At 72.3% G+C, this 55666-nt stretch carries 50 protein-coding genes, 1 tRNA gene and 1 pseudogene (1 of these 52 only partly in view); 26 read left to right on the plus strand and 26 right to left on the minus strand.

Going from position 1 to position 55666, the window contains the following annotated elements; all coding sequences use genetic code 11:
- Positions 1 to 283: 283 nt before the first annotated feature.
- Positions 284 to 1555, minus strand: a complete 1272-nt coding sequence (locus HCK00_RS15095) for a PTS transporter subunit EIIC (RefSeq protein ID WP_168102455.1) — start codon at positions 1553 to 1555, stop codon at positions 284 to 286.
- A 258-nt stretch (positions 1556 to 1813) separates the two neighbouring features.
- Here HCK00_RS15095 and HCK00_RS15100 point away from each other — a divergent pair, with 258 nt between their 5' ends.
- The 4 genes from HCK00_RS15100 (at position 1814) to rdgB (ending at position 5218) form a co-directional block, all read left to right on the plus strand.
- On the plus strand, positions 1814 to 2047 hold the full coding sequence (locus HCK00_RS15100) for a PTS sugar transporter subunit IIB (protein WP_168102456.1): 234 nt from the start codon (positions 1814 to 1816) through the stop codon (positions 2045 to 2047).
- A gap of 692 nt (positions 2048 to 2739) precedes the next feature.
- Positions 2740 to 3486: a ribonuclease PH gene (gene rph / locus HCK00_RS15105; protein ID WP_168102457.1), complete on the plus strand. Its 747-nt coding sequence runs from the start codon at positions 2740 to 2742 to the stop codon at positions 3484 to 3486.
- Between the two features lie 541 nt (positions 3487 to 4027).
- Complete coding sequence (locus tag HCK00_RS15110; protein ID WP_168102458.1) at positions 4028 to 4417, plus strand: hypothetical protein; 390 nt, start codon at positions 4028 to 4030, stop codon at positions 4415 to 4417.
- Between the two features lie 198 nt (positions 4418 to 4615).
- On the plus strand, positions 4616 to 5218 hold the full coding sequence (rdgB, locus tag HCK00_RS15115) for an RdgB/HAM1 family non-canonical purine NTP pyrophosphatase (protein ID WP_168102459.1): 603 nt from the start codon (positions 4616 to 4618) through the stop codon (positions 5216 to 5218).
- A 59-nt stretch (positions 5219 to 5277) separates the two neighbouring features.
- Here rdgB and HCK00_RS15120 read toward each other — a convergent pair.
- From HCK00_RS15120 to HCK00_RS15135, 5 genes are all read right to left on the minus strand, one after another.
- Positions 5278 to 5352, minus strand: a tRNA-Leu gene (locus HCK00_RS15120).
- 9 nt (positions 5353 to 5361) lie between these two features.
- Entirely contained in the window at positions 5362 to 6231 is an 870-nt protein-coding gene (locus HCK00_RS26950; protein WP_311765334.1) for an HNH endonuclease, read from the minus strand.
- The gene (locus HCK00_RS26955; protein WP_206320388.1) at positions 6228 to 6875 is read right to left on the minus strand and encodes an HNH endonuclease signature motif containing protein; all 648 of its coding nucleotides are present in this window, start codon (positions 6873 to 6875) and stop codon (positions 6228 to 6230) included. The genes HCK00_RS26950 and HCK00_RS26955 overlap by 4 nt, the downstream gene beginning before the upstream one ends.
- 147 nt (positions 6876 to 7022) lie before the next feature.
- The gene (gene bcp, locus HCK00_RS15130; RefSeq protein WP_168102461.1) at positions 7023 to 7502 is read right to left on the minus strand and encodes a thioredoxin-dependent thiol peroxidase; all 480 of its coding nucleotides are present in this window, start codon (positions 7500 to 7502) and stop codon (positions 7023 to 7025) included.
- A gap of 169 nt (positions 7503 to 7671) precedes the next feature.
- Positions 7672 to 8484, minus strand: a complete 813-nt coding sequence (locus HCK00_RS15135; protein ID WP_168102462.1) for a helix-turn-helix transcriptional regulator — start codon at positions 8482 to 8484, stop codon at positions 7672 to 7674.
- 50 nt (positions 8485 to 8534) lie between these two features.
- On the opposite strand from HCK00_RS15135, the gene HCK00_RS15140 reads away from it, so the two are divergent.
- The 3 genes from HCK00_RS15140 to HCK00_RS15150 all read left to right on the plus strand — a co-directional run bounded on the left by HCK00_RS15140 (position 8535) and on the right by HCK00_RS15150 (position 10204).
- Entirely contained in the window at positions 8535 to 9002 is a 468-nt protein-coding gene (locus HCK00_RS15140) for a DUF2000 domain-containing protein (protein ID WP_168102463.1), read from the plus strand.
- Between the two features lie 359 nt (positions 9003 to 9361).
- Positions 9362 to 9718, plus strand: a complete 357-nt coding sequence (locus tag HCK00_RS27660) for a DUF3618 domain-containing protein (protein WP_168102464.1) — start codon at positions 9362 to 9364, stop codon at positions 9716 to 9718.
- Between the two features lie 141 nt (positions 9719 to 9859).
- Complete coding sequence (locus HCK00_RS15150) at positions 9860 to 10204, plus strand: GroES family chaperonin (RefSeq protein WP_512700807.1); 345 nt, start codon at positions 9860 to 9862, stop codon at positions 10202 to 10204.
- A gap of 706 nt (positions 10205 to 10910) precedes the next feature.
- Here HCK00_RS15150 and HCK00_RS15155 read toward each other — a convergent pair.
- The gene (locus tag HCK00_RS15155) at positions 10911 to 13187 is read right to left on the minus strand and encodes a transglycosylase domain-containing protein (protein WP_311765335.1); all 2277 of its coding nucleotides are present in this window, start codon (positions 13185 to 13187) and stop codon (positions 10911 to 10913) included.
- Between the two features lie 1485 nt (positions 13188 to 14672).
- Positions 14673 to 16046, minus strand: coding sequence for an SGNH/GDSL hydrolase family protein (locus tag HCK00_RS15160; protein WP_311765336.1), 1374 nt, complete (start codon positions 16044 to 16046; stop codon positions 14673 to 14675).
- Between the two features lie 241 nt (positions 16047 to 16287).
- On the opposite strand from HCK00_RS15160, the gene HCK00_RS15165 reads away from it, so the two are divergent.
- Positions 16288 to 17715 (plus strand): DUF445 domain-containing protein, encoded by a 1428-nt coding sequence (locus tag HCK00_RS15165; protein ID WP_168102467.1) that lies wholly within the window; start codon positions 16288 to 16290, stop codon positions 17713 to 17715.
- A gap of 41 nt (positions 17716 to 17756) precedes the next feature.
- On the opposite strand, the gene HCK00_RS15170 is transcribed toward HCK00_RS15165, so the two are convergent.
- Positions 17757 to 18032 carry a hypothetical protein gene (locus HCK00_RS15170; protein WP_168102468.1) on the minus strand — a complete coding sequence of 92 codons (276 nt, stop codon included), beginning with the start codon at positions 18030 to 18032 and terminating at the stop codon, positions 17757 to 17759.
- Positions 18033 to 18552: 520 nt separating this feature from the next.
- Here HCK00_RS15170 and HCK00_RS15175 point away from each other — a divergent pair.
- The 4 genes and pseudogenes from HCK00_RS15175 to HCK00_RS15190 all read left to right on the plus strand — a co-directional run bounded on the left by HCK00_RS15175 (position 18553) and on the right by HCK00_RS15190 (position 22172).
- The gene (locus tag HCK00_RS15175; RefSeq protein WP_168102469.1) at positions 18553 to 19023 is read left to right on the plus strand and encodes a MerR family transcriptional regulator; all 471 of its coding nucleotides are present in this window, start codon (positions 18553 to 18555) and stop codon (positions 19021 to 19023) included.
- A pseudogene (locus HCK00_RS15180) lies at positions 19020 to 19763 on the plus strand (NAD-dependent epimerase/dehydratase family protein); the annotation flags it as partial. The gene HCK00_RS15175 and the pseudogene HCK00_RS15180, both read left to right, overlap by 4 nt.
- A gap of 549 nt (positions 19764 to 20312) precedes the next feature.
- Positions 20313 to 21236 carry an SDR family NAD(P)-dependent oxidoreductase gene (locus HCK00_RS15185; RefSeq protein ID WP_168102541.1) on the plus strand — a complete coding sequence of 308 codons (924 nt, stop codon included), beginning with the start codon at positions 20313 to 20315 and terminating at the stop codon, positions 21234 to 21236.
- Between the two features lie 69 nt (positions 21237 to 21305).
- Entirely contained in the window at positions 21306 to 22172 is an 867-nt protein-coding gene (locus tag HCK00_RS15190) for an NAD(P)-dependent oxidoreductase (protein WP_168102470.1), read from the plus strand.
- 127 nt (positions 22173 to 22299) lie between these two features.
- Here the strand turns inward: HCK00_RS15190 and HCK00_RS15195 are convergent, their stop codons facing one another.
- On the minus strand, positions 22300 to 22989 hold the full coding sequence (locus HCK00_RS15195) for a TetR/AcrR family transcriptional regulator (RefSeq protein WP_168102471.1): 690 nt from the start codon (positions 22987 to 22989) through the stop codon (positions 22300 to 22302).
- A gap of 122 nt (positions 22990 to 23111) precedes the next feature.
- On the opposite strand from HCK00_RS15195, the gene HCK00_RS15200 reads away from it, so the two are divergent.
- Both HCK00_RS15200 and HCK00_RS15205 read left to right on the plus strand, forming a co-directional pair.
- A complete protein-coding gene (locus tag HCK00_RS15200; RefSeq protein WP_168102472.1) occupies positions 23112 to 24104 on the plus strand; it encodes a quinone oxidoreductase family protein in 993 nt (330 codons plus the stop codon).
- Between the two features lie 2 nt (positions 24105 to 24106).
- Entirely contained in the window at positions 24107 to 25768 is a 1662-nt protein-coding gene (locus HCK00_RS15205; protein ID WP_168102473.1) for a CocE/NonD family hydrolase, read from the plus strand.
- Positions 25769 to 25875: 107 nt separating this feature from the next.
- On the opposite strand, the gene HCK00_RS15210 is transcribed toward HCK00_RS15205, so the two are convergent.
- The 3 genes from HCK00_RS15210 to HCK00_RS15220 all read right to left on the minus strand — a co-directional run bounded on the left by HCK00_RS15210 (position 25876) and on the right by HCK00_RS15220 (position 28620).
- A complete protein-coding gene (locus HCK00_RS15210) occupies positions 25876 to 26784 on the minus strand; it encodes an AraC family transcriptional regulator (protein ID WP_168102474.1) in 909 nt (302 codons plus the stop codon).
- 130 nt (positions 26785 to 26914) lie between these two features.
- Entirely contained in the window at positions 26915 to 27673 is a 759-nt protein-coding gene (locus tag HCK00_RS15215) for an SDR family NAD(P)-dependent oxidoreductase (RefSeq protein ID WP_168102475.1), read from the minus strand.
- Positions 27674 to 28233: 560 nt separating this feature from the next.
- Positions 28234 to 28620, minus strand: a complete 387-nt coding sequence (locus HCK00_RS15220) for a nuclear transport factor 2 family protein (RefSeq protein ID WP_168102476.1) — start codon at positions 28618 to 28620, stop codon at positions 28234 to 28236.
- Between the two features lie 92 nt (positions 28621 to 28712).
- On the opposite strand from HCK00_RS15220, the gene HCK00_RS28195 reads away from it, so the two are divergent.
- Positions 28713 to 29546, plus strand: coding sequence for a LysR family transcriptional regulator (locus HCK00_RS28195; RefSeq protein WP_168102477.1), 834 nt, complete (start codon positions 28713 to 28715; stop codon positions 29544 to 29546).
- Between the two features lie 82 nt (positions 29547 to 29628).
- Here the strand turns inward: HCK00_RS28195 and HCK00_RS15230 are convergent, their stop codons facing one another.
- From HCK00_RS15230 to HCK00_RS15240, 3 genes are all read right to left on the minus strand, one after another.
- Positions 29629 to 30405 carry an NADPH-dependent F420 reductase gene (locus HCK00_RS15230; protein WP_168102478.1) on the minus strand — a complete coding sequence of 259 codons (777 nt, stop codon included), beginning with the start codon at positions 30403 to 30405 and terminating at the stop codon, positions 29629 to 29631.
- 112 nt (positions 30406 to 30517) lie between these two features.
- The gene (locus tag HCK00_RS15235; RefSeq protein ID WP_168102479.1) at positions 30518 to 30961 is read right to left on the minus strand and encodes an SRPBCC domain-containing protein; all 444 of its coding nucleotides are present in this window, start codon (positions 30959 to 30961) and stop codon (positions 30518 to 30520) included.
- A 5-nt stretch (positions 30962 to 30966) separates the two neighbouring features.
- Positions 30967 to 31902, minus strand: coding sequence for an NADP-dependent oxidoreductase (locus HCK00_RS15240; RefSeq protein WP_168102480.1), 936 nt, complete (start codon positions 31900 to 31902; stop codon positions 30967 to 30969).
- A 136-nt stretch (positions 31903 to 32038) separates the two neighbouring features.
- Here HCK00_RS15240 and HCK00_RS15245 point away from each other — a divergent pair, with 136 nt between their 5' ends.
- Positions 32039 to 32995, plus strand: coding sequence for a LysR family transcriptional regulator (locus tag HCK00_RS15245; RefSeq protein WP_206320391.1), 957 nt, complete (start codon positions 32039 to 32041; stop codon positions 32993 to 32995).
- A gap of 189 nt (positions 32996 to 33184) precedes the next feature.
- On the opposite strand, the gene HCK00_RS15250 is transcribed toward HCK00_RS15245, so the two are convergent.
- The gene (locus tag HCK00_RS15250) at positions 33185 to 34111 is read right to left on the minus strand and encodes an SDR family NAD(P)-dependent oxidoreductase (RefSeq protein ID WP_168102481.1); all 927 of its coding nucleotides are present in this window, start codon (positions 34109 to 34111) and stop codon (positions 33185 to 33187) included.
- Between the two features lie 55 nt (positions 34112 to 34166).
- Positions 34167 to 34517 (minus strand): nuclear transport factor 2 family protein, encoded by a 351-nt coding sequence (locus HCK00_RS15255; protein WP_168102482.1) that lies wholly within the window; start codon positions 34515 to 34517, stop codon positions 34167 to 34169.
- Between the two features lie 165 nt (positions 34518 to 34682).
- On the opposite strand from HCK00_RS15255, the gene HCK00_RS15260 reads away from it, so the two are divergent.
- Positions 34683 to 35186, plus strand: a complete 504-nt coding sequence (locus HCK00_RS15260) for a winged helix-turn-helix transcriptional regulator (protein ID WP_168102483.1) — start codon at positions 34683 to 34685, stop codon at positions 35184 to 35186.
- 101 nt (positions 35187 to 35287) lie between these two features.
- Here HCK00_RS15260 and HCK00_RS15265 read toward each other — a convergent pair whose 3' ends face one another.
- Positions 35288 to 35959 carry a TetR/AcrR family transcriptional regulator gene (locus HCK00_RS15265; protein WP_168102484.1) on the minus strand — a complete coding sequence of 224 codons (672 nt, stop codon included), beginning with the start codon at positions 35957 to 35959 and terminating at the stop codon, positions 35288 to 35290.
- Between the two features lie 131 nt (positions 35960 to 36090).
- Between HCK00_RS15265 and HCK00_RS15270 the strand changes: the two genes are divergently transcribed.
- The 4 genes from HCK00_RS15270 (at position 36091) to HCK00_RS15285 (ending at position 43213) form a co-directional block, all read left to right on the plus strand.
- Positions 36091 to 37515 carry an aldehyde dehydrogenase gene (locus tag HCK00_RS15270; protein WP_168102485.1) on the plus strand — a complete coding sequence of 475 codons (1425 nt, stop codon included), beginning with the start codon at positions 36091 to 36093 and terminating at the stop codon, positions 37513 to 37515.
- Positions 37516 to 37867: 352 nt separating this feature from the next.
- Positions 37868 to 38455 carry a hypothetical protein gene (locus HCK00_RS15275; RefSeq protein WP_168102486.1) on the plus strand — a complete coding sequence of 196 codons (588 nt, stop codon included), beginning with the start codon at positions 37868 to 37870 and terminating at the stop codon, positions 38453 to 38455.
- Positions 38456 to 39143: 688 nt separating this feature from the next.
- A complete protein-coding gene (locus HCK00_RS15280; RefSeq protein WP_311765338.1) occupies positions 39144 to 41423 on the plus strand; it encodes a beta-L-arabinofuranosidase domain-containing protein in 2280 nt (759 codons plus the stop codon).
- A gap of 281 nt (positions 41424 to 41704) precedes the next feature.
- Positions 41705 to 43213, plus strand: coding sequence for an alpha/beta hydrolase (locus HCK00_RS15285; protein ID WP_168102488.1), 1509 nt, complete (start codon positions 41705 to 41707; stop codon positions 43211 to 43213).
- A gap of 81 nt (positions 43214 to 43294) precedes the next feature.
- Here HCK00_RS15285 and HCK00_RS15290 read toward each other — a convergent pair whose 3' ends face one another.
- The gene (locus HCK00_RS15290) at positions 43295 to 43795 is read right to left on the minus strand and encodes a hypothetical protein (protein WP_168102489.1); all 501 of its coding nucleotides are present in this window, start codon (positions 43793 to 43795) and stop codon (positions 43295 to 43297) included.
- A 909-nt stretch (positions 43796 to 44704) separates the two neighbouring features.
- Between HCK00_RS15290 and HCK00_RS15295 the strand changes: the two genes are divergently transcribed.
- Complete coding sequence (locus tag HCK00_RS15295) at positions 44705 to 45064, plus strand: helix-turn-helix domain-containing protein (protein ID WP_206320393.1); 360 nt, start codon at positions 44705 to 44707, stop codon at positions 45062 to 45064.
- 197 nt (positions 45065 to 45261) lie between these two features.
- Here the strand turns inward: HCK00_RS15295 and HCK00_RS15300 are convergent, their stop codons facing one another.
- The 3 genes from HCK00_RS15300 to HCK00_RS15310 form a co-directional block, all read right to left on the minus strand.
- Positions 45262 to 47244, minus strand: a complete 1983-nt coding sequence (locus HCK00_RS15300; protein WP_168102490.1) for a condensation domain-containing protein — start codon at positions 47242 to 47244, stop codon at positions 45262 to 45264.
- A 250-nt stretch (positions 47245 to 47494) separates the two neighbouring features.
- Entirely contained in the window at positions 47495 to 48640 is a 1146-nt protein-coding gene (locus HCK00_RS15305; RefSeq protein ID WP_168102491.1) for a glycosyltransferase family 4 protein, read from the minus strand.
- 709 nt (positions 48641 to 49349) lie between these two features.
- Complete coding sequence (locus HCK00_RS15310; protein WP_168102492.1) at positions 49350 to 49601, minus strand: hypothetical protein; 252 nt, start codon at positions 49599 to 49601, stop codon at positions 49350 to 49352.
- A gap of 392 nt (positions 49602 to 49993) precedes the next feature.
- Here HCK00_RS15310 and HCK00_RS15315 point away from each other — a divergent pair, with 392 nt between their 5' ends.
- The gene (locus tag HCK00_RS15315) at positions 49994 to 51001 is read left to right on the plus strand and encodes a helix-turn-helix domain-containing protein (protein ID WP_168102493.1); all 1008 of its coding nucleotides are present in this window, start codon (positions 49994 to 49996) and stop codon (positions 50999 to 51001) included.
- 134 nt (positions 51002 to 51135) lie between these two features.
- Here the strand turns inward: HCK00_RS15315 and HCK00_RS15320 are convergent, their stop codons facing one another.
- Positions 51136 to 51579, minus strand: a complete 444-nt coding sequence (locus tag HCK00_RS15320; protein WP_168102494.1) for a spore-associated protein A — start codon at positions 51577 to 51579, stop codon at positions 51136 to 51138.
- A 572-nt stretch (positions 51580 to 52151) separates the two neighbouring features.
- Here HCK00_RS15320 and HCK00_RS15325 point away from each other — a divergent pair.
- From HCK00_RS15325 to HCK00_RS15335, 3 genes are read left to right on the plus strand one after another with little or no spacing between them, the layout of a single operon-like run.
- On the plus strand, positions 52152 to 53870 hold the full coding sequence (locus HCK00_RS15325; RefSeq protein ID WP_168102495.1) for a hypothetical protein: 1719 nt from the start codon (positions 52152 to 52154) through the stop codon (positions 53868 to 53870).
- A complete protein-coding gene (locus HCK00_RS15330) occupies positions 53867 to 54421 on the plus strand; it encodes a hypothetical protein (RefSeq protein ID WP_168102496.1) in 555 nt (184 codons plus the stop codon). Before HCK00_RS15325 ends, HCK00_RS15330 begins: the two co-directional genes overlap by 4 nt.
- A gap of 42 nt (positions 54422 to 54463) precedes the next feature.
- On the plus strand, positions 54464 to 54970 hold the full coding sequence (locus HCK00_RS15335) for a nucleoside deaminase (protein WP_168102497.1): 507 nt from the start codon (positions 54464 to 54466) through the stop codon (positions 54968 to 54970).
- Between the two features lie 40 nt (positions 54971 to 55010).
- On the opposite strand, the gene HCK00_RS15340 is transcribed toward HCK00_RS15335, so the two are convergent.
- Complete coding sequence (locus tag HCK00_RS15340; RefSeq protein WP_168102498.1) at positions 55011 to 55226, minus strand: DUF397 domain-containing protein; 216 nt, start codon at positions 55224 to 55226, stop codon at positions 55011 to 55013.
- On the minus strand, positions 55223 to 55666 hold the 3' portion of the coding sequence (locus HCK00_RS15345) for a helix-turn-helix domain-containing protein (RefSeq protein ID WP_168102499.1). 405 nt of this gene lie beyond the right edge of the window; 444 of the gene's 849 nt are visible here — the last part of the coding sequence; the start codon falls outside the window, past its right edge; it ends in the stop codon at positions 55223 to 55225. Before HCK00_RS15345 ends, HCK00_RS15340 begins: the two co-directional genes overlap by 4 nt.

The following is a 55666-nucleotide window of genomic DNA, read 5'->3' on the forward strand; positions in this document are numbered from 1 at the left end:
GCAACGCTGAGGAACCCTCCGGCCGAAGCTCCGGCATCACAACTGTGCAAACCCCCGGAGCCCTCGGTTCACGCCGAGGAGCCGGGGGTGCGCGGAGAGGTGGCGGAAGGCCGAACAGGGGCCTGAAATGCGGGGGTTGCCGCCGGGGGAGGGGGCGGCGGACCGGCCGGAAGGGCCGGACCGGCCGTGCACGCAGGGCCGGACGAACGGACGGTACGGGCCGGACGGGCCGTACCTGCCGGCCGGACGAACAGGCTTCGCGACCTGGCGCGCGTCCCGGTTCTCAGGGCGCCGTGGTGTCCCGCTCCGTCTCCCGCTCCACGTCCCGCGGCTCACGCCCGGGGGTCCGCAGATCGAACCGGACGATCGCGAAGCGGAAGACCGCGTAGTAGACCGCGGCGAAACAGAGCCCGATCGGAAGGATCAGCCAGGGCCGGGCCGCCAGATGCCAGTTGACGACATAGTCGATCAGCCCGGCGGAGAAGGAGAACCCGGCGTGCACCCCCAGCGCCCAGGTGATCGCCAGGGAGGCGCCGGTCAGCAGCGCGTGCACGCCGTAGAGCACGGGGGCGACGAAGAGGAACGAGAACTCGATCGGCTCGGTCACCCCCGTGACGAACGAGGTCAGGCCGACCGAGACCATCATGCCCGTGACGGCCTTGCGCCGCTCGGGACGGGCGCAGTGCGCGATGGCCAGCGCGGCGGCCGGCAACCCGAACATCATGATCGGGAAGAAGCCGGACATGAACTGGCCCGCCGCCGCGTCCCCGGCGAAGAAGCGGGTGAGGTCACCCTGGACCGAGGTGCCCTCGGGATCGGTGAAGTCCCCGGCCTGGAACCAGAAGAAGGTGTTCAGGAACTGATGCATCCCGATCGGGATGAGCAGCCGGTTCGCCACCCCGAAGGCACCCGCGCCCCACGGCCCCATATTGATCAACTGCCTCGCGGCCCAGGTCAGCCCGGCCCCCACCGGCTCCCACAGCAGCCCGAACCCGACCCCCAGCACCGTGCAGAGAAACGCCATGAGGATCGGCACCAGCCGCCGGCCGTTGAAGAAGCCCAGCCAGTCGACCAGTGTGGTGCGGTGGTAGCGCTGCCACACCACCGCCGTCAGCAGCCCGATCGCGATGCCGCCCAGCACCCCCGGGTTCTGCGGCACCCCCTCCGGCACCTCGTCCGTGACCGACCCCGCCACGGGGAACGCCGCCAGCACCCCGTGGTAGACGAGGAACCCGGCGACGGCCGCCAGCGCCGTCGAGCCGTCCGCCTTCCGCGCGAAGCCGATCGCCACACCGATGCAGAACAGCAGCGGCAGCCCGAACGCCCCGTCCAGGATCGCCGTACCGCCCAGCAGCAGCACCTTCGCCGCCCGGCCCCCCACACCCCCCTCGCCGTACGCCTCGATCAGATGGCCCAGGCTCACCAGCAGACCCGCCGCCGGCAGTACCGCGATGGGCAGTTGGAGGCTGCGGCCCACCTTCTGCAGACCCGGGAGGAGGCCGGAGGCCCCGTGCCGGTGCGGTCGCGGTCCGGCGGTGGCGGCCTCCGTGCCCATCCCGTCCTCCCGGTCCGCTCGCTCCGCCCGCCGGACCCGTTCCCGCGAGGCGGCGGAGGCGGCATACTGGTGTAGACCAGCGTCGTCGCCTGCATGACGGTGCCGCGCGCCGTTCCGGCGCGGTACCGTTCCCGTCATCTTTCGCCAGGTGGCGGATATGTGCCCGCGAAGCTGGGCCAAACGTGCGTCAGTGTGGGAAACCGCCGACCGTGGCGGAGCGGCGCCGTGCACAGCGTGCCGAGAAGACCAGGAGTGGACATGGCCAGCAAGGCTGAGAAGATCGTCGCCGGGCTCGGCGGGCTCGACAACATCGAAGAGGTCGAGGGCTGCATCACCCGGCTCCGCACCGAGGTCTCCGACGCCTCCCTCGTCGACGAGGCCGCGCTCAAGGCCGCCGGCGCGCACGGCGTGGTCAAGATGGGCACCGCGATCCAGGTCGTCATCGGCACGGACGCGGACCCGATCGCGGCTGAGATCGAAGACATGATGTAGCGGACCGGGCCGCGCCGGGCCGGGCCGGGCCCGTGCTACGGCCGGGCTCCTGGTCCCGCCGCCGGGTCGTGGCCGCTGTTCCCACCCCGTCGCCGCCGCGGGCCCGGGCACCCGCCCCGCGGGTAGCGGGGCCGCGGGCCCCGGGACCACCGGCCACGGGGCAGGGCGGTCCGGGCAGGACGGCCCGGCCGGTCTGCGGACCGGCCACGGGCCCGCCGGCCCGTCCGGTCGCCCCGGCACCGTCCGCCCGTCGCCCGCCCGCAGTCCGCCCTGGTGGGGCCCCTCCCGCTGGCCCCGCCCCTCAACTCCGAGGGCTCCGCTCACGCCTCCCCGCGCCGAACGGAGCCCTCGGCAACGCCCGCCCTCCGCCGCCCCGTACGGTCCGTCGCCGTACGGGGCGCGCTGTCGTGCGGGGTGGCGGAGGCGAGGACGGCGGCGTACGGAGCGGGGTCGTGCGGGGTGGCGGAGGACGGGGGCGACGGCGTACGGAGCGGGGTCGTGCGGGGTGGCGGAGGCGAGGACGGCGGCGTACGGAGCGGCTTCGTGCGAGGGCGGCAGAGGCGAGCGCCGGCAGCCCGCCGCCCCCGGCCGGCCGCGGCCCCGAACCGCCGGTCGCCCCCGGCCGCCGGCGGGACCGACGGAACACCGGCGGAACCGGAAGAGGCCCCCGTGCCAGCCGATAGGGTCGGGCCATGCCTTCCAACGATGGAGTCCGTATCGACGGCCGCACCCCCGGCCAACTCCGCCCCGTCACGATCGAGCGGGGCTGGAGCAAGCACGCCGAGGGCTCCGTCCTCATCTCCTTCGGCGACACCCGCGTGCTGTGCACCGCCAGCTTCACCGAGGGCGTGCCGCGCTGGCGCAAGGGCAGCGGCGAGGGCTGGGTCACCGCCGAGTACTCCATGCTGCCCCGCTCCACCAACACCCGCGGCGACCGCGAGGCCGTCCGCGGCAAGATCGGCGGGCGGACCCATGAGATCTCCCGCCTCATCGGCCGTTCGCTGCGCGCCGTCATCGACTTCAAGGCGCTCGGTGAGAACACCGTCGTCCTCGACTGCGACGTTCTCCAGGCCGACGGCGGCACCCGCACCGCCGCCATCACCGGCGCCTACGTCGCCCTCGCCGACGCGCTCGACTGGGCCCGCGGGAAGAAGCTGGTCAAGGCGGGCCGGAAGCCGCTCACCGGAACCGTGGCGGCCGTCAGCGTCGGCATCGTCGGCGGCGTCCCCCTCCTCGACCTGCGCTACGAGGAGGACGTCACCGCCGAGACGGACATGAACGTCGTCTGCACCGGCGACGGCCGCTTCGTGGAGGTACAGGGCACGGCCGAGGGAGAGCCCTTCGCCCGCGAGGAACTCGACGGCCTGCTCGACCTCGCGGTCGGCGGCTGCACCGAACTCGCCGCCGCCCAGCGCGCCGCGCTCGACCGGAGCCACTGAGCCCCGGGGAACCACTGAACCCCGGGGAACCACTGAGCCCCGGCGGGCCCGGCCACGCCCGCCCCCGCCCGGGGCACGTCTTCGAACGGCGCGTCGGGCGCGGGACCCGCAGCCCCGCCCACCCCACGGGACCCGGGACCCCGCCCGCCCCGCGGGGCCGGAGCCGCCGAGGCGGGGAGGACCTGGGGCGCCGGAGCCGTTGACCCTGACAGGTGCGGTGCGCCGGAGTCGTTGAGCCCGGGGCCCAGGCCCCCGGGACGCCGGAGCCGCCGGCCCCCGAGTCGCCGGACCTCGGACCCCGGGGCACCGGACCGGGTGCCCGCCCGGGTGGGCTCCGGGCTCCGGGCCCTGGCTCGGTCGCCGTCCGCCGGCTCCGCCGCTTACCGGCCGAATCCCGTCGGTATCCGGGCGGGATCCGGGCGCTGTCCCGGCCGAGGCAACCGCGCCCGCCCGCCGTGCGTTATCACCGGTACACCAGGGCCCACGAGCGCGTCGGCCCGTCGTGCGTCCCGTCGTCCCGCTCCCGGAGGAACCGATCGTCATGGCACCGCACCGCCGCACCCACGCCGTCACCGGACTGGCCGCCGTGACCCTGACCGTGCCCCTCCTCATCGGCTGCGGGGCCGTCGACAAGGCGTTCGACTGCGCCCGGACCGCCGCGCGGATCACCGCGGCCGTCGGTGACCTCCAGCAGGCCACCGAGAATGCCACGGAGAACCCGGCCGCGGCGGTCGACGCCCTGGACCGCATCGAGGGCAGCCTCGCCGACCTCGACGCGGAGACCGGCGACGCCGATCTGAGCCGCGCCGTCACCCGCCTCGACGAGGGGGTGAAGGACGCCCGGAGCGCCGTCGACGAGGGCCGGACCCCCGATCTCACCGCCGTCACCGACGCGGCGGGCGAGGTCACCCAGGTCTGCTCGCCGGGCTGACGGCGACCGGCGACCGGCTGCCGGCGACCGGCTGACGGCTGACGGCGAAGGGCAGCCGGTCACCGCTGACCGGTCCCCAGGCCCTGCGGCCCCGGGGGCCCGGGGCCGGGCACGCCCTGGCACGCCCGGGGGCCGGCGGCCGGGACCGGTCGCCCCCGGCGGCGGGGGTCCGGCGCGGGGACGGAATAATCACGCCCCATGAAGCGCCTGATCCTCGCCACCCGCAACGCCCACAAAGTGACCGAGCTGCGCGCCATCCTGGCCGCGGAGGGCCTCGACGTCGAACTCGTCGGCGCCGACGCCTATCCGGAGGTCCCGGACGTGAAGGAAACCGGCGTCACCTTCGCCGAGAACGCCCTGCTCAAGGCGCACGCCCTCGCCCGCGCCACCGGCCACCCGGCCGTCGCCGACGACTCCGGGCTCTGCGTGGACGTCCTCGGCGGGGCGCCCGGCATCTTCTCCGCCCGCTGGGCCGGCCGCCACGGCGACGACGCGGCCAACCTCGACCTGCTGCTGGCCCAGCTCGCCGACATCGCCGACGGGCACCGCGGCGCCCACTTCGCCTGCGCCGCCGCCCTCGCCCTGCCGGACGGCACCGAGCGCGTCGTCGAGGGGCAGCTCACCGGGACTCTGCGCCACGCCCCCGCCGGCGCCGGCGGCTTCGGCTACGACCCGATCCTCCAGCCGGACGGCGAGACCCGCACCTGCGCGGAGCTCACCGCGGACGAGAAGAACGCCATCAGCCACCGCGGCAAGGCCTTCCGCGCCCTGGCCCCCCAGGTCCGTGAACTGCTGGGTTGAGAGCGACGGAAACAGGCGCAGCACCGGGGGTGCTGCGCCTGACCGCTGTCCGACCGCTGTGGGCCCGGTGGGACTCGAACCCACGACACATCGGACCTAAACCGACGCCCTCTGGCCAGCTGGGGTACGGGCCCTGCAGGGGCTCACTCTACTGCGTCCGCGGTGCTCGCCACGTGCCCTCCCGGCAGCGAGCGGCGCCGTGCGAACGTCTCGGTCTGACTGTGACAAGAAGGGCACAGATAACGGAGATTGCCGATCCGGTTGTCCAACGGATCGCCGTTGACGTGGTCGATCTCCAGCACCAGTCGCCGGCCTTGCCAGACGTCGCCGAGGCCGCACTCGGCACAGCGGCGGGGGACGCGCCGCTCGTCCAGCGCGCGGCGGAGCAGGGTGGTCTTCGTCCGGGGCGAGCCCGGTGGCAGCCGCCGCAGGATCGCCTCGGCCGGCTTCCTGCGGGGTGAGGGAACACCCCGCTCGTGCCCCCGGCCGGTGAAGTGCGCCGTGGACAGCCCGTACAGGTCCAGGCCGCGCCGGAACAGCAGGCGGTTGGCCCCGTTGTCCGGCAGGTCCAGCCGTCTCAGGGCTTCGGCGACGCTCCGTGAGGCGGTGACGGCGGCGGCCAGCCTCTCCCGCGCCGGCAGCCTCTTGGCGCCGCTCCACCCGCCGGTGAAGTGCGAGGTGTCGATGTTCAGGGCTTCCAGTCTGCGCCGGATGTGGGTGTACGCGCTGTCGTACGGCGGCACCTTCAGATGATCGAGCACATCGCGGACGCTCGTCCCCGCGGCGGCCGCCTCTTCGAGTTCGGCCCGCCCGTACGTCCGGCGGGGACGGGCGGGCAGCGGCTCCGCGGTGAAGTGCGCGGTGTCGATGGAGTAGTGGTCCAGGCGCTTGCGCAGATACCTCAGCGACCCGGAGCCGAGTGGCGTCCCGAGCCGCCGGGCCAGGTCGACCAGGCTGCCCGACGCGGCGGCGGTGCGGGCGAGGAGATCGGGCGGATAGCGGCGGGTGCTCACGCGGATGTCTCCCCCCGGAGCCGGTGCCGCCTGTTGCGCCCGCGGTAGGAGTCCGTCACCGCGTGGCAGTTGGGGCAGAGCAGACGGAGGTTGCCCGGACGGTTGTCCCACCACTCGCCGTTGACGTGGTCGACCTCCAGCCGCAGCGGTCTGCCGTTCCGGACAGGGCCGTTGCCGCACTGTGCGCACACCTCGGGTACTCCTCTGCGCAGCAGCTCCGCGCGGAGGCGCCGGCCCGGGACCCGGCCGCCGGACGGCGAGCCGAGGACGAGCCGGTCGCCCGGAGCCTTCCCGGGACGCTCCGGCCGGACGGTACGGAAGTGCGAGGTGTCGATCCCGAGCGCGCCGACCCGGCGGCCGATGTGGGCCTGATTCCCGCCGACGGGGCTGATACCGAGGCGCCGGACGACCTCCGCGATGCTGCGGGACTGCCGGACGGCCTCGCGCAGCCGTTCCTCCGAGTGCCCCACCCACAGATCGGTGAAGTGGGAGATGTCGATGCCCGCGCGGCGCATTCTCCCGCGCAGGGCCTGTCTGCTGCGCGGCGAGGGGGTGCCGCCGAAGCGGCGCACCGCCTCGTCGAGCGTTCCCGAATCCCGTGCCGCCGCGGTCAGCGCCGCGTGCGTGTAGATGACCCGAGCCATGACGTCCGCCCCTCCCCGGCATCGTCGTCCGACCGTCTGTCCCGGTCTCGAACGGGTCAACGAGGAGGGGCGGACGAGGTCACGCCGCGATGGCCGGGTCCACGGCGCGGAGGGGGCGCGGTCATGGGCCCGGCCGGGCGGAGGCGGTCAGGCGCCGGGCTCGACCGACAGGTCCTTGAGGAGTTTGGCGACGTGGCCGGTGGCCTTGACGTTGTACAGGGCGCGCTCGACCTTGCCGTGCTCGTCCACCACGAACGTGGAGCGGATGACGCCCGTCACCGTCTTCCCGTAGAGCTTCTTCTCGCCGAAGGCGCCGTAGGCGGTCAGCACCGACTTCTCCGGGTCGCCGACCAGCGTGACCCGCAGGTTCTCCTTCTCGCGGAACTTCGCGAGCTTCTCCGGCTTGTCCGGGGAGACGCCGATGACCTCGTAGCCGGCCCCGGCCAGCAGGTCGAGGTTGTCGGTGAAGTCGCAGGCCTGCTTGGTGCAGCCCGGGGTGAGGGCGGCCGGGTAGAAGTAGACGATGACCTTGCGGCCGGCGTGGTCGGCGAGGGAGACCGGTGTGCCGTCCGCGTCGGGCAGGGTGAAGGCGGGGGCGGTGTCGCCGGGCTGCAGTCGCTCGCTCATGGTGCCTGGTTCTCCTCGCTGCGGTGGCGGCCGGGGCCCGGGTGGGCCCGCGGCCGGAGGTCTTCCCCGAGATTAGGCGTTCTCCGGCGGGACTGCTCCACGCCCTCGGGACCGCCGGTGGAGAGGCCGGGAGGCCGGGCCCAGGCGGGCCGGGGGCCCGGCGGTGGTGTCACCCGCCCCGGGGCGCGGTGTTCCGGGCGTAGCGGCCGGGGGTGGTGCCCAGGTGCCGTCGGAAGTGGCGGGTGAGGTGCGGCTGGTCGTGGAAGCCGACGGCGGTGGCGACCTCGGCGGGTGGCAGTCCGTCGAGGAGGAGGCGCCGGGCGCGGTCGACACGGCGGGCGGTCAGATACCGGTGGGGTGGGATGCCGAAGGCTGCGGCGAAGGCCCGTACGAGGTGGGTGGGGTGGGCGTGGAGCAGCCGGGCGGCCTCGTCCAGGGTGACGCCGGGGAGCAGGCGTTCGTCGAGGAGGTCCCGCAGGTGGTTGGCGAGGCCGCGGGGCGGGGGCGGGGTGGTGGTGAGGCGGGGCCGCAGATGGCCGTGGAGGCGTTCGGTGATCAGGGCGAGGCGGCTCTCGGCCTCCAGTTCGCCGCCGCGGTGGGCCAGGGCGGTGTGCAGTTCTCCGACGCGGCGGCGCAGCAGGGGGTCCGCGAGGTCGGGGCCGTCCACGGCGGGTCCGATGAAGCGTTCGCCGAGCACGGCCGGGTCCAGGTAGAGAACGCGCTTGCGGAAGCCGTGCGCGGTGGCGGCGGAGCCGTTGTGCGGTACCTGCGGTGGGAGGAGGGAGACGGTGGCGGTGTCGCCGGGGGTGCCGTGCTCGCGGCGGTCGAGGTCGTAGCGGACGGCTCCGTCGTCGACGATCAGCAGGGTCCAGGCGTCGTGGACGTGCATCGGGTAGGCGTGTTCGGTGAGGCGGGCGTGGAGGACTTCGACGACGCCCGGTACCCGCGGGCGCCACGCGGAGATCTGCTGCCGTCGGGGCATGCAAGGAACGTACAAGACGGGGCGCGGGCGGGGTCGGCAGTCTCGGGAGCATGACGAACCGGAACCATCCCGCCGCGGCCGCGGGGTCCGTACCGCCTCCGCCGCCCGTGCGCTTCGACACCAAGATCGCTGTTCTGCTCCGTACGGACCTGGCGGTCTGGCAGCGGTTGAACGTGACCGCGTTCCTGGTCAGCGGAGTCGGTACGGAGCTTCCCGAGGTGATCGGCGAGCCGTATGCGGACGCCGACGGCACGGCGTATCTGCCGATGTTCCGCCAGCCCGTCCTGGTGTTCGAGGGGGAGAAGGAGACGCTGACCGCGGCGCACGGCCGGGCCCTGTCCCGGGCGCTGCCCCGCGCCGTGTTCACCTCTGATCTCTTCGCCACCGGTCATGACGCGGACAACCGGGCTGCCGTGCGGGCCGTGCTGGGGGAGCAGCTCGATCTGGTGGGGCTCGCCGTGTACGGGCCGCGGAACGCGGTCGACAAGGTGGTCAAGGGCGGCCGGATGCACCACTGAGGGCGGCCGGCGTTCGGTTCTCCGGGCGGTGTCCGGCCCGCGTGTCCGGCCCGCGTGTCCGGTCCGTCCCCGGCGCCCGTGTCCCGCCGGGAGGGGGCGGGGCGCCGGCGCGGGCCCGGCCCCGGTGGGCCGTGGGGCAGATGCGGGGTGCGGGAGGTTCGGAGGCCGTCCGATGGCCCCGTCCACCGGGGCCCCCTCGCCCGTCCGCCGCACCGTCGGCCGAACCGCTCGCCCGCCGTCGCGGGTCCCTTGGGGTGCCGGGGCGCGGCACTGGGCAGGAGCTGACAGACTGTCCCCGCCGAGCAGCGCGGACGGAACGACGGAACAGCGATCAACCCCAGGACGACGGAGGCAGACCGGTGTCGGAAGCCAGGACCCCGGCCCAGATCGAGGCGGACATCGCCCGCAGGCGCCAGGAACTCGCCGTGACCCTCGACGAGATCGCGGTGCGCGTGCATCCGCGGACGGTCGCCGAGGACATGAGGGCGAAGGCGGTGTCGGCCGTGGACCGCACGGCCGGTCGGGCCTATGTCGCGGTCAACCGCGCGCTGACCGACGTCCGGGGCACGTTCGTGTCGGAGACGGGCGCCCCGCGGCTGGAGCGGATCGTCCCGGCGGCGGTCGCCGCGGTGGCGGTGGTGGGCCTGCTGCTCACGGTCTCCGCCCGGCGTGACGCGGCGGTCCGCGGGCGCCGGGGCCGTTCCCGCCGGGGCTGAGCACGGACGGGCCGGCCACGGAGCGGGGCGACCGCGGAGCCGGGCCGGCCACGGAGCGCGGAGGGGGCCGTGACGCGGGGCGGTGACGGTCCGCCCCGGGCCCGTGAGGCCGGGGCCCGGGCGGGCAGGTACGGTCGTCGCGTGAGTCAGAACCCTACGCACGATGACAAGTTGCCCATCCGCATGCTGCACGACCGGGTGCTCGTCCGTACCGACATCGCGGAGGGCGAACGCCGGTCCAGCGGCGGCATCGTCATCCCGGCGACCGCCGCGGTCGGCCGCCGCCTGGCCTGGGCCGAGGTCGTGGCGGTGGGGCAGAACGTCCGGACGGTGGAGCCGGGTGACCGGGTGCTCTACGACCCCGAGGACCGCGCCGAGGTCGAGATCCGGGGACTCGCCTATGTGCTGATGCGCGAGCGCGACCTGCACGCCGTGGCGTCCGAGCGGCTGGAGGGCGCGGAGGACTCGACGGGGCTGTATCTCTGAGCCGGAGCTGACGCCGCGCCGACCCGGGGCTGACGCGGAGCTCGGCCAGGGTTGGCCCCGGGGCTGACGCGGAGCCGGGCCGGGGCTGACCCCGGATCTGACGAGAAGCTGGGCCGGGGCCGACGCGGAGCTGGGCCGGGGCTGACCCCGGATCTGACGAGAAGCTGGGCCGGGGCCGTGGCGGGCGGTGGCGTGTCGGGCGGTGGCGGGGCGGGGCCCGCCCGGGCGGTTCCGGGACGGCCTGCCCGAGCGCGGGGCCGCCCCGCCTGGATCTCCGCCTCCGTCCCGGGCCCGGACTTCCCGGGCGGCCGTCGGACCCGTCCCTCCCGGCCCGTCCCTCCCGGCCCGGGCCTGCCCGGCCCAGCCGGCCGGACCCGGGCCGGGACGGACGGCGCGGCCGGAGAGCGGCGCCGGACGGTGGTCAGGGCGGTGCTCCGGACGGGAGGACGGGGGCCGCCCGTCGCGCGCCGCGTCCGAGCCGCCCGTGGCCCCGGCGCCCGGTCACCGCGTCACGTTGCCGCCCGGTCACCTGTCACGTTTCTCCCGTGCCCCGTGCCCCGTGCCCCGTGCCCCGTGCCCCGTGCCCCGTGGTCGGCCCGTCGTGCCCCGTGGCGGGCCGGCCGGGGCCTCACGGCGGCGACCGCAGGTGCCCCTGCCGTCGCCGCCGTTCCTGCCGTCGCCGCCGGCTGCCCCGGCCGCGCGGTCGTCAGCCGGACTCGCGGCTCCAGCGGGCCGCGGCCGCGCCCGCGGTGGAGCCGACGTCCCCGGCTCCACCGTCGCCGCCCGGGCCGCCGTCCCCGCCGCCGGGGCCGCCAGGACCGCCGGGGCCTCCGGTGCCGCCCGTGTCGCCGCCCGGGCCGCCGGTGCCGCCGCCGTCCGTCCCGCCGGTGCCGCCCGTGTCGCCGCCGGTGCTCGTGCCGCCGGTGGGCGCGGGCTGGGTGGGGGAGGGCGGGTCGGTGGTCTCGGGCGGGCCGGGCTCGCCGGAGGTGGTGGGCGTACCGGGGTCGGGCTGCTCCGGGGTGGTGGGGGTCTCGGGTCCGCCGGTCTCGGCACCGCCGGTGGGCCCGGGCGGGCCGGCGTCCGGCGCGCCCGCTCCCTTCATCAGCTTGAGGTCGAACTTCTTCGCTGGGCTGCCCTTGAGCGCGGCGGCGGTGTAGTTGCCCCAGATCTCGGCGGGGTAGCCGCCGCCGTTGATGCGGGGCAGGCCGGTGGCGCCGTAGAGCTTCTTCTGCTCGCCCGTCTCGGAGTCCTGGCCCATCACGGCGACGACGGTGGCCAGGTCGGGGGTGTAGCCGGCGAACCAGGCGGCGCGGTCCTCCTCGGCGGTGCCGGTCTTGCCCGCCGCGGGCCGGCCCGCGGACTTGGCGGCGGTGCCGGAGCCCCTCTCGACGACGCCCTTGAGCACGGAGGTGGTGGTGTCGGCGGCCTGCCGGCTGATGGCGCGGTTGGTCTTCTTCTTCGGAAGGCCGATCTGCTGTTCGCCGCGGGTGACCTTGGTGACGAGGACGGCCTCGCGGTGCTCGCCGTGGTTGGCGAGGGCGGCGTACGCCTCGGTCATGTCCAGGACGCTGGCGGTGGCCACGCCGAGGGCGACGGACGGGTTGGGGTTGAAGTCGGGGGTGTCCTTGGGGACGCCGAGGCCGATGGCGGTGCGGTGGACCTCGGCGGGGCCCACGTCCTGCGCCATCTGCGCGTAGACGGAGTTGACGGACTGGTCGGTGGCCTGGGCGACGGTGAGGTTGCCGTAGTCCTTGTGGTCCTGGTTCTCCGGCTTGTAGCCGGTGGGGCCGGAGGCCGTGCGCACGGGGCGTCCGCTGGTGCCGTCGTAGCGGGCGTTCGGGGTGATGGGGCGGCCGTCGAGGGTCTTGGCGCCGTTGTCGAACGCGGAGGCGAGGACGATCGGCTTGAAGATGGAGCCGACCTGGAAGTCGCGGCGGGTGGCGTTGTTGACGAACTGCTCGGTGTAGTCGATGCCGCCGTAGAGGGCGACGACCTCACCGGTCCCGGGGTCGATCGAGGCGCCGCCGGCGCGCACGTAGTTGTCGACCTTGCGGTTCTTCTTGTCGAGTTTCGACATCAGTTGCTTGTCGACGGCGTCGACGAACGCTTTCTGCCGCTTCGGGTCGATCGTGGTGGTGATGCGGTGGCCGCCCGCTTCGAGGGTCTTCTCGTCGATGACGTCGTGCTGCTGGAGGTACTGCTTGACGGCCTCGACGAGATAGCCGCGCTGGCCGCTCATCCCGGAGGAGGGCCGCCCCTCGGTCGGCTCGGGGAACTCCATGTCCGCGCGTTCGGAGCGCTTCAGCCAGCCCTCGTCGACCATGCCGTCGAGGACGTAGTTCCAGCGGGCCTCCGCCCGCTTCCGGTTCTCCGGGTGGAGGGCGACGTCGTAGTGCGCGGGGGCGTTGACGAGGGTGGCGAGGTAGGCGCCCTCGGCGGGGGTCAGCTTCTCGACGTGCTTGCGGAAGTAGGCGTGCGAGGCGGCCTGGATGCCGTAGGCGCGGCGGCCGAAGTAGCTGGTGTTGAGGTAGCCCTGGAGGATCTCGTCCTTGGACTTCTCGCGGTCGAGTTTGATCGCGATGAAGAACTCCTGGGCCTTGCGGGAGAGGGTCTGCTCCTGGGCCAGGTAGTAGTTCTTCACGTACTGCTGGGTGATGGTGGAGCCGGACTGCTTGCCCTTGCCGGTGGCGGTGTTCCACGCGCCGCGCACCATGGCCTGCGGGTCGACGGCGGCCTCGGAGTAGTAGTCGCGGTCCTCGGCGGCGAGCACGGCGCGCTGCACGTGTTTCGGCACGCGGTCCAGGCTGACGTTCTCCCGGTTGACGTCGCCGTCGACGGCGAGCTGGGAGCCGTCCGCGTAGAGGAAGACGTTGCCCTGCCGGACGGCGGAGGCGTTCGCCGCCGGGATGTCCACCAGCAGATAGCCGGCGGTGAAAGCGCCACCGATGAGGAGGACGAAGCCGAGGGTGCCGAAGAGCACCATGCGCTTCGTGGGCAGGAGACGGCGGACCCCGGTGCGTCGGGGACGGCCCCCGGCGCCCGCGGCACCTGCCGCTCCGTCGCCACCGCCACCGTCACCGTTGCCGTCTCCGCCGTCTCCGCCGTCTCCGGCGTCGCCGCCGGCTCCGTGGCCGTCTCCGGCTCCGCTTCGGCCGTGGGCCCCGGTGGCGCTTCCGGCTCCGGGGCCGGAAGCGGATCCGGTCGCGGGCCCGGCCGTGGATCCGGGCTCGGCGGGTCCGGCCGTGGATCCGGGCTCGGCGGGTCCGGTCCCCATTCCGCCGCGGGCCACGGCCCCGGTCGCGAGCCCGGCGGCCGCCGCGGTGCCGACGGCGGTGCCGAAGCCGGCAGGCGCTGTCCCGATGGGCTTGGTGGCCGCCGTCGCCGGGCCCCCCGCTCCGGCGGCGGTGCCGCCGCCCCCGGTCGCGGGGGCATTGTCATGGCCGGCACCGGCACCCGCCGAAGGGGTACGGCCGGCCGGGACGGCGGGCCCGGGATCGCGGTCGGGACCGGCGCCCGCTCCGGCGCCCAGGGGCGCGCCGCTCACGCCGCTGCCCGCCCCCGCCGCCGCGTCACGGTTCCGGGCCGGGCCCGCGTCCCGGCTCCGGGCCACGCCGGCCGTGGTGCCCCCGTGCGCCCCGCTCAGGTCCGGGGCCGGTTCCGCGTCGGCGTCCGGCTTCGTGCCCGTGCCACGGCCCGTGCTGTCGTCGCGCGTCCGGGCGACGGACGGGAGTTCCGCCGTCTCCGGCCCGCTCGCCGGGCCGGGTCCGGCCCCGGAGACCGTCCCTCCGCGCGGGGTTTCCGTTTCCGTCCTCACGCGGCTGGTCTCCGTCGGCGTTCCCGGGGTTCCCGGGGTTCCCGGGGTTCCGGTGTCCGCGTCCGCGGGCCGGCCGGGGCCGTTCGGGCCGGCGGGGGAGGCCGTGGGGCCCGTGCCGGTGCGCGCAGTTCCGTCCGGGCCCGTCTCCCCGGGGGTGTCCCGTTCCGGGGTGCGTTCCGGCTCGGGTGACGGTTCCCGTTCCGGTTCCCGGGCGGGGGTGTTCTGTTGCTGCGGCACGTCACTCATATGTCTGGGGACTCCTCGGCAGCCGCCGAAGGTTGTACGGCTGCGGGTGACTGTCGGGGCGTTCCGGTCGGCGTGGCCCGGGCCGGCCGGAGGGGGCGAGGGTCTGGGGCACCATCGTTTCCGCGGGCGGGGACGGAGGGTACCGGCGCCGGTGGGCGGGGGATCCGGAGGGCCTCCGGGGCCACCCTTACGGCTGACCCTATGGAGGGAAAACATGCCTTCCGCTCGACCGGCCGGGCGGCTCTTCGCCCGTTCGGCCGGGTCCGGGCGGTCCTGGTGAGGGCGGCCGGCGGGGTGGCGGGCCGGTGCCGTCCGCCGTCCGGCGGGACATTCCGTTTCCGCCCGTTCCGCCCGGCCGCCCGCGCGTGCCCCGGCCCCGGGACCGCTGCCGGGGAGCGGGTGCCGCCGTCACAGGCGGGCGGGCGCGGAGCCCTTGAGGTCGCGGAGGTCGAGGGCGTGGGCCATGGCGCGGAAGCCCTCGTCGCTGGGGTGCAGATGGTCGCCGGAGTCGTAGGCCGGGAGCAGCCGGTGGGGCGCCGCGGGGTCGCGCAGGGCGCGGTCGAAGTCCACGACGGCGTCGAACACGCGGCCGGAGCGGATCGCCTGGTTGACCTGGCGGCGCACGGTCTCCGTCTCCGCGGAGTAGCCGCGGTGACCGCCGAACGGCAGCAGCGTCCCGCCGGTGACGCGGATGCCGCGGCCGTGGGCCTGGCGCACCATCTGCTGAAGCCCCTCGACGATGCGTTCGGCTTCGAGCTGCCGGGGCGTCTTGAGGATGTCGTTGATGCCGAGGTGGAGGACGACGGCCTGGACCTCGCTGCGGGTCAGGACGTCCCGCTCGAAGCGGCTGAGTCCGCTGGGGCCGTTGTTGGGGGAGAAGCGGCTGCCGTCGACGAGGACGCGGTTGCCGCTGATGCCCTGGTTGAGGACGCCGTAGCGGGGCGCGCCGCGCTCCTCGCGGAGCCGCTGGGCGAGGAAGTCGGGCCAGCGGTGGTTGGCGCCCGCGGTGGAGGTGATGCCGTCGGTGATGGAGTCGCCGATGACGACGACGGTGCCCTCGGCCTCCGCGCTGTAGACGTCGACGCCCGTCAGGTAGCGCCAGAAGGGGCTCTGCTCGGTGTAGGCGAAGCCGCGCGGGTCCGCGGTCCGGTCCCCCTCGGCGAGGTAGGAGGTCTGCCGCGCGTAGGGGTGGTAGGTGGCGGGACCGGCCGAGGTGGGCGAGTAGGTGGAGACGAGGAGGTCGGCGGCGGCCGGGACGGCGAACCGCACCGGGTCGCTGACGACCTCCTGGCCCGCGGGGACGGAGACCGCGGGGCGGCCGGCGAAGGTCAGCCGGCGCAGGGAGTCGGAGGCGGCGGTCGGGTTGCTGGGCGCGGCGGCCAGCGCGACGGACGCGGCGGTGATGGAGAGCGGCCGGGTGCCGTAGAGGTTGGAGAGCCGGACGCGGACCCCGGTGCCGCCGACACTGGTGTGGACGACGTTGCGGATGGACTTCCCGGCGTGGCCGTGGAGGGAGTTCGGCTCGGCGGCGGCGGGCGCCGCGGACCAGGTGCCGACCCAGCGGCCGGTGGCGGCGGGGGCGGCGGAATTGTTGCCGCCGTTGCCGTTGCCGTTGCCGTTGCCGTGGGCGCTGGCGCCGTTGTTGTTGTGCTGCGGGCGGGTGGCGGCGGCCGGGTCGCCCCCGGACCGGGCGCCGCCCACGCCGACGTAGATCCCGACGGAGATGAGTACCACCACGGCCGCGAGGGCGGCGAGCAGGGCAGAACCGTTCCGCTTGGTCACGCGCGGTGTGTCTCCTCGTGCGAGGGAGCCAGGGGCCCCCGGTCTGTTCCGTTCCCGGTCGGCGGCTGCGAGTTGGCCCTCTCCGCCGGGGTTCTCCATGCTCCCATGGGGAGATCACGGATCGTCGGGGGGCCGGGTTGGCCGGCCTCCGCAGGGGTAGACGCATCCGGCTGTGGGTGCGTTCCACCCGGGCCGGTACGGGGACAATGTCACGGAGGACAGGCGTGGGCGGGCGGAGCGAATGGTGCGGACACGGCGGACACGGCGGCGGACGGGCCCGGGCGCACCGGCCGGACCGGGGGAACCGGTGACACCGGGCACCCGGCCGGGCGGTGACGACGCCTCCGGGGCGGAGCGCGCCGCCCCCGGCGCGGCGGCCGGGCCGGGCCCCGCGAGCGTCCGCAGCATGACCGACTTCAGCGCCCTCGACGAGGAGAAGCGGCGCGGCGTCCGGCGGATGAAGGCCACCGCGACCGGCCTGCTGCTCCTCGTCGCCGTCGTCTACGTGCTGGCCGAGTGGGCGCACTCCCGCGGGGCCGGTGCCTGGGCGGGCTATGTGGCGGCGGCGGCCGAGGCGGGCATGGTGGGCGCCCTCGCCGACTGGTTCGCGGTCACGGCCCTCTTCCGTCACCCCCTCGGGCTGCCGATCCCGCACACGGCGATCATCCCCACCAAGAAGGACGTCCTGGGCCGCTCGCTGGGCGACTTCGTCGGGGAGAACTTCCTCTCCGGCGACGTCGTGCGGGAGCGGCTGCGCTCCGTGGGCATCAGCCGCCGCCTGGGTGGCTGGCTCGCCGAACCCGCCAACGCCGACCGCGTCACGGCCGAGCTGGCCACGGCGCTGCGCGGCGCGCTCACCGTCCTGCGCGACTCCGATGTGCAGGCCGTGGTCGGGGAGGCGATCACGCGCCGCGCGGAGAGCCGCGAGATCGCCCCGTCGCTGGGCGCGATGCTCGACAAGGTCGTCACGGACGGCGGTCACCACCGGCTGGTCGATCTGGTGTGCGTCCGCGCGCACGACTGGCTGGTGGACCACAACACGTCGGTGATGACGGCCGTCGCGGGCGGCGCGCCGGGCTGGACCCCGCGGTTCGTGGACCGCAAGGTCGGCGAGCGCGTCTACAAGGAACTCCTGCGCTTCTTCCGTGAGATGCGCGACATGCCGGACCACCCGGCCCGCGGCGCCGTCGACCGTTTCCTGACGGACTTCGCGGCGGATCTGCGCGACGAGCCCGACACCCGCCTGCGCGTGGAGCGCTTCAAGAACGACTTCCTCCGCCGGGACGAGGTGCAGGACCTGATCGCCTCCACCTGGAACGCGGTCCGCCGCATGGTCGTGGCCGCCGCGGAGGACGAGCGGAGCGAGCTGCGCACCCGGGCGCGGGCGGGGCTGCTGTCGCTGGGCGCGCGGATGTCGACCGACGCGCGGCTGCGCGCCAAGGTGGACGGCTGGCTGGAGGACGCGGCGGTGTACATCGTCAGCACGTACCGCGACGAGATCACCTCGCTGATCACGGAGACGGTGGCGAGCTGGGACGCCGAGCACACCTCCAGGAAGATCGAGGCCCACATCGGCCGCGACCTCCAGTTCATCCGGATCAACGGCACGGTGGTCGGTGCCCTGGCGGGACTGGTGATCTACACCGTCACCCAGGCGATCGGGGGCTGACGGGTCCTCGCCCGGCCGCGCCACCCCCTCCGTGGGTGCGCCTACCCGCGCGGCAGAGCGGCCCGCACCCGCCGCCGTGGCGGCTGGACGAGCCGCAGCCCCATCTCCACCATCGCCCAGCCCACCCGGCTGCGGGCCCGCAGCCGCAGGGACGGCGGGCCGGGGCGCTGTGCCAGGGTGCCGCGGGCCTGTGGTCCGGACGGCTCGCCCGGCGCCGGGCCCCCGGACAGCGGCGTGACCAGATGGGTGGCGGCGGCCTCGTCCCACAACTCCCCGGCGCGCAGCGCGTGGAGCCGCAGATGGATATCGCAGTGCATGAACGGTCCTCCAGGGGAACGGCGGTGGGCGGCGGCGGACGGTGGTCACGTGTGACGGCGGACGGCGGACGGTGGTCACGTTCGGAGCCACCTGGCAGCCGGGCAGAGGGACGGCCCCGGCGGGACGCACCGGCAGGCCGGCACCGGCACCCTGTCTCTCCCGGGGCTCCAGGGCTCCGGGGCTCCGGGCACGACTCGGCAGCCGGAAGCGGTGCGGCGGACGCCGCGTCTCCAGGCTCCGACCAGCCTGCCGTCCGCCCCATGACTCTGGCGAAGGGTTTTCCGCGCCGGCGCCGGGGACGGCCCCGCGCCGCCCGGCTCCCCGGCCGCCTCCGCCCACCGCCGCGGTTCGGCCGGTACGCGCCGCCGTGGTTCGGCCGGCGGCCTTCGTCGCGCCGCAGCGCGCCCGGGCGGGACGGCGGCCCTGGAGAAGCTCCTGACCGGCGCCGTACGCGGTGGCGCCCAGGGTTCCGATGAGCGAGCTTGACTTCAAGCGCTTGAAGTATCGGAGGCTTCCCCCATGGCATCGGCGACCGGAGAACAAACCGACCTGACCATCCAGCAGATGGCCCGACGCTCAGGATTCAGTGGGCCCACACTGCGCTACTACGAGCAGATCGGTCTGCTGGGGGTGGTCGCCCGGGACGAGTCCAGTGGCCACCGCCGTTACGGGCCGGCGACCGTGGAACGCGTCGAGGCGCTGTCCTGCCTGCGTTCGGCGGGGATGACCGTCAGCGGAATGCGCCGCTACCTCGACCTGCTCGCCGAGGGGGATTCCGCCGCGGCCGAAACGCGGGACCTGTTCGCCTCGCAGGCGGACAGGCTGGCCGCCGATATCGAGCAGCTTCAACTCCGCCTGGTCTATCTGCGCGGCAAAGCGCGCCTGTGGGACGCCCGCGTGCGCGGGGACGCAGACGCCGAAAAGCAGGCGATCGCCGAGGTCACACGCGTAATGGACCACATCTTCTCAACTGAGGGACCTGGCATATGAGCACAGAGAGTACGGCCGCCTCCGCCTTCGAAGGCGAGACGGTGCTCGTCACCGGTGGTACGGGATTCGTCGGCAGTCATGCGATCGTCCGGCTGATCGGCGAGGGGTATCGGGTCCGGGTGACGGTCCGGGAGTCCGCACAGGAGGCCGGGGTCCTGGCCGCACTCCACCAGGCCGCGGTCGATCCGGCCGGCCGGCTGGAGTTCGTCGTCGCCGACCTCGGCGCCGACCGTGGCTGGGTGGACGCCATGGACGGGGTCAGCCACGTCCTGCACCACGCGTCGCCCTTCCCCTTCACCCCGCCCGAGACGGAGGAGGAACTCATCCGCCCCGCCCGCGACGGTACGCTGCGCGTCCTCGCCGCGGCACGGAAAGCCGGGATCCCGAGGGTCGTGATGACGTCCTCCTACGCCGCGGTCGGGTACACGCTCAAGCCCGACGACCACTACTCGGAGGCGGACTGGACCGACCCGGACACCGAGGGCCTGCCCGCCTACCACAAGTCGAAGGTGCTGGCCGAGCGCGCCGCCTGGGACTACGTCCACGCCCACGGAGACATCGAGCTGACGGTCGTCAACCCCACCGGGATCTTCGGTCCCCAGCTGGGCAACCGCCCCTCCGCCTCCGTCGGTCTGGTCAAGGGCATGCTGACCGGGCAGATGCCGGTGGTGCCGATCATGTACTTCGGCGTCGTCGACGTACGCGACGTCGTGGACCTGCACCTGCGCGCCATGCTGCATCCGGGGGCGGCGGGCGAACGCTTCATCGCCGTCGGCGGGCCGGCGATCAGCCTCCTCGGCATGGCACAGATCCTGCGCGAGCACTTCCCCACCGCAGCCCATCTGCTGCCTGCCACGGAACTCACCATCGAGCAGGTACGCGAGGCCGCCAAGACCGAACCGTCTCTTCGCGACGCCGCGGCCCTGCACGGCCGGATCCCCGTCATCAGTGACGACAAGGCCCGTTCGCTGCTCGGCTGGGATCCCCGCGACATCACCGAGACGATCGTGGCCACGGCGGACGGCCAGATCCGGCTGGGCCTGGACCTGCCCCAGGACGCCGGCCCCGGTCGTGACTGCGACAGGAAGGCGAAACCGGTGCGGGCCGGCGCGCCGGCCGGTGAGGCGACCACCCGGCGAGCAACCCACGGTCCCCCCGGAGACGGCCGCCGGTCTGCCGCCCTCACGTGGCGGAGCAGCGGCCCGGTACGCCATCGGCACGTCCACCCGCACCGGTCACCCGCCCGTCCGGCCGTACTCCCCTCCTGCGTCCCGACCGAGGAACGTCCCATGAACGCCCTTTTCCACAGCCCTTTCGACCGCCACTCGACCGCCTCCCAGGTGATCGACGGCGTCGACCTCTCCGGCAGGCGCGCTGTCATCACCGGTGCCACCTCCGGCATCGGGGTGGAGACCGCCCGCGCACTGGCGGCCGCCGGCGCCGAGGTCACCCTCGCGGTCCGGCGTCCCGACGCGGGAGAGCAGGTCGCGGCGGACCTGCGCACCAAGACCGGTAACGATGCCATCCACGTCGCCCGCGTGGACGTGGCGGACCTGGCATCGGTGACCGCGTTCACCGACGCCTGGGCCGGCCCCCTGCACATCCTGATCAACAATGCCGGGATCATGATGCCTCCGGAGCTCGAGCGGGGGATCCGCGGCCACGAGCAGCAGTTCGCCACCAACTACCTGGGGCACTTCGCCCTGGCGCTGGGCTTGCACGCGGCACTCGCCGACGCCGGCGGAGCGCGCATGGTGACCGTGTCGTCCAGCGGCCACCTGTTCTCCCCGGTCGTCTTCGACGACCTCGACTACCGGTTCCGTCCCTATGACGCGCTCGGCGCCTACGGCCAGTCCAAGACCGCCGGGGTGCTCCTGGCCGTCGAGGCGGACCGGCGCTGGTCGAGCGAGGGAATCAGGGCGAACGCGCTGCATCCCGGGGCGATCGCGACCAACCTCCAGCGGCACACCGGCGGGCTGAAGACCCCCGAGCCCTACCGCAAGACCGTCGAGCAGGGTGCGGCGACCTCGGTGTTCCTCGCCGCCTCCCCCCTGGTCGAGGGCGTGGGCGGCCGCTATTTCGAGGACGTCAACGAGGCTCCGCAGGTCACCTCCCGGCCCACGCGACTCGGCGTCCCCGCTGTGGCGGCGTATGCGCTGGACGGGGTGAACGCCCAGCGGCTGTGGGACCTGGGTACCGGCATCCTGCGCTGAGCCCGCGAACAGGACCGAAGACACCACCGAAGACACCACCGAAGACAACACCGCGACGAAAGCAGCGTCATGACCATCATCAAGCGAGTCGGTTTCATCGGGCTCGGCGACCAAGGCGGTCCCATGGCCACGGCGATCGGTGAACAGGGCTTCGAACTGCATGTATGGGCACGCCGCCCCGCTTCGCTGGCGGCCGTGGCCGCCGTGCCGCACACCGTGCACGGCACGGCGGCCGGCCTGGCGGGTTCCGTGGAGCTGATCGCGCTCTGCCTGCGGGACGATGCCGACATCTGGAACCTGCTGGATGATCGGCACTTCCTGGAAGCCGTCGCGCCCGGCACGATCCTCGTCAGCCACGGCACCGGTGACCCGGGACAGGCCCGGCGCATCAGCGCGCGGGTCGCCGAGTCCGGTGCGGTCTATCTGGAGGCCCCGGTCAGCGGTGGCGGCCCGGGCGCCCGCGCCCGCACCCTGACCACGTTCGCCGGCGGGCCCGCCGACGCCTTCGAAGCCGCGCGTCCCGTGTTCGTGGCGTTCAGCGACACGGTGCGGCTGATGGGACCGGTCGGAGCCGGGCAGGTCACCAAGCTGTTCAACAACGCGCTGGCCATCACCAACATGAAGAACGCCGAAGACGTCCTCGCCCTGGCCGGGCGGGTCGGTCTCGACCTGCCCGCCCTGATCGACGTCGTCGGCTCGAGCAGCGGCGGCAGCGCGGCACTGCGCGCCCTCGGCGAGGACATCACCCCCGACCTCGCCGAACACGTGCACCACCTGATGCGCAAGGACATGCGGCACTTCGCCGACGCCGTCCGTGAACGGGGCGCAGACCCCCAAGAGGTCCTCGAACGCGGCCTCGCCGGTGCGGCCGGACTGGTCCAGGGCGCCCGCCTGGTCGCGCGGTCAAGGACCGTTGAAGGCCATGGCCGGCCCTGATCATCCGGCGTGAGCGGCATGCTCCGCCGGCCATGCCTCGAAGGTCCGGTGACCCCGTTCGCCCGGCCCGGCACCGATCCGGCCGACGCGCCCCTGCGCATCACTCCCACGAGGCACCCTCGGAGGATCAGCGCCCACCGCGGGTCGCCCCTGGAGGGGGGCCGGTGTCCGGGATGACGGCGTGCAGGCCGACCGCGAGGGATGTCAGGAGCAGCCTCAGCCGTGGGGCGAAGTCAAAGGCGACATGGCCCCATTCGGGCACCTGCTCGTAGAGCGCGGCGAGGGTGGGCGTCGGGTGGGACACCTGCCACCCGGTCGAGGCCAGCGCGAGGGTCGCCGCGAGGAGCCCGCGCAGCTGGTCCGGGGTCATCGAGCTCACGCGGCCGAGATGGTCCACGATCGCGTCGTACGCGGCGAACGACGCGGTCTTGTACCGGCGCGCGCGCTCCATGTCGACGTCGCCCTCCAGCGTCAACGTGACATGGGTGAGGAGGTCGCAGAAGACCGGCAGCCCGGTGATCGTGTCCGTGACGGCGCCGGCGACGTCCTCCGGGCCGAGACCGGCTCGCCGGGCCACCGCCTCGGCGATCGCGGCCCGCCACTGGCCCCAGCCGCGCTCTGCGAGCTCGAGCAACAGCTCTTCTCTGCTCGAGTAGTACCGGCGCACACCGGTGCGGTGCAGGCCCGCACGCTCGGTGACCGCCTGCACGGTGACGAACCGGACGCCGCCGAGCTCCGTCGCCAGTGCCTCCGCGGCCCGCAGCAGATCCTCCGACCGTTGCGCTTTGTCCTGCGCGGACCGTGCTCGCTCCTTCATGACGAGAACTGTAACGCACGCAGTGATGCGCTAAGCGGTCCGGCCGTGCTACGTTCCTCGTAACGCATCGCCAGGTGCGTTAAATCGGCGGGCGACAGCCCTCCCCTGGAGAGGAAAGATCCATGCAGGCAGTACAGGCCACGCGCTTCGGCGACCCGGCCGCTCTCGAGCTCGTCACCGATCTCCCGGACCCGGCTCCGGGCCCCGGAGAGATCGCGATCGACGTCTCGCACTCCGCGGTCGGCCTGATCGACGTGTTCTTCAGGCAGGGCCGGTACAAGGACCAACCCGGCATGCCACAGCCACCGTTCGTACCCGGCCTGGAAGTCGCCGGCACGGTCCGCGCGCTCGGCGACGGCGTGGTGGGGCCGGCCGTCGGGGAGCAGGTGGTCGCTCTGTCCGCAGGCACCGGCACCGGCGGGTACGCCTCCGTCCACCTCGCCAAGGCCGCGCTGACCGTCTCGATCGAAGGGCGCGGCATCGACCCCGCCCTCGCCGTATCGGTGATTCCGAACGCCGCGATGGCGCACGTGGCGCTGGAGCGGGTCGCCCATCTGGCCGCCGGTGAGAGGGTCCTCGTGCACGGCGCTCTCGGCGGTCTGTCCGCCGGTTTCCCGGGCGTCGCGAAGCGGCTCGGCGCGTCCCGCGTCGTCGGCACGGTCCGGCCGGGCAGACTCGCCGCCGCCGAGGCGACGAAGCTTCCCTACGACCGGATCGTGGACTCCACGGACCTGCGCGGCGCGCTCGGCGACGAGACGTTCGACGTGGTCATCGACCCCGTCGGCGGAGCACTGCGCACCCAGAGCCTCGACGTGATGATCCCGGGCAGCCGTCTCATCGCCGCGGGCAACGCGTCCGACGACTGGGGCCACCAGGTGGACACCAACCAGCTCTGGTTCCGCGGCATCACCGTCAGCGGCTACAACGCCGGCGCGTTCCTGCCCGCCCATCCGCAGGTCGTGCCCGCCGCCCTCGCCGCGGCCGTCGAGGCGGCCGCCGCCGGCCTGGCGGACACCGACGTCGAGGTACTGCCGTTCAGCCAGGCCGTCACCGCCCACCGGCGAATGGAAAGCCGCGACCTCGTCGGCCGTATCGCGCTCACCCCGGAGGCATGATCATGACCGCAATCGGACGCCTCGCGGAGCGCATGGCCCCGCTCCCGCCCGCCACCTCACGCCGGGTCCACGTCGAACGCGGCCTGAAGATACCCATGGATGACGGTGCCACGCTCGTCGCCGACCACTGGGCCCCGCGCGACACCGGTGGACGATCACTCAGCGAGGTGCCGGTCGTCGTCGTCCGCACCGCCTACGGGCGCGGCGGCCCCCTCGGATGGCTCTACGGCCCCGCCCTCGCCGAACGCGGACTGCAAGTGCTGATGGTCAGCACCCGCGGCACGTTCGGATCCGACGGCGAGTTCCTGGCCATGCGCAACGAACGCGCCGACGGCCTCGCGACACTCCGGTGGCTGGCCGGCCGGTCCTGGTCCAGCGGCCGGGTGATCCTCGCCGGATCCAGCTACTTCGGCTACACCCAGTGGGCCATCGCCGACGCGGCCCCACCCGAGGTCAAGGCCATGGTCCCGCACATCACCTCCTCCCGGCTCGCCCTGAGCCTCACCCGGCCCGGCCGCGTCGACCTCGAGACCATCACGAACTTCTCCTGGAACACCGCACCGCAGTCCCGCAACGGCTCACCTCTGCCCGCCGCACAGGAACAGCGCGGCTACCTGCTCCGGTCGATGGTCGGCGCGGACCGGCGCCGCATCGCCGAGGCCATGAACACCGTGCCCCTCACGGACGTCGACCAGGCGCTGCTCGGCCGGACCTCGCCGTTCTTCCAGCAGATCGTGAACCACGACCGGGACAGCACCTACTGGGAAGACCTGGACCGCAGCGGCACCGTCCCGGACGTCACCGTGCCGGTCAGCTCCGTCACCGGCTGGTACGACATCTTCCTCGCCGACCAGCTCCGGGACTTCACCGCCCTCGTCGACGCAGGCTGCAAGCCCCGGCTGACCGTCGGACCGTGGTGGCACGCCGACCCCCGCGGCATGGGCGCGTCCGTCACCGAGGTCGCCGAGTGGGCCTCCGCTGTCGCCACCGGCCAAGAGCCCCCACACCGGGCCCCGGTGCGGCTGTACGTGATGGGCGCGGACGAGTGGCGCGACTTCGCGGCATGGCCGCCCGCCGGGTACGAACCCCAGCGACTGCACCTTCGCGCCGACGGCACCCTCACCGCCACCGCGGGATCCGCGGAAGCGCCCTCGGCCTTCACCTACGACCCCGAGGACCCCACCCCCTCGGTGGGCGGAGCGAAGCTCACCCCCGCCGGAGCGGGGCCCGTCGACAACCGGAAGCTGGAGAAGCGCCCCGACGTGCTCACCTTCACCGGCGCACCGCTCACCGACGACCTTGAGGTGATCGGCGAGGTCACCGCGGACATCTGGGTGCGGGCCAACCGTCCCGGCGTCGATGTCTTCGTGCGGCTGTGCGACGTCGATCCCCACGGCACGTCGCTCAACGTGTGCGATGAACTCGTCCACCTCGACGCCGACGATGACGCCACCCGCGCGGCGGTGCGCCTCTCACCGACCGCGTACCGCTTCAGGAAAGGTCACCGGCTCCGCGTCCAGGTCTCCGCCGGAGCGTTCCCGCGATTCGCCCGCAACCTCGGCGGCGGTGAACCCGTCGAGAGCGCAACAGCAGTGCACCGGACGGACATCGAAGTCTTCCACGACGCAGCGCACCCCTCTGCGGTAACCATCCCGGCACGATGAAGGACGATCACCGCGCCCGCGCCGAGGGCCTGCCGTCGACCGGCGAGGGTGGGCTGCTCCGGCAGCTGACCGGGCGGCTCCCGGAGTCCGGTGAAGCGGTGCCGGTCTCAGGGCAGCGCAGTGACGAGTTCCGCCGGCGGAGTGCGGAGGTGGATGTCCTTGCTGGGCGGCGTGCCGAACATGCGACGGTATTCACGGCTGAACTGGGAGGGGCTGGCGTAGCCAACGCTGAGGCCCACACCGGTGATGTCCGAGGGGCGGCCGGCAAGCAGGAGCCTGGCTTCTTGCAAGCGGATGCGTTTCTGGAACTGGATGGGGCTCATCCCCGTGACGGTCTGGAAGTTGCGGTGGAAAGCGGAAACGCTCATGCCGGCGATGTCCGCCAGGTCCTCCACGCGGAGGGCGGTGGCATAGTTCTCCCGGATCTGCCGCACGGCGCGGTTGATGTGAGCCAGTGCGCTGTCGGCAAGACCGAGCTGGCGGATGGCGGCTCCCTGTTCCCCGCGCAGGAGATGCCAGAGGATTTCCCGCTTGACCATGGGAGCGAGGATCTTGCGGTCCGCGGGCTGCTCCAGCAGCCTCAGCAGGCGCACGATGGCGTCCAGCAGTGGAGAAGAAGCCGTGGAGACGGCGATGCCGGGTGATGTGGTGCGCGGAGTGGCCGGCAGGTCTCGAGGGTCGGCTTCCAGGAGGAGTTCGGCAAGGGCTCGGGGAGCGAGTGTCATGCCGAAGCCGAGGGTGGGCTGCCCGGTGTCCCCGGTGTCCAGGACATGGCCGGTGACGGGAAGGTCGGCGGAGGCGATCAGGTACTCGCCGGACCTGTACTCGTAGAGGCGCTCACCCAGAGCGAGGCGCTTGCCGCCCTGGGCGATGACCGCGAGCACCGTCCCGGACATCCCGGCGACCGAAGCGCCGGAAGGGGTGAATTTACACACCCGGATGCCGTCGATCGCCGTACTCATGTCGGGCCGCGCATGCCGGTTGAGAAGCTTACGCATGTCATCCAGGGCAGCCATGAGTCCATTCTTTCGCGAACTTCCACACGGAGGTCTGTACTGAGCGGGATTGGGTCTGCATCGATGATTCCGCGGGTGTCCGACGTCCACGATGCCGACCCCGCGACTCACAGCCCACAGCGGGAACGGTTCAGAGGTTCTGGCCTCCGGAGACTTCGATGTCCTGGGCGGTGATCCACCGGCCCTCCTCGGAGACCAGCATGGCGATGACCATGCCGATGTCGTCGGGCTCGCCGACGCGGCCGAGAGCGAATGTCTTCGCCAGTTCCGGGATGATCTCAGGATTCCTGCTGAACGCGTCGTCGGCGAAGCGGGTGATGGTGGCTCCCGGTGCGACCGAGTTCACGCGGATGCCACGGGGGCCGAACTCCTTGGCCATGTAGCGGGTGAGCACCGATACGGCGCCCTTGAGAGCCGCGTAGACGGAATATCCCGGCGCGGTCACCTGGGGCAGCGTGGAGTTGCTGGTCAGGTTGACGATGGCGCCGCCGTCGGCGAGGAGCGGCAGCAGGGCCTGCGTCAGGAAGAAGGGCCCTTTGAACAGGCCGTCCGTGAGCCGGTCGAATTCCTCCTCGCGGGTGTCCTCGATCATCGCCATGCCGGCGAATCCGGCGTTGTTGACCAGATGGTCGAAGGAGTGCCGCTGGAAGGTCTCGCGCAGCACCTCGGCAACGGCCTCCCGGAAGACGGTGAACCCCGCCGTGTCGCCGAGGTCCAAGTGCAGTGCCACGGCAGTGCCACCGTGCCGCTCGATCCGTGCGACCGTGTCCTTGGCACCCTGTTCGTTGGAGCTGTAGGTCAGGATGACGCCGGTACCGCGCCGGGCGATCTGCAGGGCGGCGCTCTGACCGATGCCGGAGCTCGCGCCGGTGATGACGGCTACCTTCATGATGTGCCTCCGGGCCTGAGGGTTTGTCGGAATGCGTGGGAAGTCTGTCCCTTCCAGGAGACCGCTGTGCCGGGCCCGCAGAAAGAATGATCCTCTTCGGCTCTTGCCTGATCCTCTTGGATGGGTTCGGCGACGAACGGCTGCGCCCACCGCTGAGCTGCCCGGCGTCCTACGCATCGCCTGTTCTCGAACGGCTGTGGCCCGGTGCCGGCACCGGGCCACCATCGTTCCGGCTGTCAGACGATCTCGACCACGACCTTGCCCATGACAGCCGCTTCCCCCATGGCCCGTTGCGCGTCAGCGGCACGGTCGAAGGGGAAGCCGGGCGGGCTTGGGAGCGAGGGTGCGGACATCGCACCAGAACCGAGTCCACGTGGGTCTTCGGCTCGGGGAGATTGGCGGGCTCGAGTACGTCCGGCCCGCCGTAGCGGCGATACACCATTGCTTTCATCAGGCGCCCAGCGCCATCGGCATGTCCATCAGTACGCGATGGTGCACAATCTTCCACTCCCCGTTGATACGACGCAGATCCGTGTCGTAGTAGCCGGATTCGATCGGCCTCACCGACCCCTGCGCCCCCTGGCTGTCCGCCGGCCAGCCGTCGGCCAGCCGTCGGCCGGCCGCTTGCCGGCACGTACTTCGAACACCACGAATTGTGCGTTGAGGTGGGCGTTGTCTCCGTCGATCTCGATGAGATGGTCAGAGGTGGTGTGATGGCTGGAGCCGTCTGCGGGGTGCGGTGCCATGAAATGGTCGACGGCGTATTCCACGCCGGCGCCACCGATGAGGGGTTCCCCCACCGGCTCGTACATGTCCTGACCCGCTTTGGCCAGTATCTGTACGACAGCATCGTCGCTGAACAGTGATCCCTGCGCCTTGCCGTCGCGTCGATCCGTGGCCCTGACATAGCGGGCCAGTACCTGCTGAACCGCTCGCTCGTCGTTCATGCTGTTTCCCTCTCGTGTTCGGTGCATCCAGTGCATCAGCACCGACAGGGAAGGGCCATGACCGCTTGGGGAACGTCTATTACCCTGAGGGTATGGATCATCTGGAGACTCGGGAGCTGGTGTACTTCACGGCGGTGGCCGAAGAATTACACTTCAGCCGCGCGGCCGAGCGGCTGGGCATCGCGCCGCCTCCCCTGTCACGTGCCATTGCCCGGCTCGAGCGCCGGCTGGGGGCCAAGCTCTTCGACCGCAGTACGCGTCAGGTGTCGCTGACAGCCGCGGGACGCATCTTCTGGGAGGACAGCCGCCGGGCGCTGCAAGCCCTGGAATCCGCGGTCCATCGCACGCGTCGGTTCACCACAACAGCGCCGGCCGTGGTGGCTGTGCGGCCGGGCATGGGAGCGGGAGTCCTCGCGGATCTTCTCCGAATCCATGACGCGCCTACGGAGGTCGTCTTCACCCACGATCAGGTGTCGGCACTACGCAACGGCATCGCGGACCTCGCATTGTTGTGCTCCGACACCGATGATCTTCGTGGTCTGCGGCTTCTCGACCTCACTGAGGAGGCGCCGGTGGCGCTCGTCACGGCGGCACACCGTTTCGCCGGGCGTGAGGGTGTGACGCTGTCAGAGGTCGCCGCCGAGGACGCCTTCACTTCGCGGTGCCCGGAGATGCCTTTCGATGAACTCCTCGACAGAGTGGCTCTGGGCCGTCTCATCACCGTGGTGGGTTCCGGTGCGGTCGGCCGGCTGGCCCGAGGGGTGGCCGCCGTTCCGGTCAAGGATCAACCCTCGGCCCGGATCGTCCTCGCCTGGCCCGACGGGCCCGCCACCGGAGCAGCGACGGCCGCCTTGGTCCGCAGGGCACGGACACTCATCACCTCTGCACCCGGGGAGGTCCTGTCGGGACCGCTCCCGGGCGGTTGACCGGTGCAACTCGACAACGAAGCAACCCCCCCCCGTCGAACTGGCTGCTTCCGGTCCGACGGCTGGAACGTCTCGAACTCCTTCACCAGGGGCGACTGGCTGCGCACCGTTGCTTCCTCCTGGTCAGCGGCCGGTTTCTGCGGGTGCGGTCTGGTCCGTGCTTCTTCTCATGACCGCTGCGCGCCTGTTCCAGGGCTGTACGAATCTCCCCGGCGCCGGCCGGTTTCCCCGGGTCCCGGGACCAGGGCAGTCGGGGGTCCGACAGGTAGGGGAGGACGTAGGCGGGGCTGCCCTCCTGGATGCGCCGGCTCTCCGTCATGGCGCCGGCGTCAACGGTGTCGTAGCCGAGGCGGTCGAGCAGGGCGGTGACGGACTCCTTGGCCGCGTCGTCGTCACCGGCGATGGGGAGCGCGCTGCGGTCGGGGGACCCGGCGGGACGGGCGAGGGAGAGGAGGTGCTCGAAGGAGATGGTGTTGAACGTCTTGACCGTCCGCGCGCCCGCCAGATGGCGCTGGAACAGCTCTCCCGCCGTCAGGCTGCCCGTCTCCAGTTCGGCGATGACCCCGTCCCGCAAGGAGCAGTAGTTGTTCGCGTCGATGACGATCTTCCCGGCCAGGGCGTCGGCGGGCAGATGGGGCACGGCGCTGAAGGGGACGGCGACGACCGTCCAGTCGCCGGCCGCCGCGGCTTCCGGCGGACTGGCCGCGCGCGCCCGGGGACCGAGGCGGTCGGTGAGGTCTCGCGGGGTCTCGGGACCGTACGAGTTGCTGAGGACCACAGGGATCCCCGCGTCGACGGCCAGCCGCGCGACAGCGCCGCCGACGCTGCCGCTTCCGATGATGCCGAGCGCGTGATGCATTGCCTTTCCTTGTGGTGACGGGGCCGGAGCGCGCTTCTGGGCGCGCCTGCTGCCCGCGGACCGTGGCTCGTGGGAGTCGCGATCCGTGGGCGTGCATGGCCGTTCGGGGTGGTCAGTGGCCGGATTCGACGCGCTCCTTCAGGGCCCTGACGTAGCTCGCGGAGCCCTCCTCCATCCGGGCCCGGGCGGGCTCGATGGTCTCCACGGCGGCCGAGCCGGTGAACTCCTCGGATTCCGTGAAGCGCGTTCCGCCGCCATGCGGTTCGAGAACGAAGGAATGCAGCCCCATGAGGACGCCGGGGATGCCGCCCGTCCAGGCAAGCCGCTCCGGTGCCCGGTGGTCGACGACCGTGAACTCGTAGGCGCCGTCGTTCCCGGTTCCCAGCGTCAGCCGGGCCTGCAGCCGGGTTCCGGGCAGGATTTCGGCGGGAACGTCGACGAAGCGCAGCGCACCATGCCACTCTGCGTATCCGGCGAAGTCGGTCAGGACTCGCCACACCTTCTCCGGCGGAGCGTCGATGTCGGTGACCGCGGTGACAACGGGATGGTCGCCCATGGTGCTCAGACCTCCCTGCGGTTTTCCAGGACGATCTTCCCGCGGACATGGCCGCCGGCCAGCAACCGCTGGGCCCGCGCCGCCTCGTCGAGCGGGAATGCCCGGTCGACGTGCACCGTGAGCTTGCCCTCCTCGGCGAGCTCCACCAGCCGGGTCAGGTCATCCCCGTCAAGGTGGAGGAAGACGTCGATGGCCCCCGGGTACTCGGCGGCCGACTGCGTGATCGAAGCGACCCGCACCCCGCGGGCGGCGACTTCCTCCGTCGTGGCCAGGGAGCCACGCCCGGCGGTGTCGAGGACCGCGTCGACTCCGTCCGGGGCGATCTTGCTCACCTGCTCGACGAGCTCGTCGCCGTAACGCACCGGCGTGGCACCCAGGGAGGCAATGAACTCCTGGCTGGCCTCGGAGCCCGTACCGATCACTCGTGCGCCCCGCGCGACGGCGATCTGAACGGCGAGGTGCCCGACGCCGCCCGCCGCTCCGTGCACCAGCACGGTGTCGCCGGCGGTCACCTCAAGGCCGTACACGATCGCCTGGTAGGCGGTGAGCCCGGCGACCGGCAGCCCGGCGGCCTGGGCCCAGCTCAGGTTCCCCGGCTTGCGCACGAGCTGGCGCGGCTCGGCCGCGACCTTCTCCGCGTAGGTGCCGTGATGCATGATCTGACCGCGGACGAACCCGATCACCTCGTCTCCCGGCCGGAAACCCGCCGTCGCGGCTCCGGCCTGCTCGACGACCCCGGCCACGTCCCACCCCGGGACCACCGGGAAGAAAAAGTCCACGACGGGCTCCACGGCCCCGCTCTGGAACCCCAGATCCGCCGGGTTGAGCGCCGCTGCCTCGATCCTCACCAGAACGAGGTCGACCCACATCTTCGGATCCGGAACGTCGGTGACCTCAAGGACCTCGGGTCCGCCGAAACTCCGGTACTGAACAGCCTTCACAACTCTGCCTCTCATCGTGCCTGCGATGCGGTGCAAGCACCTTCACGGCGCCTGGAGTGGAGGCGCACCATCAAGCTGAACAGAGCCTCTACGGCGGAGCAATGACGGTCTGGGCATCGAGTAATACCCTGGATGCATGAATCAGCTGGAGACCCGGGAACTCGCCTACTTCGTGGCCGTGGCCGAGACGCTGCACTTCGGCCAGGCCGCGGAGCACCTCGGCATCACCCAGCCGCCCCTCTCCCGGGCCATCGCCCATCTGGAGAGGCGCGTGGGCGTCCCCCTGCTGGAACGCACCACGCGGCAGGTGAGGCTGACCGGCGCGGGCGAAGTCTTCCTGGCGGAGTGCCGCACGGTCCTGGCGGCGCTGGACACCGCCGTACGCAAGGCGCGCAGGGCTGCCAGGCAGGGTCAGGTCACCCTTGCGGTACGGCCCGCCGCCGGCCCCGGCGTCCTGCCCGCCCTGCTCGCCGCCACCGCACAGGGCCCCGACGGCATGCTCACCGACGTCGTGTTCACCTACGACGAGATCGGCGCCCTTCGGGACGGCACCGCGGACGTCGCCCTCATGTGCCAGTCGACCGCCGTCCCCGGGCTCGAGATGATCGAGCTCGGCCCGGAGGAACCGGTCGCCCTGCTCCCGGCGGGCCACCCTCTGGCCGACCGCCCGTTCCTGACTCTCGCGGAGGTGGAGGCGCTGCCGGGCTACGAGGCGCAACTGCCGAACGAGTCCCTGGACGCCATGGTCGACCGTGTCGCCCTCGGACGACTCGTGGTCGTCGTCGGAGACAGCGCCCGCGACCGCTTCGGCGAATCCGTACGGGCGGTGCCCGTCCACGGATACCCGGTCACCCAGCTGGTGCTGGCCTGGTTCCCGAACGCGTGCTCGGCCGCGTCCCGCCTCGCCGCGACCGCCCAGGCCGTCATGGCGCGGGACGAGCCGCGGCCGCCGACCCTGAAGAGCGCCGACCTCGGCGGAACTCGGCTGCACGCGGATGCCGGTCAGCGGCATGGGCAGAGGGCGGCGGCACCGGCCTACGGCGAGGCGAGGCCTGGGGGTCGGCCCCGGCGCGCCGGCACCTCAGCGGGCTGACCACGGCCGTTCCGCGGGGGTCCCCCATGCCGCCGTCCTGGCGTGGTGTGCCGCGCATCTGGAGGCCGGGCCCGTCCTGGAGAGTGACGACGGCGGTCAGGACGCGGCGGCGGGTGTCGTCAAGGGGGCGGATCCTTGCTGCGCGGCGTGGGTGCTCTCGTCCACGAGTCCACTGGCAGCCCACGGAGGCTAGCGAGATCGTCTCAGCCCCTTGCATGTTCCTGCGCGCCGCTCCGTACGTGGTCGGGGGCAGCGGCGCGATGCCGGGCCGGGGCAGGGAGCGGGCGGGTGATCGGCATTGCGGGAGGCCGGTTCCTGGGCGTGGAGTTCGGCGAGCATGTCGTGCAGGGCGGTGTGGACGGTGTCGTATCCGGCTGATCCCAGAACCAGCCGGTGCGGCGGGTCGTCCTGGCGCATGGCGTGGATGACGGCGCGTACGGCCCGATGAGGGTCGCCGGGCTGCCGCCCGCTCTGTTCGATCATGGTCTTGCGCAGGGCTTCGATGGCCGGCCGGTAGGCGCCGACCGTCTCCTCGACGGGTTCGTCGCCGAAGCCGGCGTAGGCGTGGGTGCGGAAGGCGCCGGGCTCCACGGCGAGGACGTTGATGCCGAAGGGGGCGACTTCTTCGCGCAGGGCGCCGGTGATGCCTTCGACGGCGAACTTCGCGGCGCTGTAGAAGCCGAAGCCGGTGACGCTGCGCAGGCCGGCCACCGACGACATGTTGATGATCCATCCGCCGCGGCGGGCGCGCATGCCCGGCAGTACCGCGCGCAGGACGTCGACGACGGCGAAGAAGTTCAGTTCCAGGGAGCGGCGGGCGTCGGCGTCGGATGTGCCTTCCACCGAGCCGTACCAGCCGCGGCCGGCGTTGTTGACCAGGACGTCGATGCCGCCGAAGTGCTGCTCGGCGGCTTTCACCGCGTCGCGTACCTGCCGGCCGTCGGTGACGTCCAGCGGCAGGACGAGGACGCGTCCGGGATGTTCGGCAGCCCAGTCGTGCAGCAGGTGCGGGCGCCGGGCTGTCAGGACCACGTTGTCGCCCTGCTCGAGCGCGGCGTCGGCGTAGGCCCGCCCGAATCCGCCGGGAGTGCCTCCGGTGATGAACCAGGTCTTCATGTCTTCTCTCTGTGCGGTAGGTGGGCTGTGGTCGCAGAAAGAGTGAGCGGGCGGGTCAGGGGGCGATCTCCAGATGGCTGATCAGGCCGCCGTCGAGGAGGAACCGGTAGCGCAGCCGCACGCTGCTGCCGGGGAAGTCGCCGTCCAGCTGCTGGGTGACCGTGCACTGTCCGGGCAGCTCGCCTTCGGCGCCGACGAAGGTGGTGGTGTAGGTGTATTCGGAGGAGCTGCGCGTCAGCCATGCGGCGATGGCGGCGGCGCCCCGGTGGGTGTGGCCGTCGTCGATCACGGTCGCCTGAGGTGTGAAGACGGCTGCCGCGGAGGCGGCGTCACCGTCCGCGTGGGCGCGCAGGTAGGTGCCGACGGCAGCAGGGAGGTCGGCGATGGCAAGCCGGGGAGAAGCCATGATTCCTCGCAGTGTGGGAAAGGGGCGACGACGCCGGGGGGTCATGGGGCAGGGCAGGGCAGCTCGGCGCATGCGGAGAAACCCGCCGCGCAGTTCGCCCCGGCCCGCCGTACTGCTAAGATAGCAGTAACTTGCTTTTACTTTAGCAGTCACTGGGAGGTCGGCATGCCGGGTCGGATCCGTTTGGAGGACCGGGAGTGTCCGCTGTCCACGACGGTGCAGCACGTCGGCGAGTGGTGGACGCTGCTGATCCTTCACGACGCGTTCGACGGGTACACCCGCTTCGACCAGTTCCAGCAGAGTCTGGGAATCTCCACGAGCATGCTCACCGCACGCCTGAAGACGCTGGTGGCTGACGGTTTGCTGGAGCGGCGCCCGTACCAGGCGAATCCGGTGCGCCACGAGTACGTACTCACCGAACGCGGACGTTCCCTGCGGCCGGTGATCGTGGCGCTCGCGGCCTGGGGCAACCGCCAGCTCGACCCCGCGGACCGGGCCATGATTCTCGTCGACGCGGCGACCGGCCAGGAGGTGGAACCCGTGGTCGTGGACGCGGCGACCGGGCAGAGCCTGGATGACGCACGCGCGTATGTGTTCGACGCGGGCCCGGCCGCCAGTGCGCAGATGAAGGAGCGCTACGACGCCCTGCGCGGCCCGCGCCTGTCGTAGCCGTCGAGCGGGCGACCACTCCTCGCGCCCCCCGAAGGCGTCCCCCGCAGGGCCGATACCCCGGTGGGAACAGGCCGGGCCGAGGTGCTGAGAGCCTGCGGCTAGGGGTGTTGCAGACCGCGGATGAAGGCGGTGAGCATCTCGCGCATGCGTTCCTCGAAGTCGACCGCCGCGCAGGTGAGTTCCGGGTCGGAGGCGATGGCGGCGCACACCGTGTCCGACGGGGAGGTGAAGGGCCACAGCCCGGCCACCGAAGTGATCACCGTGGAGGCCAGAAGCAGGGAGGCGGGCGCATCGAGGCCGGGCAGGCGGTCGCGGACCAGGGCGGCGAACTCCTCGCTGCGGCGCATGCCCCCGCGCTTGAAGGCCCGGGCGCGCTCCAGGGGAATGTTGTGCTCCAGTACGCCGGCGAGCACGCTGAACAGCTCACACAGCAGCGGGCGGGAGGCCAGCGAGCGCGCCAGCGCCCGGCCGACGCTGTCGGCGTTGTCCGCGTTGCCCGGGGCGTCCCCGGACGGCAGTTCAGCGGGCAGCTCCTTGATCCAGTGCGCCCACTCCCGCTCCAGCAGCTCCAGGAAGACCCCTTCGCGGGTGCCGAAGTAGCGCACGACGGCGGACGTCGCCAGTCCGGCGCGCTGCCCCAGTTCCCGCAGGCGGATCTCCGTGAACGGCATCTCGCGTAGGCAGTGGGCCGCAGCCGCGAGGATCTCCTCGCGCCGCTGGTCCCGCTGTTCGGGTGAACGGGCCCGCTGGAAGTCCGCCGGCGACGTCATACCCCCAGATTAACAGCACGCCGTTCCGCTGAAAGCAGATTACGGAACGCCGGTCCGTTATGCTGCTGGAGCGAAACGCTGTTCTGTTATATGCGGGCATCCGAGCCCGCTCAGTTCAGCAGGAGGGTGCCGTGATGGAGTTCGATCAGCTGTGGATCGGCGGCGCATGGGCGCCGTCGGCGGGTGAGCGCCGGTTCCATGTCCGCTCGCCGCACGACGGCGCGCCGGTGGGGACGGCCCCGGAGGCCGTCGAGACGGACATCGACCGCGCGGTGGACGCCGCGCGCCGAGCAGGTGATTCCGGCCCCTGGCCTCGACTGTCCCCCGGACAGCGCCAAGAAGTGGTTGCCCGCTTCGGAAAGCTCTACGAGGCGCACACGGAGGCATTGGCGAACCTGGTCACGGACCAGAACGGCTCGGCGATCTGGTTCAGTACCGCCCTGCAGAAGGACACCGCGAGCCGTATCGGCGACTTCGTCGACGTGGCGGCCGGCTTCGACTGGGAGCGGGTCATCGACAGCCCGCGCACCCTGGTGCGGCGGGAGCCCGTCGGTGTCGTCGCTGCCATCGTGCCGTGGAACGCACCGCAGAACCTGGCCCTGGCCAAGGTGATCCCGGCGCTGCTCGCAGGGTGTCCCGTCATCCTCAAGCCGTCCCCTGAGACGCCGCTGGACGGTCTTCTGCTGGGCGAGCTGTTCGCCGAAGCCGGGCTGCCCGACGGGATCTTCAGCGTCCTCCCCGCCGACCGCGAGGTCAGCGAGTACCTCGTGCGCCATCCCGGCATCGACAAGATCGCCTTCACCGGCTCCACCGCGGCCGGGCGCCGCATCGCCGCCGTGGCCGGGGAACAGCTCAAGCGGGTCAGTCTGGAACTGGGCGGCAAGTCGGCCGCGATCCTGCTGCCGGACGCGGACCTGGAGGCGGCAACGGCGGGCATCAAGAGCGCGGCGTTCCTCAACAACGGTTCCGCCTGTATCGCCCACACCCGCATCCTGGTGCACGACAGTCAGTACGAACGAGCCGTGACGTGCCTGTCGGACATGGTCGCCGCCACCAGGGTCGGTGACCCGAAGGATCCGGCGACTTTCCTGGGCCCGATGGTCTCCGCCCGGCATCGCGACCGCGTGCGCGGCTACATCGAGCTTGGGATCACTGAGGGGGCCCGGCTGGTCACCGGTGGTCCCGGCACACCGGAAGGGCTGGAGAGCGGCAACTACATCCAGCCGACGCTCTTCGCCGACGTGGACAATGCCATGCGCATCGCGCAGGAAGAAATCTTCGGTCCCGTCCTGACCGTACTGCGCTACCGCGACGAGGCCGAAGCCGTCGCGATCGCCAACGACTCCGCCTACGGACTCAGCGGTGGCGTGTGGACGGCCGACCACGAACACGGTCTGGACATCGCCAGGCGGATCCGCACCGGTGGCTTCCACATCAACGGAGCGCCCCGCTCGCCCAGGGCGCCGTTCGGCGGCTTCAAGGACAGCGGCATCGGCCGCGAATACGGACCCGTCGGACTGGGCCAGTACACCGAACTCAAGAGCATCGGCTACTGACCCGGCGCGGCCGGTCCGGGCTGGGTTCCGGCCGGCTGCGACCGCCGTGCGGACGCAGGCGCGCAGGCAAGCGCGCCGAGGACGGCGAGCCGCCGGCCGTGTACCCGGGGCGGACGCGGGCTGACGCCGTGCCCGCCGCGTCCCCGCGCCCCGCCGATGCGGTGGACGTGAGGGGTGGCGCCGGCCGGTGCTGTGGGTCCGTTCGCCGTCGGCTGCTCCGTTCGGATGTACCGATGCAACCGGCTTGAGGGGTTATCGGTCTCCTTGTCCGGAGGTGCGTTCCGGTGCGGCTTCCGCGGTACGGCGGTGGTGGCCGTCCCTCCGCGCCCGCGCCTCCGGAGAGAGGTGAACGATGAACACACCGAAGATCCCGGGCCCGCAGGGACGTCCTGACGGTGGCGGCGCCGGTCCGCGCCCGTCCCGCCGGGTCCGCCGCGCCGCGTCCCTCCTCGCCGTGGCCGCCCTGTGCGGTGGCCTGGCGGCTCCCGGGGCGAGCGCCGCACCGGGCCGGGCCGCGCCGGGCGACGCCGGTGACGCGGGGCGCGCCGTCTCCGCCGGCCGGAGCACCGGCACCGCCGGCGCCGACGGCGCCACCCGGACGCGTCCCCAGGCCGTGCGCGTCGTGACGGCTCAGCTCGGCGACGACCGCAAGATCACGGTCACGGCGGTCCGCTCCCGCACCGACCGGTACGCCGCCACGCTCCGCCTGGCCGTCCTGGCCGAGGAACGGGGCCGCTGGGTGGTGGAGGACCGGACGACGGTGGGGGAGCGGGACGGCTGGTTCTGGTTCCCGCTGACCGGCGAGGGCGCGGTCTGCTCGTTCTCGGCGTCCGACCGGGCGCCCGAACCGATCACGCTCAGCCTGCTCGTCACCCCGTCGATCGGCTGCTCCCAGGTCTACCGCTACGAGGTGGTGAACGGCGAGATCGTCCCGGTCTGAACCGGTCTGAACCGGCCTGAACCGGCCTGAACTGGCCGGGGTCGGCCTGAACCGGCCGGGTTCGGCCGAGACGAGACCGGCGGAGATCCGGGAGGTCTCGGAAACCTCCGAGGCTCCGGGACCTCCGAGGCTCCGGGACCGGCCGAGGCTCCGGGACCGGCCAAGACCTCCGAGGGCCGGTGCCGAGGCGGCGGTGGGCACCCCCGTGCCGCCCCGCGCCCCGGCACCGGCCCCGGGTCCGGTGGAGTTCACCGTGGCCGCTGAGGCCCACCGAACTCGGGGCGCGACGGGCGGGGGCGGGGGCGGGGGCGTGGGCCGGCGCCCACCCCCGGAGCGTCATCCCCCTACCCCGGCTCCGGCCATTCCGGAGCCGCGCCATTGCGCCGGAGGCGCCGTGGTGCCAGCCTGGCCCCGGTCACTCCGCCGTGTCGGCGCCGGCATGGACGCACGCACCTCCACCCCCTCACCCCGCATTCCGAGAAGGTGTGCCATGTCCGTGTCTTCGTCATCTGCGCCGTCCTCCCCCTCCTCACCGTCCTCCCCCTCCTCATCGCCTTCACCGTCCTCGTCTCCGTCCTCCCTGCCTCCCGCCTCCCCCGCGCCCGAATCCTCGGCGTCGCCCGGCTTACCGGGCTCGCCCTCCGTCACCCGGCGCCGTCTGCTGCAAGCCGCCGGAGCGGCGGCCGTCGTGTCCGCGGCGGGGCCCGCCCTGGGCGGTTCGCCCGCGCGGGCGGCGGGCGCCGGGGCAGCCGCCGGGACCGCCGAGTACGGAGTCGCCGCGCACCCCTTCGCGTTCGGCCAGGTCCGGCTGACCGCGAGCCGCTGGCTGGACAACCAGAACCGGACCCGCGACTACCTGCGCTTCGTGGATGTCGAGCGGCTGCTGTACACCTTCCGGGCCAACCACCGGCTCTCCACGGGCGGGGCCGCGGCCGTCGGCGGCTGGGAGGCCCCCACCTTCCCGTTCCGCACCCACAGCCAGGGCCACTTCCTCACCGCCTGGGCGCAGCTCCACGCCGTCACGGGGGACACCGTCTGCCGCGACAAGGCCGGGCGGATGGTGGCGGAGCTGGCCAAGTGCCAGGCCAACAACGGCGCGGCGGGCTTCGGCGCCGGTTATCTGTCCGGCTATCCGGAGTCGGAGTTCGACGCGCTCGAAGCGCGGACGCTGAACAACGGAAACGTCCCGTACTACACCATCCACAAGACCCTGGCCGGGCTGCTGGACGTGTGGCGTCTGATGGGCTCGGTCCAGGCCCGTGACGTGCTGCTGGCGCTGGCGGGCTGGGTGGACCGGCGTACCGGCCGGCTGAGCGCCCAGCAGATGCAGTCCATGCTGGGCACGGAGTTCGGCGGCATGACGGCGGTGCTGACCGACCTCCACCAGCAGACGGGGGACGCGCGCTGGCTCACCGTGGCCCGCCGCTTCGACCACGCCGCGGTGCTCGACCCGCTCGCCGCGGGCCAGGACCGGCTGAGCGGGCTGCACGCCAACACGCAGGTGCCGAAGTGGATCGGCGCCGCCCGCGAGTACAAGGCCACGGGCACCACCCGCTACCGGGACATCGCCGACAACGCCTGGAACATGTGCGTCGGCGCGCACACCTACGTCATCGGCGGCAACAGCCAGGCGGAGCACTTCCGCCCGCCGAACGCCATCGCCGGTTACCTGAACCGGGACACCTGCGAGAGCTGCAACACGTTCAACATGCTGCTGCTCACCCGCGAGCTGTTCACCCTGGACCCGGACCGGGCCGAGCTGTTCGACTACTACGAGCGGGCCTGGCTGAACCAGATGATCGGCCAGCAGAACCCGGCGAGCGGCCACGGGCACGTCACCTACTTCACCCCGCTCAACCCGGGCGGCCGGCGCGGGGTGGGCCCGGCCTGGGGCGGTGGCACGTGGAGCACGGACTACGACAGCTTCTGGTGCTGCCAGGGCACGGGCCTGGAGACGCACACCCGGCTGATGGACTCCGTGTACTTCCGCCGCGACACCACGCTGATCGTCAACCTGTTCGTGCCCTCGGTGCTCGACTGGACCGAGCGCGGCATCACCGTCACCCAGACCACCACGTTCCCGGTGAGCGACACCACGACCCTGCGGATCACGGGGGACGCGGGCGGGACGTGGTCGCTGCGCGTCCGCATCCCGGGCTGGACCAGCGGCGCCACCCTCGCCGTCAACGGCGTGACGCAGAACGTCGCCACCACGCCCGGCAGCTATGCCACCGTCACCCGCGCCTGGGCCTCCGGCGACACGGTCACCGTCACGCTGCCCATGCGGGTCGTGATGCGGGCGGCGAACGACAACGCGAACGTCTCCGCCGTCACGTACGGCCCGGTGGTGCTCTCCGGCAACTACGGGAACACCTCGCTCAGCTCCCTGCCGTCGCTCGACCCGGCCTCCGTCCGGCGGACCGGCGGCGACGGGCTCGCCTTCACCGCCACGGCGAACGGCTCCACCGTCAACCTGGGCCCGTTCCACGACGCACACGGCCACAACTACACCGTCTACTGGAACGCCGGCGGCCAGAGCGGCGGCGGGACGACCGTCCGCCTGGCCAACGCCGGCAGCGGACTGGTGCTGGGCATCCAGGACATGTCCACGGCCGACGGCGCCCGCGCGTTGCAGTGGCAGGACTCGGGCACGGCGGACCACAACTGGGAGGTCGTCACGGACGGCGACCGGGTGCGGTTCCGCAACGCCCACAGCGGCAAGGTGCTCGGCGTCCAGGACATGTCCACCGCGGACGGGGCGGCCGTCCTTCAGTGGTCGGACACCGGCACGGCCGACCACCGCTGGCAACTCCTCGACCAGGGCGACGGCACCTACAAGATCCGCAACCACAACAGCGGCAAGCTGCTGGGCATCCAGGGCAACTCGGCCGCCGCGGGCGCGTACGCGGTGCAGGCCCCGGACAACGGCGGGTCCGGCAACCGGTGGCGGGTCGTCCGCAACGGCTGATCCGCGCACCGGACACCGCATGCCGCACCGCGGGACCGGTGAGGCTGCTGAGGCCGGTCAGGCCGGCGCCCGCGTCCGCCACCACGCGGGCGCGCGGCCCCGGTCCGCACCCCGGCCCTGGGCCCGGCCCCCGGCGAACGGGCCGCGTTCGGGGACGGTGGCGGACCCCGGCCCGCCCTGACCGCGGCCCTCCGGCGAAGAACCCGGTGTTGACCATGCTCCAAGGACACGGAGTGCAATGGCCGCGACCGCAACCGAAACCGGCTCATGGAGAACTGAAGATGAATCGACCACGCAGGATCGGCCGGAGCACGGCCCTGGCCGTCGTCCTCGGCCTCGGCTGTTCGCTGGCCGCGGTGCCCGCCGCCGCGGACGAGCCGCGGGCCGCGCGGGTGACGTGGGACACCTGCCCCGAGGATGTCGTGGCGGAAGCGGCCCCGACCGTCCTGCAATGCGCCACCGTGCCCGTGCCGGTGGACCACACGGACCCCGAGGGCGAGCGGATCGACCTCATGATCTCCCGGCTGGCCGGCACGAAACCGGAGAAGCGGCGCGGGACGCTCATGCTCAACCCGGGTGGCCCCGGCGGGTCGGGACTGACCCTGCCCGCCCTGCTGAACGCCCAGGGCATTCCCGCCTCCGTGCTGGACACCTACGACCTGATCGGCATGGACACCCGGGGCATCGGCCACTCCGCGCCGATCGGCTGCGGCTTCACCCTGGAGGGCTCCTACTGGGCCAACATCCCCCCGTACGCGCCCGACGACGCGGCGGTCACCGCCCAGGCGAAGATCGCGGAGGAGGCGGCCGGGCAGTGCGAGGCCAATGACAGCAAGGGCCTGCTGCGCCACCTGACCACGGCGAACATGGCCCGTGACCTGGACCTGATCCGGGCCGCCCTGGGCGAGGAGAAGACCAGCTTCCTGGGGTACTCCTACGGTTCGGCGCTGGGCGCCGCCTACGCGTCGATGTTCCCCGAGCGCTCCGACCGGATCGTGCTCGACAGCAACATCGGCGGCACCCATCTCGACCGCGACGGCATGCGCCGCTTCGCCCTCGGCATGGAACAGTCGTTCCCCGACTTCGCGCGGTGGGCGGCGGCCCGGCACGGCAGTTACGGTCTGGGCCGTACCCCGGCGCAGGTCCACGAGACCTACTTCGACCTCGCCGAGGGGCTCGACAAGGCCCCGGTGGCGGGCTTCGACGGCGCCATCTTCCGGCTCGTCACTTTCGGCTCGCTCTACCGGAAGTCGCAGTACCCCAGGCTGGCCCAGCAGTGGCAGGCGCTGGCCGCCGGTGAGGGCGACGGCGCCGCGGCCCGCCGCATGCTGGCGGAGAACGAGGGCGCGAAGCCGTCCCAGTTCGACAACCAGCTCGCGGTGTTCGCCGCGGTGACCTGCAATGACGTCGAATGGCCCCGGGACGTCGACACCTACCGCAAGGGCGTCGCCGAGGACCGCGAGCGCTACCCGATGTACGGCGCCGCCGCCGCCAACATCACCCCGTGCGCCTTCTGGCCGCACACCCCGGCCGAGCCGCCGGTCGCGATCAACGACGAGGGGCCGCGGAACGTGCTGATCGTCCAGAACCTGCGCGACCCGGCGACCCCGCACGCGGGCGGGAAGATGCTGCGCCAGAAGTTCGCGGACCGGTCCCGGCTGGTCAGCGTCGACGACACCGGGCACGGCGTTTACGTCCTGGGCGGCAACCCGTGCGCGCTGGACACCACGACGCGGTACCTCGTCGACGGCGAGATGCCCGGCAAGGACGTGCAGTGCCGCGCGGGCTGACGCCCTGACCCGTGGCGCGGCGGTTCCCGGTGACGGGGGAACCGCCACGCCACGGGGCCGTGCCCGGCGCCGGGCCGGCCGTCACCGGTCGGCGACGAGGGCCGCCGCGCCCTTCGCCGGGCAGGGCAGCCCGGCCTCCGCGCGCTCCGGCGAGCAGGCGACGACGGCCAGCGAGAGGAAGACCGGCGTCCCCAGGTAGTACCCGAGGGAGACGTCCCCGCCGTGCTGGAGGGTGCCGGTGAGACGGCCGACGAGGCCCCGCAGATGCGCGGGGCTGCGGTCGGCGTCCGGTTCGAAGCGCGGCGCGTACGCCGCCAGCCGGGCGCCGAGCCAGCCCGCGGCGTCGTCCGCCCGTTCCCAGGAACCGGACACCAGCTCGGCCGGTTTCAGCAGCCAGAGCGCCACCTCGACGGGCGGCACCGGGGAATTCAGGAACTCCTCCGTCAGCACGTGGTACGCCTCGCTGCGTTCGGCGCCCGCGACGGCGTCGGTGCTCGGCCACGGCTCGACGGGCAGCCGGCGCCGGGACTCCCGGTCGAATTCGGATTTCTCCCCGACCCATTGATATCCGTGAAAATGCACGGCAGTTCACTTTCCGGAAGGGCCCCGCACCGCCCGCCGTCCGCGTCCGCCGCGCGTATACCGGGCGTGCCCGGTGGCGGCGGAAACGGGCCGGCGGAGGGCGCGGTGGCCGCGTGCACCTAAGTGACGGAGAGCCCGAAACGCTCCGGCTGAATACCGGCGGCCCGCAACTCGTCCGTGGTGAACCGCGAACGGCCCGGCCTCGGGCCGTTCGCTGTCACCGAGTGGCCCACACATTCTCATCGATGTGTGCGCGCAATACACAGGACTCGCCGTTCGGAGGGGGCCGGTTCACCGTTCTTTCTCCCTTTCCCGCAGAGACACGACGCGAATTCTTGGAGGCTTTGAACGGGATCCATGCCGAATCGGGGATGCCCGCGCCTTACCGGCCGGCAGAAGCCACTGGTGTTGTCAGAGCGGGCACCGAAGGCCGGCCGGCCCATCACCACCACCGGAATCACGAGAAAACAGCCCGCCACCGTGTCGCCGACCGCCTCGGCAACGGCGGAGCCCGCCGAGGGAGGACGTCCGTTACCGATGCATGGATTGCCGATCTTGTCCAGCGCTCATCCGGGGACCGGCAATCCGTGGCTGCACCAGTGGCGCTGTGCCAGGGTCGTGAGAGGGAGCGGATGTCGGAGGTATCGCGGAAAACCCCCACGTATCCGTGGCCGCGTCGGACTCCTCTCCACCGCGGGCGCACGGACATCACCGGAAGACCCGGGACACCCTCTCCGTCGTCGTGCCGGACATCACGCGGAGCGGATCGCCCGTGAGACGGAACTCGATACCCGCGGCTGCGCCGTCGGGTGTTCCGACCTCACCCTCGCAGTCAGCTTCTGACCATCAGGGAACGGCGGCACCCATCCGCCGGATCCCATCCGACTACCGATAGTGGAAGCCAGCCCCATGCGTAGCCCCACGAACCCCCCACCTGCGCGCCGCAGCGTCCTCCGGATACCCGAGACCGAACAGCGGTCCCGCCCGGCGCATCCGCCCCTGGAGGAGAGAATCGCCGCCGTCATGCCCTTGGACGAACGCCAGCGCAAGCTGGTGGCGCTGCTGCTCGCCGGGCATACGGACGCGAGTGCGGCCGGCCGGCTCGGCGTCAGCCCCCGCACGGTGACGAACATCCTCCGCTCGCTCATGGACAGGCTGGGGGTCGACAATCGCTTCCAGTTAGGTGTCGCACTCGGCAGCAGGATGCGCGTGCCCGTGCGTCCGGACCACCCGCCTCGGCACGTCCGGCCCCCCTGCGTCGATGCCTGAGGTCCGAGGCTTCCGGACGGAGGCCGGTGGACGAGCGCGCCGATTCGCGGGAGCCGCGACACCGGAACGGCGCGGGTGAACAGGAGAACGCTTCCCGAGGAAAGCCGCAGCGTACTTCGCGGGGGATCCGCGGTATCGGTACGCGTCATGTGAGGTGGGGGCGTGATGCCAGGCTTCGCCGGCACCACGCCCCCACCTCAGTGATCGGTCCCCGGGGCCGGAGAGGGGCTGTCGCTGCCCACCCGCCTCGTGCAGAGCTCCGCCACGGTGCGCAGGGGCCACGGTCCCAGCAGGTCGTCCGGGGTGGGGCCCTCGAAGCCCGAACGGTGCAGGTGGCCGATCACGGCCGGTGCCAGGACGGCGGTCCCGCCCTGCTCGACGTACGAGCGGTCCATGGTGCCGGCGGTATCGCCCACCACGGCCGCCACGGCGGTCGCGAGCGCCCTGCGGGCTGCTCCGCCGTCGTGATCCGCCGTGCTCCCGGATCCATCCGCCGGTTCCGGAGCCTCGCCGCACCGTGCGGGCCCGGCCGCGGCGACCGGGCCGGACTCCGGCACCTTCGCGGACCACACGAACGCGTGCGGGCACACCAGATCCACGTTCTCCCGCAGCGAAGCCAGGACGTGCGCGCGGGCTTCGTCCTCACGGCGCGGGTCCCCGGTGACGTGGGCCACGAGGACGCGGGCACGCGACGGCTGTTCCGCCACGGTGATCACGGCAGCCTCGATCCCCTCCACCGACCTGAGGGTTCGTTCCAGCTTGGCCGTGTCGACCCAGCTGTTGTCGACGAAGGCCCACTCCTCACCGTAGGAGGAGGTCGGCAGCCCGAAGCGCTCGACCACGTCGGTGACGGCGGAATCCGCCAGATCCGGCTCCTTGGCCCAGGCGATGAGGAACCGCTCCATGGCCCTCAGCATCGTCTCGATCCGGGCCTGGTCCATCACGGACCGGTGGGCGATGAGGTCCAGCTGCGCCAAGTCGCCGGACGCGGAGACCCTGAGGGAGAGGTCGGTGTACTCGTCACGCCAGAGGCAGTCGAGCCGCTCCGTCGTGCTCTTCGGGCGTTCTTGCGCGGCTCCGCCCGGTGCGGCCGCACTCCGCAGGCTCCGATCGAGACGGTCATTGCAGTTGAAGACCGTGCCCAGCCGGATCGACAGTCCGCGCCGCGCCTCGATCCTTGCCTTGCGGTCCCGAAGGGCGAGATAGGAGTACTGCGCGTGACGCGTCGCGACGCGGATGCCCTGTCTGATGTCCGCCATCACCTGGCGAATCGGCAGCTGCGATGAGAGGCCGGCCGGTACCAGAGCTTCCTGGAAGAAGCAGCCGACGGATCGGCGCACTTCCCGGAACCGGTTGGAGAAATTCATCCGGAGAGTCACGTCCGAGTTTCCGGACAGGGCGGATACGGCTACGGTGAAGGCAGTGGAAAGGTAATGGGCCGCGTTGAACCCGGCATCTCTTGTGGTGAGTTCTTGCAGCGCCGAGAAGAGGTCCGGCGACCGGAGAACCACTCTGTGGTAGTGGCTCACGGCATCCTGCCGAGGTTCCCCGGACGCCATCGATCGAAAGCGTGGGAACTGGGCGGCAGGTGATGTGGACAGGATCCGTTCGCAGTGCTGCATGGACCGTTCGTGCGGGGAATCCCGCGCCGTTGACTGCCGGCGCGCCACCGCCAGCGGCTGGGCGTCCCCCTCCTGGGCTTTCGGCGGGAAGGGGGCATCCCTGCGGCCGGGATCGAGGGAGCTGATCAGGTCCGACCTGATCCGGCCCAGGGAGGCGCCGTCCACGGAGAGGTGATTGAGCACCAGCACGACGGTGGTCACACGCCGGTCCTTGAGGGCGTATCCCATTCTCAGTGGAAGTTCCGCCGCCTGGTCCATGGGAGGGGAGAAGAGCGCATGGAAGAGGGCCGAGACGTCCTCGGGGCCATCGCCGTCCCGCCGTAAGGGGGCAGGGATCTCGAATGCGTCGAGCACCAGCTGGAACGGCACACCCGAGGCGTCTGTCGGATAGACCGTGCGCAGTGCCTCATGGCGGGCCATCAGTTGCGCCACGGCGTCGGTGACCAGCTCTTCGGGAATCCCGGCCGCCGGCATGCGGACCACGAGTGGGATCTTCGCGCTGTCCGGGACGGGGAGTGGCAGATGATACTGGTACCAGTACATTTCCTGGGACCACATCAGTGGCCCCCGAACGCCGCCGTCCGGAGACATCGCAGAAGGGATCTGCCTCATGGAGGTGGTCCGCGGGTCCCGCATGCCGATTCACCCTTCCCGCCCCGTGGCCTGCCGGTGAACTGCCGCACGGCCGGGCAGCGGTGAGCATGCGGTGCCCGGTGTCACGCGATACCACACCGGGAAACACGGTGGGTCGCTCGAACGTCTCCCGGATCTGCGGCAATGGTTCGAAGAATTGATTGAGGCTCCGGCGTTATGCCGTCAGCTGCTCGACGATGCGGCGTATGGCCTCGTTCGCCGCGTGGGGGGTGTACTGCTTCTCGTACAGGACTCCCGCGTTCGTCGCGAGAGCGCGGCGCAGATCCCCGTCCACGAGCAGGTCGGCCACCGACCGGGCGAATGCTTCCGCATCGTCCGCGATGCGAAGATGCACTCCGTCCTCCGCCCCCAGCCCCTCGCAGCCGATTCCGGTCGAGACGACGGGGACGCCACTGGCGAAGCCCTCCAGAATCTTGATGCGGGTGCCGCCCCCGACGCGTAGGGGTGCGATCATCACGTCTGCCCGGTCAAGATAGGGACGCATGTGCGGTACTTCTCCGACGACCTCGACGCCAGGTGCCGACCCCAGCTTCCGCACGGCTGGTGAGGGCTTTCCCACGAGCAGCAATCCGGCCTGAGGGCACCTCTCGCGGATGCTCGGCAGGATCTCCTCGACGAACCAGACCGCGGCGTCCACATTGGGCGGCCATTCGTGCCACCCCTGGAACAGAATGGTGCCGCCCTCGCCGGGAGCGGGGCCCTGGTGTTCCTGCGCCGTTCCCTCCTCGCGGCGGTAGGTGTTGGGCACCACCGTGCTGTTGGGAAAGGCGAATGTCGCCGAGTCCAGCTCGCTGGTGAAGACCAGCATGTCGGCCGCCGCGGCGACGTCGGCGTGGCCGGCCCGGAGACGGCTGATCTCCGCCTGCTGCGCTTCGCGCTCCGAAGCGTCCAGCGGGTTTCCTTCGGAGTTCTTCCCCAGCCGCTGCCAGCGGGCCAGGATCACGTCCTCCAGGTCATCGACATCCACCACCGACTTCCCTTCGGCCAATCCACCGGCGATGTGCCACAGGCGTTCCCTGTCGTGCCAGATCACGTCGTACGGCTCACCGCCGTTCCAGCGCGGCAGCGCTTCTCGGAGGGCCGCCCTGTTCCGGTCGTTGTCGTAGGCGTCGTCCAGGAGGAGGACCTTACGGAAGGGGCCGACCGGAGGGTCCGACTCCAGGGGAGGCGCCCCCTGGAAGCGGAACACGACGAGATCGACGGTCCCGAGCCGGGAAAGGGCTTCGGAGGCGGCCCGGATACGCCGGGCTCCCCCCGTGGCGGCCCAGGGCCGGGTGCCGGTGACGACGAGAAATCGCATGGTCTGTGCTCCTGGTGACGAGGGGAGTGTGGGTCGGTGGCCGTCAGGTCGCGGGCGTCCGGGCCGCCGGCTTCCCGGCGAGCCGCCGCCCGGCCGGATCGAGTCCGGACCACGTGAGCGATCCCTCGCCGGGGGTGCGGACCGTGGTCCGTGAGGCGTGGGCCCGCGCCGCGAACTCCGCGAGGCCGGCCAGGCCGGTGTGTCCTGGCGGAGCGGGGCGCGTCACCACGGGCTCCGGAGGCGGCGGGACGGTCATCGCGTCACCGTGCCGCAATCCACAGCCCATGGACCTCACCCTTCTCCCGGTCGTTCGGCCGCTGCCCGGCGGCTCCATCTCCCGGCCCATACTCACCGTGCCCTTCGGGTGAGCGGGTTGTCCCACGATTTGCTGTTATGCGCAAAACCGCGACGACGCGGGTCGCGGGTCGGTTCCTCCGGTGCAACTTCCCTGGCTGTTGCTGCCTCGCCGCGGATACGAGGAGTGGTTGTTTCCCATTCCGCCGTGCGGCGGCGGCTTTCGCGGCTTGCCCGGGAAACCGCCTCCGCACGGCGGCGGCGAACGCGCCGCAGCCACGGCCTCCGGGTCCGGCGCCCCCCCGCGGACGGGGAGCGCCGGACCCGGCTTGTGGCGGTGCGCCGCTTCCGTGGCCGGGTTACGGCGCGCTCACGATGAGCCCGATGCCTCGCCACCCGGCCGGAGCGGTGGGGACTACTCGACCCACACGTAGAGCGCCCACTTGCCGGTGCTGACGAAGCTGCAGTAGGCGGAGCCCGCGTAGGACGCCGCCATCGAGCGGCACCAGGACTCGCTGCCGGTGCCGATGCGCACCCAGCTCCCGGCCACCGTCGCCGCGGCCTCGGACCCGGACGGGGCCGCGGGGGCCGCCTGTGCGGTGGCGGCGCCTCCTGCCAGCATGGTGGCTCCCAGCGCTACGCCGGCGAGCAGCACACGTGCACGCATGTGTTTCTCCTTCTTCTCCGCATGTGAATGGCTCTGTGCGATATCCCGGAAAGCCCGATCCGGCAGCACCGAACGGACGGTCCTTTCACCGCCGGAGAACGGTGGTGCTGTGCTGTTCCGGCAGTGAAGGAGACCCCTCCTTCCGGGCCGCTCCGTTTTCCGGAGGAAGCGGAGGAAGCGGAGGAAGGGATGGTGCGAGGCTCGGGCGGTCGGGCACCACAGAGACTGCTGGCGGTCGGATTCGCAGATCAACAGTGTCTGGGCGTCCCGGACAGACTCCCGGTGTCCGGGCTGGTCACGGGCCTGTCCGGGTAATGATCCGGACAGGATGAAAGGACCATGGCCTGATCCGCTGTTGCCCCGTCAACCACAGCCCCACAGGATGACTGGCCATGGGGAACCCGGGGACACCGTCGCCGTACCAGGCGGCAGACGCTGCCGGTTTCGTCGCAGCCATGCGCCGGCTCAAGCAGCACGCCGGCCTGACATTCCGCGAGCTGGAGGAACGGGCCGCCGACAACGATGATGTGCTGGCACGCAGCACGCTGGCCGATACCCTGCGGCGAACGAGCCTGCCGCGGCCGGAGGTCGTCGCGGCGTTCGTCCGTGCCTGCGGTGCGGGGCAGCAGGTCGGAGCCTGGCTGACGGTCAGGGACCGGATAGCGGCCGAAGAGCCCGCCCCGCTCCAGGCGCCCGGTCCCGAGGCGGAGCCGGAGGCTGCTCCCGGGGCCGAGCCCGAGGCGGCGCGGGGGAAGCAGCCGAGCCGTCCGGCCGTCACGGCCTCGCGGTGGCGCCACGTGAAACTGGGCGTCGTCGCACCGGCGGTCGCCTTGGTGGCTCTTCTGGCCGCATTCCTCGTCGTGTGGTTCCTTCCCACCGGCGATTCGGGTGGGTCCGGCGGTCCGGGTGGTTCCGGCGATTCCGGTGATCAAGGACCGGGCGCACGCAGGCCTGCCGACGGCTGGGTCACCATCCGTCCCGTCCGCACGCCCGACCACTGCCTCACCGATGGACGCGATCGCCGAGGCAGGCACGCCAGTGCCATCGCCGTCCAGCTTCCCTGCGCCCAGGCCCCGGTGCCCCGCACCTACCTCGAACCGGCGGGCAGCGGCTTCTACCGCATCCAGTGGCACCACCCGCAGGAGGGGAAGGGGTGCCTGACCGTCATCACGGCCGAGCCGGCGAAAGGGCTGGTGGAGCCGTGGGACGACTGCGACCGTTCCACGGTCTTCCGCCTCGACCCCGTCCCGGGCGCCGGGCCGAAGGCTTTCCGGCTCCACCGGGCCAACAGCGCCGACTGTATCGGGATCGCCGGGGACGAGACCGTTTCGGGAGCCGAAGCCACGGAGGAACCGTGCGGGACAGAGGAGGACCAGACCTTCCTCATCGAACCGGGCTGAGTTCCTCCCCGCTGCCGTCGCGGCTCGGCGCGTGCCCGCCGGTGGGCCCCGGCGCCCGGGAAGGTCTCGGACGGTGACTCCGGGCCGGGACCTTCCGGGGCGACCGGCCGTGCGTGGCCCCGGCCGTGCCGCCGCTACTTGCAGTTGGTGTTGACCAGCCTCTTGCGGGCCGAGTCGATCACACCGTCGAAGTCGACGCACTGCCCGCGCGCGTAGGTGTACACCGGACCGGCGTACGAGGTGTACGTGCCCTTGTCGAAGACCCAGGTGCCGGCCGAACTCCGCTTGATTCCGACCGCCATCGGCACAGGGCGGCCGACATTGCTGACGGTGACCGCGCACTTGTATCCGTTGGAGGTGTTGTAGGTCAGGAACAACACCCCCAGGGTTGTGCCGGTCAGCGTGCGCACCGGGGCCGAGTCGACCAGCGTGTACCCGCTTCCGCACGCCCCGTTGTAGTTGGCCGCCGACGCCGGTGCCGCCGTGGCCAGGACCCCGGCCGCGGCCAGAGTGACCGCGGCGGCACCCGCGGCGGCCGTTCTCGCCGGGGAACCGAGTAGTGCCGTTGTGCGAACCATGACCATTCATCTCCGTATGCCAAGGGCGCGCCGTTCGGACGGCGGCGTTCGAGCAGGAACGTCCCCCGCAGAATGCCCTGGCGGCCCTTCGATGTCCTTGGCCTCCCGTGGCCGATCGTTTGACAACCCGTCCGCGGATGACGACCGCCGAGGGAAGCGCGGCGGAGACCGCCGGTGCCGGTGACGGCCGGGAAGCGGATCAGCGGCGCACCTGCGCCGTCGGGGCAGCGGCGGACGCAACCCCGCCAGCGACACCGCCGTCCGGCAGGACGAACCGTCGCCGCCCGGCCTCAGCGCACAGATCCCCCGGGGACTTGTTCGACCAGAGCGTGTGAGTGCTCAGCGTCATGATCTGGGCTCGGACGTAGTGGAGGGCGACCACCGGTCTGTGCCCGCCATCCTCATTCCTCGTAGGCTCTCCGTGCCGTGACCGGAAGTGCGGCGGCCAAAGCTGAAGGACGGTGAAGGGGGCCCGGGTGGGGTGGGGTGCCGCGCTGATGCGGGGTGTCGCCGGTGTGCCCGCGTGGCAGCGGCGGAGCGCGCTGGCGGTTTGCGCTCTGGCGTTAGCCGCCGTGGCACTGCGCGTGACGGTGGAGCGGGACGCCATCGTGGACGCGACGCAGTTCAGCGTGGCGTTCTTCGCGACGATCCTGACCGGCGAGGCCGTCATCTTCGCCATCTCGTTCAACGCGGCCAGCGGCTGGCCGTCGCTGCGGGAGATCGACACCCACATCGCCTTCCGGGAGTGGGTGGTCATCGGCTGGCTGGCCTCGGTGTTCACCGTGGTCGGCCTGCTCGGGGGCAGCGACACCACGGCCTTCTACGGGGCACTGCTCTTCCTCCTCGCGGATGTGTTCGGGATCTTCTCCTTCGTCCGCCTGTTCGGCCTGGCGAGCGCCGGGGGCCGGAAGCGGCTGCTGCTCCGCACCCTGCGACGCTCCCTGGAGCGGCTGCCCACCGAGCCGGAGCGGGTACAGGAGAGGCTGCGGGACGACCCGGTCGTCTCCGCGTATCTCGCGGCCGTGGACCAGGCGGTCGGCAGACGGGACACGGGCGCGGCCCGGGACCTGGTCGACGAACTGACCGGCGCGGCGCAGGGGCACGCGCCCCTCGGTGGAGCCGCCGCCCTGCACGTGGATGTGATCCACCGCCTCGCCCGCACGTCCCTGATGGGCGGCATGGACGCGGTGGTGGCCGCGGAGGGTATCGAATCCCTTGTCGACTCGCTCCTCACCATCGTGGCCAGAACCACTCCGGCGGAACCCACCACCGAAGCCGAGCTGATCGCCGTCGAGGACGCGGCGGTGGCGCTCGGCCGGACCAGCCGCTATCTGGCCTGGCTGGCCGGTACGGCGCTCACCCTGTCCGTCCGCCGGGTCGCCGACGCGGGCTCCGCGCGCGAGCTGGTGGCCGTCACCACCCGGTGCCGGGACCGGATCCTGCGCGAGGTGGACCCCGACCCTCAGTCGGCGGCGCCCGAGGAACTGCGCACCCCGCTCACCACACCGACGGCCGTGCTGGCCTGGGTCGGCGGCTTCACCCAGTACCACGGCTCCCACCAGGCCGCCGCCTTCTACCCCACCCACGAACTCCTCGCCGGACGCAAGTTCATGGGCAACTACTGGGACGGCGCCTCCGTCCTCACCGCCCTGCGCCAGGCCCTCTACGGCCGGGACGCCGGCGGACGCGCCACCGGCCCCGCCGCCGAGGCGTCCCGGCGCGCCTTCGGCTCCGTCGCGGAGTTCGACCGCTTCTGGACCCTGGCGTCCGTCGGCGCCATCGCCACCCTGCGCCACACCGGTCTGCCCCACCCACCCGCGCTGATCAGACCGGAGTTCACCCCCGACCCGCAGCTCCTCGGCGCGTACCTGCGGACGTTCGGCTCCCACCGGTGGTTCTCGGATGCCGAGCAGGCGCGGTCGCTGCTGGCCTCCGTCATGTCCCGGAAGCCCGCGACGGACGGGGCCTGGGGGCGCGTCCGGGCGGCCGGTCTGCGCAGCGCCGTCCGCACGCCCGTCCCCGAGGTGGAGCCGCACCACCGGCCCGCCGCGATGGTGCTGGCCGTCGCCGCCCGGCTCGCGCCGCTCAGCGACGGCGAGCCGGACCGCCAGCTCCGCCTGTTCCTCGACGGGCTCCCGCAGCCGGTGATCGAGGCCACCGCCCGGCTGGCGGCGAGGGCCCTGCCCGGAGGAGAGTCCGGGGACGGGACACCCGCCGACCCGAGGGGCGCCGTCATCACCGGCCTCCAGGTCATGCGGCTGGTCGGCAACCGGTCCGGGAGCCTCGGATGAGCCGGCCGCTGCCGCCCGGCGCGGAGAGCTGGCCGGACCTCCTCCGGGCCCTGCCGGATTCACCTGCCGAGGCCGTCGTGCTCGTCCAGTGCTCCCCGGGCTGGCTGCGCCCGGAGGCGACGGCGCCGCGCAACGAGATCGACGAGGCCGTGCTGATGGCCCAGCTCCGGCGGCCGGAGCTGCGGATCGACCGCTTCCTCCTGCACAGTCTGCCGATGGCGGGCGGTCAGGGAGGAGTGGACGCGCCCACCGCCGCCCGGCTCGCGGAGGTCCACCAGGACTGGCTGTACCGCATATCCGCCGCCACGGCGCTGCTCTGCCCGGAGGGCCGGGCGGAGCCGCGGGTGCATCGCATCATCGTGCAGGGTGATCAGCCGTCGGTGGGGATCCCCGATATGGTCGCGGTGCGCGAGGAGGGCGCCTGGTCCCTCCCGGCCGCCGCCGACGCGCTCGCCTTGCTGGACCGCGACGGCGCGACCACACCACTGAGCCGATACGACGTCAACCTGGACGGGCCCTTCGGTGACGCCGACCCGTCCGTCCACCTCTGACCATCCCCCTACCACCGCTACCACCGCTGAGGAGCGAAACCGTTGTCCGACAACAGCGCACAGGACGACCGGAAGTTCCTGGAGCAGGCGATCGACGTCTCCCGTCACGCCTTGGAGGACGAGGGCAAGACGCCGTTCGGCGCTCTGGTCGTCATCGGCGGCGAGGTGGTGGGCGTGGGCACCAGCTCGGTGGTCGAGCGGCGCGACCCGACCGCCCACGCCGAGGTGATGGCCCTCCGCGCGGCGGGTGAGGCAACCGGCGGGCACCTCTTCGAGAACGGCACGATGTATTCGAGCAGCGAGCCCTGCCCGATGTGCCTGACAGCCTGCTACTGGGCCCGTGTTCCCCGTCTGGTCTACGCCGCCACCAGTCACGACGTCGCCACCTACGGCTTCGAGGACCTTCAGTTCTACCGCCAGCTCGCCCGCCCGAACGCGGACCGCACCCTCCTGGCGGAGGCGACCGTCCCCGGTCTCCGGGCGGAGGCGGCGTCGGTCCTCCGCCAGTGGGCGGAACAGCTCCCGGTCGAGGTGGAACCGAAGTTCTGAGCCGGAGGGCTCGCCGCCGTGGCGGTACGAGGGGAGCCGGTCAGCGGCCGAGACCCTCACTTCGCACGGCGGCGACGAACGCGCCCCAGCCGGCCGACGGGAAGGCGAGGGCCGGGCCGCCCGGCCTCTTCGAGTCGCGGACGAGTATCGCGGGACCGGTGGTGGCACACTCCAGGCACTCGCCGCCAGCCCCGTTGCTGTAGCTGCTCTTACGCCAGCGGAGAGCCGGGGACGTGGACTCGGACGCAGTGTTCATCGGGACAACTCCTCCAGTACGCCTTTGATCAGGTCGGCCGAGCGAGACGGGCTCAACGCGAGGGCCCGTAGGTTGTCGTACGCCTTCGTGTACTTCTTCACGTCGTCCACCGTTTCGAGGTAGACCGCGTCCGTCAGCCCGTCCCGGTACACCACGTCGGGGTCCTCCTGCTCGGGAAAACCGAGAATGGAGAAGGCTCCCGTCGCCGGATAGGTCCCGGCGTCGAACGGCAGAACCTGGAGGGTGACATTCTTCAACGCGCCCGCAGCCAGCATATGTTCGAGCTGTGCGATCGTCACCTGCCGGTTGCCGATCACGTGACGCAGGACGCTCTCGTGCACGATGGCCCACAGGTCTGGAGGATTCTCGCGAGTCAGGATGGACTGCCGTTGCATCCTGACGTCCACTGCACGCTGAAGGTCATCTCCGGTGAGTTGATC

Source organism: Streptomyces zingiberis (assembly GCF_012034935.1).
In the GTDB taxonomy this organism is placed as follows: domain Bacteria; phylum Actinomycetota; class Actinomycetes; order Streptomycetales; family Streptomycetaceae; genus Streptomyces; species Streptomyces zingiberis.

What these genes read in the sequence shown, in the direction of transcription:
- HCK00_RS15220 (WP_168102476.1), bottom strand. Translation starts at nt 28,620, where the DNA reads ATGAACGACGAGCGAGCGGTTCAGCAGGTACTGGCCCGCTATGTCAGG.
- HCK00_RS15330 (WP_168102496.1), top strand. Translation starts at nt 53,867, where the DNA reads ATGAGCCGGCCGCTGCCGCCCGGCGCGGAGAGCTGGCCGGACCTCCTC.
- HCK00_RS15285 (WP_168102488.1), top strand. Translation starts at nt 41,705, where the DNA reads ATGAATCGACCACGCAGGATCGGCCGGAGCACGGCCCTGGCCGTCGTC.
- HCK00_RS15275 (WP_168102486.1), top strand. Translation starts at nt 37,868, where the DNA reads ATGAACACACCGAAGATCCCGGGCCCGCAGGGACGTCCTGACGGTGGC.
- HCK00_RS15215 (WP_168102475.1), bottom strand. Translation starts at nt 27,673, where the DNA reads ATGAAGGTAGCCGTCATCACCGGCGCGAGCTCCGGCATCGGTCAGAGC.
- HCK00_RS15235 (WP_168102479.1), bottom strand. Translation starts at nt 30,961, where the DNA reads ATGGGCGACCATCCCGTTGTCACCGCGGTCACCGACATCGACGCTCCG.
- HCK00_RS28195 (WP_168102477.1), top strand. Translation starts at nt 28,713, where the DNA reads ATGGATCATCTGGAGACTCGGGAGCTGGTGTACTTCACGGCGGTGGCC.
- HCK00_RS15165 (WP_168102467.1), top strand. Translation starts at nt 16,288, where the DNA reads ATGGTGCGGACACGGCGGACACGGCGGCGGACGGGCCCGGGCGCACCG.
- HCK00_RS15310 (WP_168102492.1), bottom strand. Translation starts at nt 49,601, where the DNA reads ATGCGTGCACGTGTGCTGCTCGCCGGCGTAGCGCTGGGAGCCACCATG.
- HCK00_RS15175 (WP_168102469.1), top strand. Translation starts at nt 18,553, where the DNA reads ATGGCATCGGCGACCGGAGAACAAACCGACCTGACCATCCAGCAGATG.
- HCK00_RS15195 (WP_168102471.1), bottom strand. Translation starts at nt 22,989, where the DNA reads ATGAAGGAGCGAGCACGGTCCGCGCAGGACAAAGCGCAACGGTCGGAG.
- bcp (WP_168102461.1), bottom strand. Translation starts at nt 7,502, where the DNA reads ATGAGCGAGCGACTGCAGCCCGGCGACACCGCCCCCGCCTTCACCCTG.
- HCK00_RS15245 (WP_206320391.1), top strand. Translation starts at nt 32,039, where the DNA reads ATGAATCAGCTGGAGACCCGGGAACTCGCCTACTTCGTGGCCGTGGCC.
- HCK00_RS15100 (WP_168102456.1), top strand. Translation starts at nt 1,814, where the DNA reads ATGGCCAGCAAGGCTGAGAAGATCGTCGCCGGGCTCGGCGGGCTCGAC.
- HCK00_RS15110 (WP_168102458.1), top strand. Translation starts at nt 4,028, where the DNA reads ATGGCACCGCACCGCCGCACCCACGCCGTCACCGGACTGGCCGCCGTG.
- HCK00_RS26955 (WP_206320388.1), bottom strand. Translation starts at nt 6,875, where the DNA reads ATGGCTCGGGTCATCTACACGCACGCGGCGCTGACCGCGGCGGCACGG.
- HCK00_RS15095 (WP_168102455.1), bottom strand. Translation starts at nt 1,555, where the DNA reads ATGGGCACGGAGGCCGCCACCGCCGGACCGCGACCGCACCGGCACGGG.
- HCK00_RS15340 (WP_168102498.1), bottom strand. Translation starts at nt 55,226, where the DNA reads ATGAACACTGCGTCCGAGTCCACGTCCCCGGCTCTCCGCTGGCGTAAG.
- HCK00_RS15265 (WP_168102484.1), bottom strand. Translation starts at nt 35,959, where the DNA reads ATGACGTCGCCGGCGGACTTCCAGCGGGCCCGTTCACCCGAACAGCGG.
- HCK00_RS15250 (WP_168102481.1), bottom strand. Translation starts at nt 34,111, where the DNA reads ATGAAGACCTGGTTCATCACCGGAGGCACTCCCGGCGGATTCGGGCGG.
- HCK00_RS15315 (WP_168102493.1), top strand. Translation starts at nt 49,994, where the DNA reads ATGGGGAACCCGGGGACACCGTCGCCGTACCAGGCGGCAGACGCTGCC.
- HCK00_RS15255 (WP_168102482.1), bottom strand. Translation starts at nt 34,517, where the DNA reads ATGGCTTCTCCCCGGCTTGCCATCGCCGACCTCCCTGCTGCCGTCGGC.
- HCK00_RS15295 (WP_206320393.1), top strand. Translation starts at nt 44,705, where the DNA reads ATGCGTAGCCCCACGAACCCCCCACCTGCGCGCCGCAGCGTCCTCCGG.
- HCK00_RS15230 (WP_168102478.1), bottom strand. Translation starts at nt 30,405, where the DNA reads ATGCATCACGCGCTCGGCATCATCGGAAGCGGCAGCGTCGGCGGCGCT.
- rdgB (WP_168102459.1), top strand. Translation starts at nt 4,616, where the DNA reads ATGAAGCGCCTGATCCTCGCCACCCGCAACGCCCACAAAGTGACCGAG.
- HCK00_RS15140 (WP_168102463.1), top strand. Translation starts at nt 8,535, where the DNA reads ATGACGAACCGGAACCATCCCGCCGCGGCCGCGGGGTCCGTACCGCCT.
- HCK00_RS15210 (WP_168102474.1), bottom strand. Translation starts at nt 26,784, where the DNA reads ATGGCTGCCCTGGATGACATGCGTAAGCTTCTCAACCGGCATGCGCGG.
- HCK00_RS15190 (WP_168102470.1), top strand. Translation starts at nt 21,306, where the DNA reads ATGACCATCATCAAGCGAGTCGGTTTCATCGGGCTCGGCGACCAAGGC.
- HCK00_RS15200 (WP_168102472.1), top strand. Translation starts at nt 23,112, where the DNA reads ATGCAGGCAGTACAGGCCACGCGCTTCGGCGACCCGGCCGCTCTCGAG.
- HCK00_RS15320 (WP_168102494.1), bottom strand. Translation starts at nt 51,579, where the DNA reads ATGGTTCGCACAACGGCACTACTCGGTTCCCCGGCGAGAACGGCCGCC.
- HCK00_RS15170 (WP_168102468.1), bottom strand. Translation starts at nt 18,032, where the DNA reads ATGCACTGCGATATCCATCTGCGGCTCCACGCGCTGCGCGCCGGGGAG.
- HCK00_RS15300 (WP_168102490.1), bottom strand. Translation starts at nt 47,244, where the DNA reads ATGTGGTCCCAGGAAATGTACTGGTACCAGTATCATCTGCCACTCCCC.
- HCK00_RS15305 (WP_168102491.1), bottom strand. Translation starts at nt 48,640, where the DNA reads ATGCGATTTCTCGTCGTCACCGGCACCCGGCCCTGGGCCGCCACGGGG.
- HCK00_RS15135 (WP_168102462.1), bottom strand. Translation starts at nt 8,484, where the DNA reads ATGCCCCGACGGCAGCAGATCTCCGCGTGGCGCCCGCGGGTACCGGGC.
- rph (WP_168102457.1), top strand. Translation starts at nt 2,740, where the DNA reads ATGCCTTCCAACGATGGAGTCCGTATCGACGGCCGCACCCCCGGCCAA.
- HCK00_RS15205 (WP_168102473.1), top strand. Translation starts at nt 24,107, where the DNA reads ATGACCGCAATCGGACGCCTCGCGGAGCGCATGGCCCCGCTCCCGCCC.
- HCK00_RS15185 (WP_168102541.1), top strand. Translation starts at nt 20,313, where the DNA reads ATGAACGCCCTTTTCCACAGCCCTTTCGACCGCCACTCGACCGCCTCC.
- HCK00_RS15260 (WP_168102483.1), top strand. Translation starts at nt 34,683, where the DNA reads ATGCCGGGTCGGATCCGTTTGGAGGACCGGGAGTGTCCGCTGTCCACG.
- HCK00_RS15155 (WP_311765335.1), bottom strand. Translation starts at nt 13,187, where the DNA reads ATGGTGCTCTTCGGCACCCTCGGCTTCGTCCTCCTCATCGGTGGCGCT.